The organism is Pseudooceanicola profundus (genome assembly GCF_054919315.1).
Genome location: NZ_CM142898.1, coordinates 2290001 through 2346037 on the forward strand (window position 1 = coordinate 2290001; position 56037 = coordinate 2346037).

Below are 56037 nucleotides of genomic sequence, written 5' to 3' on the forward strand. Positions count from 1 at the left end.
GCAGATTTGGAGGCGGAGGCGACAGTGCATTCGACGCAGTCGAATGTCACGAGAGCCCTCTGGTTAGATTTGCCACGGCAAATACTTGGGGCCTTAGCTCAGCTGGGAGAGCGCCTGATTTGCATTCAGGAGGTCAGGAGTTCGATCCTCCTAGGCTCCACCAACCTGCCTTCGCGAAGCGAAGGTCGGGAAACACCCCTCCCCAAGCGCAGTGCAGTGCATTCGACACCGTCGAATGTCACGAGAGCGCCGCGCAGTATGCACCCCTCGCCTGAACCCGATTTGACCGTCAAGCCGTGAGTGCACGGCTTTACCGTCCAATCGGACACAGCAACTTCTTCGGAAGTTTGACATCGTATAGAGAGATATCAATCAACGTTACTCGTTGCCGCAAGTAGGCGGACCAACGCGTTGAGGCGCCCTCGGCAAGCATCCCGACTGTCTAGCCGGCAGTCCAGGTGTTCACCTCTTCGAAAAGAAGTAACCGTTGTCCAAGTCAAGTACACTAACCAGGCAAATGTCGCCCTCGGGTGGCAGTTTGCCAATGTCTGGACGTCAGTCCAGGCGGGAAAATGTATGACTTCTGATCAGAACAGAGATGCTGCGGACGAACCAGCCCGCATCTGCATCGCGCCGGACGTCAGTCTGGCTTCTTCTGGATCAGATCAAGCGCGAGAAGGGCGTTTGGTGGATGCCTTGGCAGTAAGAGGCGATGAAGGACGTGATACTCTGCGATAAGTCATGGGGAGCTGAGAATAGGCTTTGATCCATGAATCTCCGAATGGGGCAACCCACCTGACAGTTTGATATTGTTGGCTTCGGCCATTCAATATCTTGCTGAAACAGGTACTTATTACCTGAACACATAGGGTTTTAAGAGCAAACCCGGGGAACTGAAACATCTAAGTACCCGGAGGAAAGGAAATCAATTGATACTCCCTCAGTAGCGGCGAGCGAACGGGGACCAGCCGAGCCTTGAGAGTGACTGGAACATGTTGGGAAGCATGGCCATAGCGGGTGACAGCCCCGTACAGGAAGCTCGATGGGACGTATTAAGTAGGGCGGGACACGTGAAATCCTGTCTGAAGATCGGGGGACCACCCTCGAAGGCTAAGTACTCCTTACTGACCGATAGCGAACCAGTACCGTGAGGGAAAGGTGAAAAGCACCCCGACGAGGGGAGTGAAACAGTACCTGAAACCGGACGCCTACAATCAGTCGGAGGCTCCTCGAGAGCTGACGGCGTACCTTTTGTATAATGGGTCATCGACTTGGTCTCACGTGCAAGCTTAAGCCGATAGGTGTAGGCGCAGCGAAAGCGAGTCTTAATAGGGCGTCGAGTTCGTGGGATCAGACCCGAAACCGAGTGATCTAGGCATGACCAGGATGAAGGTAAGGTAACACTTACTGGAGGTCCGAACCCACACCTGTTGAAAAAGGTCGGGATGAGTTGTGCCTAGGGTGAAAGGCCAATCAAACTCGGAGATAGCTGGTTCTCCGCGAAATCTATTTAGGTAGAGCGTCATCCGAATACCCCGGGGGGTAGAGCACTGGATGGGTAATGGGGCCCCACAGGCTTACTGATCCTAACCAAACTCCGAATACCCGGGAGTACTAGATGGCAGACACACTGCGGGTGCTAACGCCCGTAGTGGAGAGGGAAACAACCCTGACCTCCAGCTAAGGCCCCCAATTCATGGCTAAGTGGGAAAGCAGGTGGGACGACCAAAACAACCAGGAGGTTGGCTTAGAAGCAGCCATCCTTTAAAGATAGCGTAACAGCTCACTGGTCTAAATAAGTTGTCCTGCGGCGAAGATGTAACGGGGCTCAAGCCATGAGCCGAAGCTGAGGATGCACATAGTGCATGGTAGCGGAGCGTAGTGTGACATAGCACTCGTCCTCTTCTGCCGCTGAAGTACGAAGGCGCAAGACATTGCGCTCAAGTAGCGAAGCGGTAGCGCAGGATAGAGTGCTTTCGATGAAGCCGGGCTGTAAGGCATCCGGTGGAGAGATCACTAGCGAGAATGATGACATGAGTAGCGACAAAGAGTGTGAGAGACACTCTCGCCGAAAGTCCAAGGGTTCCTGCTTAAAGCTAATCTGAGCAGGGTAAGCCGACCCCTAAGGCGAGGCCGAAAGGCGTAGTCGATGGGAACCAGGTTAATATTCCTGGGCCATGTGATGGTGACGGATTGCGAAGGTTGTTCCTCCTTATCGGATTGGAGGGGCCGCTTAGCAGTTCCTGGAAATAGCCTCACTATGAGATCGTACCCTAAACCGACACAGGTGGACTGGTAGAGAATACCAAGGCGCTTGAGAGAACGATGTTGAAGGAACTCGGCAAAATACTCCCGTAAGTTCGCGAGAAGGGAGCCCGGTTTCCAGGCAACTGGAGGCTGGGGGCACAAACCAGGGGGTGGCGACTGTTTACTAAAAACACAGGGCTCTGCGAAGTCGCAAGACGACGTATAGGGTCTGACGCCTGCCCGGTGCCGGAAGGTTAAAAGGAGGGGTGCAAGCTCCGAATTGAAGCCCCGGTAAACGGCGGCCGTAACTATAACGGTCCTAAGGTAGCGAAATTCCTTGTCGGGTAAGTTCCGACCTGCACGAATGGCGTAACGACTTCCCCGCTGTCTCCAACATCGACTCAGCGAAATTGAATTGCCTGTCAAGATGCAGGCTTCCCGCGGTTAGACGGAAAGACCCCGTGCACCTTTACTACAGCTTCACACTGGCATCAGGCCAAGCATGTGCAGGATAGGTGGTAGGCTTCGAAGCAGGGACGCCAGTCCCCGTGGAGCCTCCCTTGAGATACCACCCTTGCTTTGCTTGATGTCTAACCGCGATCCCTTATCGGGTTCCGGGACCCTGTGTGGCGGGTAGTTTGACTGGGGCGGTCGCCTCCTAAAGCGTAACGGAGGCGCGCGAAGGTTGGCTCAGAGCGGTCGGAAATCGCTCGTTGAGTGCAATGGCAGAAGCCAGCCTGACTGCAAGACTGACAAGTCGAGCAGAGTCGAAAGACGGCCATAGTGATCCGGTGGTCCCAAGTGGGAGGGCCATCGCTCAACGGATAAAAGGTACGCCGGGGATAACAGGCTGATACTGCCCAAGAGTCCATATCGACGGCAGTGTTTGGCACCTCGATGTCGGCTCATCTCATCCTGGGGCTGGAGCAGGTCCCAAGGGTACGGCTGTTCGCCGTTTAAAGAGGTACGTGAGCTGGGTTTAGAACGTCGTGAGACAGTTCGGTCCCTATCTGCCGTGGGTGTAGGATACTTGAGAGGAGTTGCCCCTAGTACGAGAGGACCGGGGTGAACGGACCACTGGTGGACCTGTTGTCGTGCCAACGGCAGTGCAGGGTAGCTATGTCCGGACAGGATAACCGCTGAAGGCATCTAAGCGGGAAGCCCCCCTCAAAACAAGGTATCCCTGAGGGCCGTGGTAGACCACCACGTCGATAGGCCGGAGATGTAAGTGCAGTAATGCATTCAGTTGACCGGTACTAATGGCCCGATAGGCTTGATTTGATCCAGTAGAAACCAGACTTGCTACTCAAAAAAAGAGAAGCAAAGCACTACTGACAAATCAGAAGCATACACAAATAAATACTGACTTGGACAACAGGCTCTTTCCTCGGTCTGGTGGTCATAGCACAAGCGAAACACCCGATCCCATCCCGAACTCGGCCGTTAAGCGCTGTCGCGTCAATGGTACTGCGTCTCAAGACGTGGGAGAGTAGATCGCCGCCAGACCTAGTAAAGAGCCACATATCTCTCAATACGTATGACAAAATACACAAAACGCCCGACGCCACAAAGCGTCGGGCGTTTTGCATGCGAGAACACGATAAAAAAACTAGCGTCGGAAGCCACCGGATATCGCCCCGCCCAACCCTGGGAACCGTGCAGCTCTAACAGCGCGCAGGGACGCTCGAGGGGGCGCGCCGGTAGGGGACGGAGATGCAAGGACCCAGGCGTGGCGCCTTCCCTGAAGGGGCGTTGCGGGGCCGATCGAAGGCGCCTCGACCCCTCTCGGAAACACCACGCTTGCCGAATGGACTGATGACAATCCCGCCCTGCCGGGATACCCCGGTCTGCAAGCGACGGAGGTTCAGATGGACGGAACACTGGCAGTACTCTTTCTCGTGGCGGGTCTTACCGACATGGGGTTCAACCATTGCGGTGACGCGGGCTGCTTTGCCCGCAGCGGCGAGCAGGCCCGTCTCGGCCTCTCCTTCGGGGACGTGCAGTACCAGGAGAACTCGATCGATAACGAGTTCTACGTGAAGTACGACTTCCCGGTGGCCTATGGCCCGTTTCAGCCGATCGTCGGCGCCTCGATGACGATGGATGGCGATGCCTGGGTCGGGATCGGCGCGGCCTGGACGAAGAACTTCTTCGCCGATCGCGCCTATCTGCGGCTCTCGCTGATGCCCGGCCTCTACGCGCAGGGCGACGGGCCCGATCTGGGCCATGCGATCGAGTTCCGCTCCGGCGTCGAACTGGGCTACGAGGCGCGCAACGGGGTGCGCTACGGTGTCTCCTACGACCACCGCTCCAACGCGGATATCGAGGAGTGGAACCCAGGCATGGAAACCATCCAGTTCGGCGTGTCTTTCCCGCTCAATTGATCCTCAGGCGCCGTAGCGCGCCATGAAGGTCTCGACCGCCTCCCGCGCCGTGCGGGTGGCGAGATCCGGCGATACCGCGTCGTCGATCCCGAAAAGCCGGCGCATGAAGACCCCTGTCTTGCAAAGTTGGGCGAATTGCTCCGCCGCGAAGTCGCAATCCTCGATCACCAGATCGCCGCGCGACACCGCCCGCTGCAGGTAGGCGCCGAGGCGCGCCCGCGCGGTGAGCGGGCCGGATTCGTAGAAGTCGCGTGCCAGCTCGGGGAAGCGTTCCGACTCGCTGACACAGACCCGGAAGACCGCGACCGACAGGTCGGAGGTGAAGAAACGCACCATGCGCTGCGCCGCGAAATCGAGCACCTCGCGCACCGGCATGTCCTCGTGGACCAGACCTTCGGCATCCTCGGCCATCCGCAGGCATTCGGCCTTGGCCACCTGCAGGAAGAGCAACCGCTTGTCCGGGAAATAGCTGTAGAGCGTCGCCTTGCTGACACCGGCTTCGCGCGCGATATCGTCGACGCTGGCCCGGTCGAACCCGTCCGCCATGAAGATCTGGCGGGCGCCCTCGATCACCTGATCGTACTTGCGCCCCTTCCGCACCGCGGTTTCGGTCATTCCCGTCTCACTCTTGTATTCCCCGGACCGAGTATAAACTGTCCCGTTCAGTTCGGGCAAGCGACGGGATGTCCTCTTGCGGGTGCCGGTCAGGGGCGTAGGGTCCGCTCAGACGCGCAAGGAGACAGCCATGGCCCTCTTCCGCCCCAGACGGCATTTCAACGATCTCAGCGAACAGGAAGTTCTCGCCCTGGCCATTTCCTCGGAAGAGGATGATGGCCGCATCTATCGCACCTATGCCGAACGGCTGCGGGCGGAATATCCCGATACGGCGGCGATGTTCGACGGCATGGCCGACGAGGAGGACGTGCACCGCCGGCGCCTGATCGCGCGCCACGAAGAGCGCTTCGGCAAGGTCATCCCGCTGATCCGGCGGGAACACGTGGCAGGCTATTATGCCCGACGCCCGGTCTGGCTGGTGGAGAACCTCGGGATCGAGCGCATCCGCGCCGAGGCCGAGGCGATGGAGCAGGACGCCGAGCGCTTCTATCATGCCGCGGCCAAGCGCAGCACGGACACGGAAACCCGCAAGCTCCTCGGCGATCTCGCCGCGGCGGAGGCAGGCCACCGCGAAACGGCGCATCACCTCGAGGCCGAGCATCTCGACGCAGACAGCCGGGAGGCGGAGAAGGCCACGGCCCATCGCCAGTTCGTGCTGACATGGGTGCAGCCGGGCCTCGCGGGGCTGATGGACGGCTCGGTCTCCACGCTGGCGCCGATCTTCGCCGCGGCCTTCGCGACCCAGAACACCTGGGAAACCTTCCTCGTCGGCCTCGCCGCCTCGATCGGGGCGGGCATCTCCATGGGCTTTACCGAGGCCGCCTCGGACGACGGGCAACTGTCGGGCCGGGGGTCGCCCTTCAAGCGCGGCATCGCCTCCGGCGTGATGACCGCGCTTGGCGGTCTTGGCCATGCGCTGCCCTACCTGATCCCGGATTTCTGGACCGCGACGATCACCGCCTTCGTCGTCGTGTTCTTCGAGCTTTGGGCGATTGCCTGGATCCAGAACCGCTACATGGACACGCCCTTCTTCCGCGCCGCCTTCCAGGTCGTGCTCGGCGGGGCGCTCGTCTTCGCGGCCGGTGTCCTCATCGGCTCCGGCTGATCATCCACTGTTCCCAAATATCCTCCGGGGGAGGGGCCGCAGGCCCCGGGGGGCAGACAGCCCCCCACACCACCCCGGGACGCCCGCCCTTCCACCCCGGCAGGACACGACCCGCTTGACCCGGCCCCCCGCCCCGGGTCATGGCTTGCGCAACCACGCCCACGCGAAAGGACCTGCCCATGGAAACCCTCTCCGAGAACCGCTGCTTCGGTGGCCTTCAGGGCGTCTATCGCCATGCCTCCTCCTCCTGCGCCTGCGACATGACCTTCGGGCTCTTCCTGCCGGAAGAAGCCGCCGACGGCCCCGTGCCGCTGCTCTGGTTCCTCTCGGGGCTGACCTGCACCCACGAGAACGCCATGGTGAAGGCCGGCGCACAGGCCTGGGCCGCGCAGCAGGGCATCGCGCTGGTCTTCCCCGACACCTCGCCCCGCGGCGAGGGCGTGGCCGATGACGAGGCCTATGACCTCGGCAAGGGTGCGGGCTTCTACGTGAACGCGACCGAGGAACCCTGGGCTCCGCACTTCCGGATGTGGGATTACGTGGCCGACGAACTGCCCGAACTGCTGTTCGAGACCTTCGCCCTCGACGCCGAACGCCAGTCCATCACCGGCCACTCCATGGGCGGGCACGGCGCGCTGACGCTGGCCATGTCCCTGCCGGGCCGCTTCCGCTCCGTCTCGGCCTTCGCGCCGATCTGCAACCCCGTGAAATCCGACTGGGGCAAGAAGCAGCTCTCCGCCTACCTCGGCGAGGATCGCGCGGCCTGGGAGCCCCATGACGCCTCGCTGCTGATGGCCGAAACCGGCTTCGACGGGCCGATGCTGGTGGACACCGGCACCTCGGACCAGTTCATTGACCTGCTGCGCCCGGAAACCCTGATGCAGGCCGCCGCGGCGCGTCGCCAGCAGGGCGAGTTCCGGCTCCAGAAGGGCTATGACCACTCGTATTTCTTCATCTCGACCTTCATGGAGTCCCACGTGGACTTCCACGCCGAAGCGCTCTGGTCCTGAGGCAGGGCGCGGGCCGATGACGAAGCTCTACATTGACGCCGATGCCTGCCCGGTGAAAGCCGAGGCAGAGCGGGTCGCCACGCGCCACAAGGTGCCGATGCTGGTGGTCTCGAACGGCGGGCTGCGCCCGTCGCCGAACCCGCTGGTCGAGACGGTGATCGTGGCCGCCGGTCCCGACGAGGCCGACATGTGGATCGCCGAGCGGGCGGGGCCGGGCGACGTGGTCGTGACCGGGGACATCCCGCTTGCCTCGCGCTGCATCGAGGGCGGCGCCCGCGTCCTGCGCCACAATGGGGAGGCCTTCACCCCGGCGAACATCGGCCAGCAACTCGCCATGCGCGACCTGATGGCCGACCTGCGCGCGGCGGACCCGTTCCGGCAGGGCGGGGGCAAGGGCTTTACAAAGGCCGACCGCTCCCGTTTTCTGGACGCGCTGGAGCGCGAACTGCGCGCCGCGATGAAATCCTGAGGCGGTCCGCCGCCCGATCCCTCCCAAGCCGGAAACGAGGCCTCCATGCGTGTCGTCGTCCCTTGCGATCCCGGGACCGTCCCGATCCTGTGCCCGTCCGCCGGCGGGGCGTCCCCTGCCCGTGACCCATCGAGGGAGGCGGCATGACGCTGGCCCTGATCCTTCTTCTCCTCGCCCTGCTTCTGGCGTTGCTGCTCTATCTTCCCATCGCGCTCGATCGCCGGCGCAAGCCGATGGATGCGACCGCGCGGCGGGATGCGCCGGGGGATTTCGTGCGGCTCTCGCAGGGCGTCACCCATTTCCAGTGGGTCATGCCCGAGGCGAACCCCACCAAGGCCCCTGTCGCGGTGCTGGTGCATGGCTTCTCGACCCCGCTCAGCACATGGGACCACCTCGCGCCGGAACTGGCGCGGATGGGCTACCGGGTGCTGATGTACGATCTCTACGGGCGCGGCTATTCCGACCGGGTTGATGGACCCGAGGGGCGGGACTTCTTCCTGACCCAGCTCAACGACCTGTTGAACGATCAGGGCATCACGCGGCCTTTCACGCTGGTGGGCTATTCCATGGGCGGGGCCATTGCCGCGGCCTTTGCCGCCCGCTGGCCCGAGCGTCTGGATCAGCTGGTCCTGCTGGCACCCGCCGGCATGGGGGCCTTCCCGCAGGGGATGCTGAAACGGTCGCGTGATTCCCATCTGCCATCGGACTGGCTGATGCTCGCGCTTTACCCCGGTGTCCACAAGGGCGCGGCCAAGGCACTCAAGCTGATGGACGGGACCTGCGCCCATGCGGCGCAGGATCACCGGGATCAGCTGAACTACGCAGGCTACATGCAATCCCTGCTGGCCAGCCTGCGCGGCATTCTGCGGGACGAGATGCGCCCTGAGCACAACCAGCTGCAACGCACCAACCTGCCGGTGCTCGCCGTCTGGGGCGGATCGGATATCGTGATTCCGCTGGAATGCATGGGCACGCTGGCGCATTGGAACCGCTCGGTCGTGCATGTGGAGGTGCCCGGCGCCAGCCACTGGCTGCCGCTGACCCACGCCAGCGAGGTGGCGCAGGCCATCCGGGACTTCGACGAGGCCCTCTGAGGGGCGCCCCGGCGCGGCCCTCACACGTCCGCCTCAGGGATCGCGGGGCGCGGGCCCCACGACTCCGGCCCGAAAGCTCAGGCCCGAAAGCTCAGGCCAGAGGCCTCAGGCCGCGACCGGCACTCGGTTTTCCTTCACCGGCAGGTGGACGACGGCCGACAGCGCCCCGACCGCAACGCCGATCCACCACACCAGCGTGTAGTCGCCATAGACGTCATACATCTTGCCGCCCAGCCAGACGCCCATGAAGCCGCCGAGCTGGTGGCTGAAGAAGACGATCCCATAGAGCGTGCCCATGTAGCGCAGCCCGTAGATATGCGCGATCAGGCCAGAGGTCAGCGGCACGGTCGCCAGCCAGAGCGCCCCCATGAGCGCCGAGAAGATCAGCACCGAGGTCGGGGTGATCGGCATCAGGATGAAGGCCGCCGCCACGATGGTGCGCAGGGTGTAGATCCCCGCCAGCAGGTACTTCTTGGGCAGCGTCTTGCCGAGGTATCCCGCCAGCAGCGTCCCCATGATGTTGAAGAGCCCGATGAAGGAGATCGCGATCGCCCCCAGCGCCGAGGTCGAGGTGATCCCGATGGCGGACAGCAGGCTCCCGTCGAGGATCGGCCCGCACATCTCGGTCACCATGGCGGGGAAATGCGCGGTGATGAAGGCCAGCTGGTAGCCGCAGGAGAAGAAGCCGATGAAGATCAGCGAGAACGAGGGATCGCGGAAGGCGCGCCGCAGGATCTGGCCCATGGTCTCCTCCAGCTCCCCGCGCGAGACCGGCTTGGGGCTGCGCATCATCGGCAGCACCGCGAGCGTTGCGAGGATCACAACGGCGAAGACGAGGAAGACCTGCTGCCAGGGCATCATCCCCAGCAGCCATTCCGCCGTGGGCGCGCCGAAGACCTGTCCCGCGCTGCCCGCTGCCGTGGCAATCGCCAACGACATGGAGCGGTTCTCGTCCGAGGCGGCGCGGCCGACCACGGCGAGGATCACGCCGAAGCCCGTGCCCGCGACGCCGAAGCCCACGAGGATTTCCAGCATCTGGTGCGCCTCGGGCGTGACCGCCATGGAGGAGAGCACGAGCCCCGCCGCGTAGAGGATCGCACCGGCCACGATGGCCGCCCGGTCGCCCAGCTTCTCGGCGAAGGCGCCGAAGAGCGGCTGCCCGATGCCCCAGGCGAGGTTCTGGATCGCGATGGCGAGGGAGAATTCGGACCGGAGCCAGCCGAATTCCTCGGCAATCGGGATCTGGAACACGCCGAAGGATGCGCGGATCGCGAAGCTGAGGACAATGATGACGCAGCCGGCGATGAGCACCGGCGTGAAAAGGGGGGCTTTGCTGTCCATATTCTCCTCCGTTCGCGCCGGCACATGTTGCTCAAAGCGCAGGGCGGGTCAATTCAGCCTTTGGAATGGTCAGGATCACGGACGTTTCTGTCCGCGTCGGCGCGGGGTCTCTTTCCATGCCCCGAGGCCCGCGCTATGTCGGGCGCATGAGCAATGTGTCTGACCTCTATCGTGCCCGCGTCGCGCGGGGCGAGATCAAGCCGGACCCCGCGCAGGAAGCTGTCCTGCCGGAGTTCGACCGCATCGACAACGCCCTGAACCAGCCGGTGAAACGCGGCTTCTTCGGGCGCAGGAAGGCCCTCGACGCGCCCAAGGGGCTCTACCTCTGGGGCGGGGTCGGACGCGGCAAGTCGATGCTGATGGACCTCTTCGTGGAAAGCCTCTCGGTGCCCGTGCGCCGGGTTCATTTCCACGCCTTCATGCAGGAAATCCACGCCGGCATGACCGCCGCACGCGCGGCCAAGGTCGAGGACGCGCTGGCCCCCGTGGCCGAGAAGGTGGCCGCCGACCTGCGCGTACTGGCCTTCGACGAGATGCAGATCACCGACATCACCGATGCGATGATCGTGGGCCGCCTGTTCGAGATGCTCTTCGATCGTGGCATCGTGGTGGTGACCACGTCGAACCGCGTGCCCGACGACCTCTACAAGGATGGGCTGAACCGCCAGCTGTTCCTGCCCTTCATCGAGGAGATCAAGTCCCGCATGGTCGTGCATGAGCTGGAAAGCCCGCGCGACTACCGTCAGCACCGGCTGGCCGGCGGGCAGGTCTATTTCGCGCCCGCCAATGCGGAGGCGCGCGGACAGCTGAACGCGATCTGGGACGATCTGACCGGCGGTGCCGCGGGCGAACCTCTGGTGCTGACGGTGCAGAAGCGCCCGGTGGAGATCCCGCGCTTCGCCAATGGCGTCGGCCGGGCCCGGTTCTACGATTTCTGCGGCAAGATGCTGGGCGCGGCGGATTACCTCGCCATTGCCGAGACCTGCAAGGTGCTGATCCTCGAGGACATCCCGCGCCTTGGCCGGTCTAACTTCAACGAGGCGAAGCGGTTCGTCACGCTGATCGACGCGCTCTATGAGGCCAATGTGCGCTTCATCTGCTCTGCCGCGGATGAGCCCGAGTCGCTCTATATCGAGGGCGAGGGGGTTTTCGAGTTCGAACGGACCGCCAGCCGCCTGCGCGAGATGCAGGACAAGGACTGGGGCGCGGAAGAGTGACCTGAAGGCCACGGCAGCGACTGGATACAAAAATGGGGACCGTTGGCCGGTCCCCTTTATTTTGTGCCCGTTCTGTCCTTGCCCGCAACGCCTGTTCCAGTCTCCTGCCGGGCGCTGCCGTGCCGGGCGGGAGTTGCAGAAAAGACGAGATGCCTGAGGTATTAGGGCAACAATAGGCGAATCATCGCGAATCGGTCAAGGCGGCGTGATTCGCTTTCTGGGCATTTGCTCCGGATCGGAGGAATTTCCCCTTGGGTCGGCCAGAAGCGTGACCCTGAGGGCACGGTTTCCATGGGCAGCTTAAACCGGCTTTAACCGTTCTCCCGCAGGATCCGCCCCGCAAGGTAAAGCGAGCCGCAGATCAGCACCCGCGCCTCGGGCGCTTCGGCGGCGATCCGGGCAAGGGCACCGGCCACGTCCGCGTCCGCGTGGGCGGTCATGCCGACACTGCGGGCCACCTCGGCCGTGGTCTCGGCGGGCAGGGTTGCAGCCTCGCCGGGGATCGACACCGCGTCGAGGGAAACGGCGTGGGGCGCCAGCGGCCGCAGGAAGCCCGCGATGTCCTTGGTGTTGAGCATGCCGCAGATCAGGTAGGTCGGCCGGGCAGGCAGGCTGGCCAGATGCGAGGCAAGCGCGTCACCGGCCGCAGGGTTGTGCCCGCCGTCGAGCCAGAGCTCGATCCCCGGGGCGCTCTCCACCAGCGGGCCGCTGCGCAGGCGCTGCATCCGGGCGGGCCAGAAGGCCGTGGTCACCGCTGCCTCGCAGGCCGCCTCATCAAAGCCGAGGTGGCGCAGTCCGGCGATGGCCATGCCCGCGTTGCCGATCTGGTGCGCGCCGGGCAGGTTCGGCAGCGGCAGGTCCAGCAGGCCGTTCTCGTCCTGATAGATCAGCCGGCCGCGCTCTTCCCAGGCCGTCCAGTGCTGGCCATGCACCAGCAACGGCGCGCCGAGACGCGCGGCGCGGGCCTCGATCACTTCCAGCACCTCGTCGGGTTGGGGGCCGACCACGCAGGGCACGCCCCGCTTGAGGATGCCGGCCTTCTCGCCCGCGATCTCGGCCAGCGTGTCGCCAAGGAACTGCTGGTGGTCGAGGGAGATCGGCGTGATGACGGTCAGGGCAGGGGCCTCGATCACGTTGGTCGCGTCCAGACGTCCGCCAAGGCCCACTTCGAGCAGCGTGTACTCCGCCGGCGTGCGGGCAAAGGCCAGCAGCGCGGCGCAGGTCGTGATCTCGAAGTAGGTGATCGTCTCGCCGTCATTGGCGCGGTAGCATTCGTCCAGCAGCGCGGTCAGCGCCTCTTCGGAGATCAGCTCACCGGCCAGACGGATGCGTTCGTGGAACCGTGCGAGATGCGGCGAGGTATAGGCGTGGACCCGCTTGCCCGCGCCCTCCAGCCCGGCCCGGAGCATCGCCTGGGTCGAGCCCTTCCCGTTGGTGCCCGCGAGGTGGATCACCGGCGGCAGCTTGTCCTGCGGATCGTCGAGCGCATGGAGCAGCCGCCAGACCCGGTCCAGCGTCAGGTCGATGATCTTGGGGTGCAGGGCCATCATCCGGTCAAGGATGACATCCGACCCCTGCACAGACCCCGCGGCTGTCACTTGGATTTGCCCTTGGCCGGTTTCTCGGCTTTTTTCTCCGGCTCGGGCTTCTCGACCTTGGCGGTTTCCGGGGCCACGGGCGTGACCGGGGCCGCTTCGGACGCGGGCGCTGCGGTCTCGCTCTCGTCCGGTGCGGGCAGGTCGCCCTTCACCGCGGGCGGCTCTTTCAGCAGCATCCGGGTGATGGTGATCAACTCGTCGCGCATGTCGAGGCGGCTGGTCACGCGGTCCAGCATCCCGTGGTCCAAGAGGTACTCGGACCGCTGGAAGCCCTCGGGCAGTTTCTCGCGGATGGTCTGTTCGATGACGCGCGGGCCGGCAAAGCAGATCAGGGCGTTGGGCTCTGCGATGTGGACATCGCCCAGCATGGCATAGCTGGCCGTGACGCCGCCCGTGGTCGGGTCGGTCAGCACGACGATATAGGGCAGGTCGGCCTCTTTCAGCATCTGGATCGCGACCGTGGTGCGCGGCATCTGCATGAGCGAGAGGATGCCTTCCTGCATCCGCGCGCCACCGGCGGCGGAGAAGAGCACGAAGGGCCGTTTCAGCTTCACCGCGCGTTCGACACCCGCGATGATGGCGTTGCCGACGTACATCCCCATGGAGCCGCCCATGAAGCTGAAGTCCTGCGCGGCGGCGACGATGGGCGTGCGCCCGATCTCGCCCTCGGCCACCAGCATGGCCTCATGCTCGCCGGTTTTCTTCTGCGCGGCCTTCATGCGGTCCGGGTAGCGCTTCTGGTCGCGGAACTGCAGCGGGTCCGCGATGGGATCGGGGACCTTCACCTCGGAGAAGATGCCGCCATCGAAGAGCGCCTTGAAACGTTCGCGCGGGCTGATCGGCATGTGATGGCCGCAGGAGGTGCAGACGTTCAGGTTGTCCGACAGTTCGCGGTGGAACAGCATGGTGCCACAGCTGTCGCACTTGGACCACAGGTTCTCGGGAACCTCGCGCCGGGAAAAGATCGAGTTGATCCGCGGCCGCACGTAGTTGGTGATCCAGTTCATGCTTCTGGCCCTCTGCTGTTCGCTCTGCCCCCAGATAAGCGGCGGCACGGGGAATTGCAATCAACGCCTCAGAGCAAGGCGCGCCGCCAGCCAGCACAGGCCGACGATCCCCAGTTCGATGACCAGCGAGATCGAGATGATGGGCCCGGCGAGGCTCTCCTCGGGCACCCAGGCGGGCAGCAGCACGTAGGCGAGGCCGGAATCGGGGGCGCCTTGTTCGCCGAAGAAGAGGAAGGAATAGGCGTTGTTCGCGAGGTGGAAGCCGATCGCCGCCCCCAGCGAGCCGGTGCGCGCCGTGAGGTCCGAGGCCGCGACGCCGAAGGCGAAGGCCCAGATCACGTACTGCGCGGCATCGGTGGGGTCGATCCCGTTCTCGTAATGGGCGAGGGCGAAGACGGCATTGGGCAGCAGAAGCCACGCCGCGGGATGGGCGAAGCGCGCGGCGATCTGTTGTTGCAGCAGCCCGCGGTAGAACAGCTCCTCCGAGCCGGTCTGCACCAGCAGCGCCGCCAGTCCGAGGGGCAGGGCGGCGAGCCAGCCCGGCAAGGCGCGGAACTCGGTCTCGGGCTCGAAACCGTACCACGGCGGCAGAAGCTCCACCGCGAGAAAGACGAGCCCCGCGGCGAGGAAGACGCGCAACAGGTCCCGCGCGGCGGTGTGCATCGGGCCGATCAGGCTGCCGAAGCCGCGCTGATAGAGCCCGCGTGTCACGAGGACGACAGCCCCGCCCATGATCGAGAAGCTGGTGAGTTGCAGGCTCAGCGCCACCGGGGTGCTGCCGTCCCACATTGCCAGCGCCGCCCCGGGGGCGATCTGCATCAGCCCGTAGTCGAGCGCGGTGATCCCGAGGGTGAAGAGGAATTCCACCGCGAGGAAGGCGACGACGATCTTGATCAGCGCCGTGTCGTGACGGGCCGGCGCGATGTAGCCCTCGTGCGGAGTGTAGCCGGACATGCGCTCAGCGCCGCCGGATCGCGAGGCGCGCCGCACCCCAGAGCACCACGAGCGAGGCAAGCTCGATCGGGATCTGGATGCGCAGGGCGGGATCGCCGGCCGAGATCGGCAGCGTGTAGAGCGAGAGGCCCGACATCGGCCCCTCCAGCGACAGGACCGTCAGGGCCGAGACGTTGTTGAGGAAATGCAGCGCCACTGCCGGGCCGAGCGAGCCGTCGCGCGCCGTCAGGTCCGCCGCGATCAGGCCGAAAAGCGTGGGCGAGGCGATGAGCAGCAGCATGTTCGCGCCGCCCTCGTTCGGGTTCAGGTGCAACAGGCCGAAGATCAGCGCCGGCACCACCATCCACACGAGGGGGGAAGAGAACCGCGCGGCCAGCTGACCCTGCATGTAGCCGCGAAACATGAGCTCCTCGGCGAGGATCTGGACGAAGACCCCGCCGAGCGCCAGCGGCATCAGCCGCAGCCAGCGGTCGAGCGGAAGGTTGGGCTCGGGCTCCAGCCCGCCGGGCAGGGGGATCAGCGCCAGCGGGATACCGATGATCACGGCGGCGAGGAAGGTGCGTCCGAAGCCCCGCAGGAACCTGTCACGCGGGCCCAGCAGGCCCCAGGGGCTGCGCCGGTGCAGCACGGGCACCACGATGCTGATCGCCAGCAGCAGGCAAAGGAAGGACCACAGCAGCAGCGTCAGCCCGGTGGGTGTCCGCCCCTCGCCGTCGAACATCATCGGCAGGCCCCAGTGGGACTGCGCGAAGAACCAGCCCGTCATGAACGCCATGTAGAGCCCGCCGATCAGCAGGGTGCCCAGAATCACCCGCCACAGGGCCGGGCGGCGTTGCGCGGGGGCGGAGAGGACGTCTTGGGCGGCATAGGACATGTCGCGCACCCTAGCGATGCCCCCGGGGCCCCGCAATCGCGCACGTGCGGGCCTGCGGGGGGCTAAGGTGGGGGCTGGGCGGCCCTCAGCCGGCCTGCGGGCTTGTACGGGGGTGGGGGCTCCTCTATCCCCTTGGCAACTTTCCGGCCTCTTGGCATCTTTTCGGCGGGGGCTTCCCCTGCAAAGGAGACCCCGATGACCCTGTCCCACCGCCCGCCGCACCCCGGTTCCGCTCCGCTTGCGGCGATAGGGAGCGGTGCTCTCCGGGGGCTGAGCGGGGGCGGTGCCCTCTGTGCCGGGGAACCCGAAGGGGGCCGAACGGCGTTGTTTGCCCATGTGCTGCGGGATGATCCATCGCGCAGACGTGATCTGAACTCTTCCGGAAGCGAGGCGCTGCGCCATGTCTGACTGGACCCGAACCCTGACCCGCGGCGCTGCCGCCGCCCTGAAACCTGGCCTCCTGCTGGGCGCCGTCGCGGCGTTGTCCGGCTGTCTCGAGGCGCCGCAGCAGGGCGGCAGCCAGGTCGGATTCCTGTCCTCCTCCGAGACCCGCCCGCGCGAGGTACTGCAGGAGGCCGGCATGGCCAGCGGCGTGGTCCAGGTCTCGCCGCCGGTCGGCTATTGCATCGACGCCCGCAGCCTGCGTGCCACCCGCAACGGGGGCTTTGCCCTGCTCGCCTCCTGCCGGGTGCTGAGCGCGGGCCAGCAGGGGCAATCCGTCGCGCCGGTCATCATGACCGTGTCGGTCCTGCCGCGGTCCGCAGGGGCCGAGATGCCCACCACCGCGGACCTCGCCGCCAGCTTCGCCCCGGCCAAGCCGCTCTGGACGGGCGAGACCACGGGCGTGCATGTGGTGCAACTGGCCGCCGGGGGCGATCAGATGGTGCCCAACGCCGATCCGCGGCACTGGCGCGCCATGATGCTGATGAACGATCACCTCGTGGGGCTCGCGCTCTACGGGCCCGTGGACAGCGACGTGGTGATCTCCGGTGGGCGGGACCTGCTGATCGACCTGGCCGCGGGCATCCGCAACGCCAGCCCCACCCCCGAGACCATCGCGCGCCACACGGACACGCCGGAGGAGGCGGCCGAGATCGAAAGCTCGGAAACCCGCGCGGCGATTTCGGACGCGCTGCCCGACACGATCCCCGATGCGGAGGCCGCCCCCGGCGCAGGGCAGGCGGCATCCGTCAGCGCGGGCGGTCAGGCGAAGCGCCGCGGACGGACCTGATTGCCGGCTCCAAATAACGGTCTCAAATCGCGGGCCTCAATTCCGGGCTCAAAGCTTTGACCGCAATCCTTGATTTGTCCCGTTAACCAAATTCGGGTTATGATTCCGCGGTCCCTTCCGGGACGCGCCCGCAGACGGCGCACTGCCGGGGGCATCAGGGGCGGGCAGGACGGCCCGAGGCAACAGGGCACAGGCCGGCACGGCCCTACACAGCGCGGCAGGAACGATCGGGACACGATGGGCAAACAGGGCAGTCTTCTGAGGAACATGCTGGCCGGGCGGGAACTGGCCTTCTGGCGCAGCCGTGCGGACGAGGCGGCGACTCTGCCGCTGGAGGCGCTGCGCGCCAGCCGCTCCAAGGCCCGGGCCCTGCGCGGCGAGATCGAGCGCTTCCTGCGCGTGGCCGAGGACCGGCTGGCGCTGCCGCGCATCGGCTCCTCCGCGATCCTGCTGCCGCACAACACCGACTGGTCCTGGCGGCCCGAGTTGTGGCGCACGCCGCTGCCGGTGCCGGGGCGGTCCTCGGCCCGAACCAAGAGCGCGCTGGGCGGCGAGGTGACGCTGTTCCATGACTGCCGCCACTCCGAGCTGACCCTGCGCCAGCTGCGCAACCAGCGCGAGGCCGATCTGGCGCCCTACGGGCTGCGGATGGATGTCTTCGGCTTCGACGGCTCCTTCCTCTCCATCGTGCTGGACCTGCCGGGCGAGGTGGCACAGGGCCTGCAGCGCCGCCACCTGATCCGTCTCGACAGCATCATCGAGGTCGAGGCCCCGCTGGAGATCTTCGCCCGGCTCAACGTCCGCCACGGCCCCAACACGGAACAGTTCGTGCGGGAGATCTCGCTGGAGCAGACTGCGGCCGTGGTGGAGTTCGACCTTGCCTATTCGAACATCAACGAGAAGCGGATCGAGAAGGTCTGGGTCGACCTGATCTTCGAGAACCCGCAGATGAACCAGGTCGTGATCCGGGACCTGACCTTCAGCCGCCGTCCCCGGGCCGAGATCTAAGGAGCACGCCGATGAGCGATCTGACCCTCACCAAGACCCGCCTGTCGGAAGGCGTGTGGCAGGGTGTCCTGATGGCCCCCGGCGGCACCGTGCCCCGGGTCGAGGCGCAGCACGCGGGCCGTACCGTCGAGGGCGTCTCGGTCACCGCGGGCGAGGCGGCGGGCGAATGGCTGGTGCGCGTACCGGTTCCGGTGGAGGCGATCGGCGACGGGGTCCATACCGTCACCATCACCGAGGCGGGGAGCGGAGCGGCGCTCGGCGATTTCGCGGTGCTGGCGGGGGAGGCTCTTGCCGATACGCTGCAGGCCGAGGTGGCGCTGCTGCGCGAGGAACTCGACATGCTCAAGCGGGCGTTCCGCCGTCACTGCAAGGAAACCGCCTGAGGCGCTGTGCCTACGGGCCGGGGGGCTGGTGTGCGGGGCAGTTCCGGCTCAGGCCCCCCCAAAACCTGACAGTTCCTGACGCTGAGGGGGCCTAAAACAGGCGACACCTGACGCAGATGCGCGCCGCCGCCGTCAGGCCCGGGCCGAGATCACCATGGCGGGCAGGGGCACGATCCAGCGACCCGCGTCATCCTGCGTGCAGTGCGTGCGCACCTCCGCAGCCATGTACTGCCGGATCGCCGCGGCGTGGTCGGCGGGCTGGCGCCGCATGAGCACCCCCATCCGCACGGTTCCGCCATGGAAGAGGTCGTAGAAATCCTCGGGCGCCTGCAGGCGCCAGTGACTGTCCACCGGCTCCGCCGCGGGCTCGACAAAGCCCGCCGCCAGCAACGCCGGAAAGGCGATGGCGGGATCGGCATAGGCATTGGCGTCTGGCGCGGGGGGCAGCCCGACCGCCGGGTCTCCATGCTGGCGCAGTGCCTCGGTCACCGTGCGGAAGCCGAAGGAGTGCGCCGGCGGCTCCCACGTGGAAAAGGCGATGCGCCCGGCCCGGCGCAGGACGCGGTGCGCCTCGGCCAGCACGGCGGGGGGATCGGGCAGATGCGGCATCCCGAAGCCGATGGTCACCGCGTCGAAGCTGTCAGGGCCGAAGGGCAGGTCCGCCGCATCGCCTTGCAGGACGGCGGCATCGGGCACCCGCGTGCGGGCCAGTTCGACCATGGCCGGCGAGAAATCCAGCGCCGTGACATCGGCCCCTGTCGCCAGCAGCCCCGCGGTGACGATGCCGGGCCCGCAGCAGAGGTCCAGCGCCTCCATGCCCGGCTCCAGCCCCAGACCGCCGACCAGCGCCGGCACGCACATCGCCGAGGCGCGGGCGAATCCGTCGGTATAGCTGCGGGCGGTCCCGTCGTCGGACCAGCCCTCGTGCTCGAAGCGGGCAAAGGCGTCGTACTCGGTCATCGCTGATTCCGTCCGTCGCTGGGGTGTGTTGGTTAACCATAGGTCAACATGCGCCCTGCGCCAAACGCAGGAGGCAGGCCAGCCTCATGGCAACGTCATGGCGCCCCTTGGAAACGTGTTGTTTTCCTGTTGCCGTGCCTTCAACGATCCCAGACAAAACCCCGATATTGTCTGTCCGGTGCCCCGTTCCTGCCTGAATTGACCCCGATAACCTGAGGCCAAGAAGTAACGAGGTAGGTGACACATGGACCGTCTGACAGAGATGGAAGCATTCGCCACCGTGGTAGACCAGGGCGGTTTCACGGATGCGGCCAAGAAAATGGGTATCTCGAAATCCGCCGTGTCCAAACACGTCTCCTCGCTGGAGGCGCGATTGGGCGCCCGCCTGCTGAACCGGACCACGCGCCGCGTGTCGCCGACGGAGATCGGGCTGGCCTATTACGATCGGGCCCGCCGGGTGCTGAACGATGCCGGAGAGGCCGACGCGCTGGTGACCTCGATGCAGAGCGATCCCTCGGGGCTGCTGCGCATCTCGGTGGCCACCGACTTCGGCGTCAATCATCTGAGCCCGGTGCTCGGAGAGTTCCTCGCGGAATTCCCGGACATCACCGTGAACATGGTGCTGAACAACCGCTACGTGGAGCTGATCTCGGAAGGGTTCGACATGGCGATCCGCATCGGGGAGCTGGAAGACAGCACCCTGCGGGCCCGCAAGCTGACCGAAACCTCCAAGCGGATGATCGCCTCGCCCTCCTATTTCGAGAAATACGGGCGGCCCGCGCGGATCGACGATCTGAACGAACACAAGCTGCTGCATTACTCCAGCCAGTCCTCCGGCAACGTCTGGAAGCTGACCGCCCCCTCGGGCGAGAAGCGACAGGTGCGCACCGCCGGGTGGCTCTCGGTGAACGATGGCCAGTCGCTGCTGAACGCCGCGATCTCGGGCCTCGGCATCGCCTACCTGCCCAGTTTCCTCTACGCCGACGCGATGCGGCAGGGGCTGGTGGAGGATGCGATCCCCGACCTGCCGCTGGAACTGCAGGGCATCTACGCGGTCTATCCGCCGGGCCGGTTCACCCAGCCCAAGGTCCGCGCCTTCATCGATTTCCTTGTCCGCTCCTTCGCCGAGAAGGGCCCGGTCAACTGGTAACCCGATTGGTGTCGCCCGCGCGGTGGCACCCCCGATCTTCCCCGTGCCTGTGAAGGCTACTGCCCCCGGGTCCCTCGTGGTCCCGGGGATTTTTTTCGTGGCATGCGCTTCCTGCGTCCCTCCTACGCGCGGTCAGGCCCGGTTTCGGGCCCATGTCGTGGCGGTCTCTGTGCAACGGCACACTTCCCCCGGCGCCCTGGCCCGCTATCGTGGCCGGATCACGCCATCCCCACGCAGGAGCCCGCCATGCGCCCCTTCAAGATCGTCGATGTCTTCACCGCCACGCCTTTCATGGGCAATCCCGTCGCCGTCGTGATGCAGGCCGACGGGCTGAGCGATGCGCAGATGCAGGCCATCGCCGCCTGGACCAACCTCTCCGAGACGACCTTCCACCTGACGCCCGAGACCGCGGGCGCGGACTACCGCCTGCGGATCTTCACCCCGCGCAGCGAGCTGCCCTTCGCCGGGCATCCCACGCTGGGATCGGCCCATGCGCTGGTGGAGGCCGGGCTTGTCACGCCGCGAGACGGGCGGCTGGTTCAGGAATGCGCCACCGGCCTCGTGCCGATCACGCTGGAGGGGGAGGGCGCGGACCGTCGCCTGCAACTCGAGATGCCCGAGGCGCAGATCACCCCGCTGTCGGAGGCCGAAGCCACGCGGCTGACGGGCATCCTCGGCCAGCCCTATGCCGCCGGGACCGCGCCTGCCATGGTCGACGTCGGCCCGCGCTGGATCGTGGCGGAGTTGGTGGACGCCGAAACGGTGATCGCCCTGACGCCCGACCTCGCGGCCTCCGCCGTTTTCGAGACCGAGATGGGGGTGACCGGTGTCACGGTCTTCGGCCGTCATGCCGAGGGGCCCGCCCAGATCGAGACCCGCAGCTTCGCCCCCGGGGACGGCATTGCCGAAGACCCGGTCTGTGGCAGCGGCAACGGCTCGGTCGCGGCGTTCCGCATGGACATCGGGACGCTGGCGGAAGGGGACAGCTACGTGGCCGCGCAGGGCCGCTGCGTCGGGCGGGCCGGCGCGGTGGCGGTCTCCGTCTCGGGGGGCAAGGTCTATGTCGGCGGCGCCGCCGTCACGACCGTCGAGGGCACGATCGCCCTCTGACCGCCTATTGCGCCGCAGTGCCGGGGGAGAGCAGCACCGCCTCGACCCGGCGGTTGCTCTCGCGGCCCGCCTGCGTCGTGTTCGGGGCCAGCGGCGCGAGGAAGCCCACGCCCTCGGCGCTGACCTGCCCGGGGGCGGTGCCATGGGTGTTCACCAGCCGGTCCCGGACCGAGGCCGCGCGGCGCTGCGACAGGGCGATGTTGGTCTCCAGCGCGCCCTCGCTGTCGGTGTGTCCCACGAGGGCCACCTGCCGCGCGGGATCGGCGGCGAGGTAGGCCGCCAGCGTGTCGAGCGAGGCATAGGCCCCTTCGCTGAGATCCGAGGCGCCGGTGGCGAAGTTCAGATCCGCCAGGACCACGTGCCCGGCCTCTTCCAGCCGGGTGATCAGCGCGTCGCCGGTGCCGCCCGCGGTGGCCGGGACATCCGGCGGGGGCGGGGCTTCGCCCGCGGGGGTGATCCGGTCGATCTGGAGGTAGCCGGTGAAGCCCGAGCGGGAGGCGAGCACCTGCACATGCTCCGTATCGCCGGGGCTGGCGGCACCCGCCGCGGCCCCGGGCAGCGCCCGCTGTGCGGTCAGCACGTGGAAATCGAAGAGATCGACATACATGTCCGGCGCGGGCGCGACCTCCAGCGCAAAGCGGAAGTCGAAGCCGCCGCACTGACGGTCGGCACAGTCGAGCAGCACCTCGTAGCCCGCAGCCTGCAACTGGTCCCGCAGGGGGGCGATCAGTTGCAGCACGGTTTCCCCCCGGGCCTCGACGCGCCAGACCTCGCGGGTGACGTCGCCTTCGAGCGATTGCATCGGCACGGCGTGATCGGCCCAGGGCCCGATGGGCAGGGCATAGCTGCGGTCACGCTCCTGATCGGCGGCGATCTGGCGGGCATTGGCGGGCAGGGTCAGCGCCTGCGCCGTGGCCGCGCCCGGCAGGGCGAGGGCCAGCAGCAGCGCCAGCGGGCGCAGCCGCCGCTCAGCGGGCCTGCGAATGATACTCGGCATTCGGCGCCATCTCGGTCGCGGCGGCGACCCGGTTCGTCATGTTGAAGAAACCCGCCACGTTGGCGATGTCCCAGATGTCGCGGTCGCCGAAGCCCGCATCGCGCAGCGCCTGACGGTCGGGCTCCTCGATCCGGTCTGGCGTTTCGGTCAGCTTGGCGGCAAAGCGCAGCATCGCCATCTGCTGCGGCGTCACCTCGGCGGTGCGCCAGTTCATCACCAGCTGCTCCCCCAGCACGGGATTGCCCGACAGCTCGCGCACGGCGGCGCCATGGGCGGTCAGGCAGTAGAAGCAGCGGTTGATCGAGGAGACGGTGACCGCGATCATCTCGCGCTCCAGCTTGGTCAGGCGGCTCTCGCCCAGCATCAGCGTGTTGTACATCGCCGCGAAGGCGTCGAACTGCGCGATGTCGACCGTGTGCACCCGCAGGACGTTGGGCACGAGGCCCAGCTTCTCCTCGCAGATAGCCAGATATTTCGCCGTCCGGTCCGGCAGCGGCTCGACCGGTGCAAGGTCGAGCGCGGTCAGTCTCTCGGTCATCTCAGCCCTCCGCGGCAGGTGCCTGACGGTAGTGGTACTGCCCCACCACGTCCATGCCGAGCCGGGTATAGAGCGCATTCGCAGGCGCGTTCCCGCGCGTGCACAGCAGGGCGAAGGTGGTCGCGCCCTGTTTCGCCGCCCATGCCGCGCCGTCGATGGTGGCCGCCCGGCCCATGCCGCCCCGGCGGCGGGTGGGCAGCACCTCCAGCGCGTGCAGCATGGCGATGCCGTCATGGAGGCCGACGAAGCCCGCCGCGCCCGGCTCGTTGCCCAGACGGCCCAGAAGCCCGGTCTTGGTGCCCCGGACGCGGTGCATTACCGCCAGCCGGTCCGGTCCGATCCCGCCCTCGGCCCATATCTCCTCCATCAGGGCCAAAGGCTCCCAGATGGTGATGGTGCGGGCGTCGGTCTCGGGCCGCGGGGCGGAGGCCACGCGGTCGATCGGGGCGCTGTAGATATAGGTCGGATCGACGATGCCGTAGCCGCGCGCCTCCAGCGCCGCGTCCAGCGCGGCATCACCCTTGCGGATCATGAAAAGCGGACGCTGGCCCGCGGCCGACATCTCGGCCTCGACCGCGGCGATCCCCTCGGAAGTGGCGTCCGGCCCGGCGGTGGCAGCCGAGACCCGCTTGCCGCCGCCCGCCCCGTCGCGCAGCGTGAAGCCCGCGCAGGACCAGAGCCGCGCGGCAGGCCAGGTGGCGTTGAGGGCCGCCAGCAGGGCGGCCTCCTCCGCGTCGGGTGCCGTGGCGCCCGGCCAGCCGTCGAGCAGGGTGCTCATTGCGGGAACATGTCCGACAGTTTCGCCATTGCCGCGCCGACCTGTGCACCGTCCTGCCCGCGGATCACGATATTCGCGCCATAGGCCCCGTTCTGCTGGAACGGGTAGGAGCCGATGGACAGGTCGGGATATTCCTCCGCCAGCGTGCGCAGCGGGCCCGCGATCTCGCCCTCGCCGCGCTGGATGCGCAGGCTCTGGGACAGGAGCGGCTGGCCGCCGGTGAGCGTCGGCAGGACCGAGGCGACCATGGCCTCGAAGACCGCCGGCACGCCGGCCATGACATGCACGTTCTCGACCGTGAAACCGGGCGCGACGGAGACCGGGTTCTCGATCAGGCGCGCGCCGTCGGGGATGCGGGCCATGCGCAGCCGCGCCTCGGTCACCTCGGCACCGGAGCGGGCGTAATGCGCCTCCAGCAGTTCGCGGGCGTCGTCGCGCACGTCGATGTGGCGGTGGAAGGCCCGGGCGATGCAATCGGCGGTGATGTCGTCATGGGTCGGGCCGATGCCGCCCGAGGTGAAGACATGGTCATAGGCATCCGACAGCGCCATGACGTTGCCGATGATGTCCTCCGCCTCGTCCCGGACGAACCGGGCCTCGCAGAAGTCGATGCCCATCTTGGTGAGCTCCTGCGCGAGGTGATGCATGTTGCTGTCGCGGGTGCGGCCCGAGAGGATCTCGTCTCCGATGACCAGCATGGCGGCGGTGGGGTTCTTGGACATTTCCGTCTCCTTGAGTGGGACTTGAGAAGGGTATAGGCCCCGGTCATGCGCTTTCAAACCCCTCTCGTGCCCGCCACCCTGATCCGCCGCTACAAGCGGTTCCTGGCCGACATCCGGCTCGACGACGGGCGCGAGGTGACGGCCCATTGCGCCAACCCCGGCTCGATGCTGGGCCTCGCCGAGGAAGGCATGCGCATCTGGGTCGAGCCGAACGACGATCCCAAGCGCAAGCTGAAATGGGCGTGGAAGTTGGTGGACCATGGCGCGGGCCATTTCACCGGCGTCGATACGGCCCTGCCGAACCGGGCGCTGAAGGCCGCGCTGATGGCGGGCGACGTGCCGGGCCTCACCGGCTACGATACCGTCCGGCCCGAGCAGAAATACGGACAGAACAGCCGCATCGACTTCCTGCTCCAGGGCGCCGACCGCCCCGATGCCTATGTCGAGGTGAAATCCGTCACCCTGAGCCGCCAGCCCGGTCTGGCGGAGTTCCCCGACAGCGTGACCGCGCGGGGCCGCAAGCACCTCGAGGAACTGGCGCTGGTGGCGCAGGGCGGGCAGCGGGCCGTGATGCTCTACCTCGTGCAGCGCACCGATGCCACGCGGGTCACCCTTGCCGCCGACATCGACCCGGCCTATGCCGCCGCCGCGCAGGTCGCCGCCGCGGCCGGGGTCGAGTTCATGGCCCTCGATTGCACGATCACCCCCGAGGCGGTGCGGCTGAACCGGCCGCTGCCCTTCGCACAGAGTTGACCCCTTGTTGACCTCTTCGCGATGCTGCCCTGCAGCGACGCTATGCCGGAGCCCTTTAACATGGGGCTTTGCTGGTTTATATATAAGGGAATTGAACGGAGTACGACGTTGGAAACCAAGCATTCAGGACGCATGACACGGGACGGCATCCGCATCCACGAAGAGGCGGATTTCGCAGGCATGCACAGGGCAGGCCGGATCGCGGCCGAAATCCTCGATGCGCTGCCCGAGTTCATCTTCCCGGGCCAGACCACCGGCGAGATCGACCGCAAGATCACCGAGATGATCGACGCGCGCCCCGGCGTGGTGTCGGCCACGATCGGCTACAAGGGCTACCAGCACGCCTCCTGCATCTCGGTGAACCACGTGGTCTGCCACGGGATCCCGGGGGACAAGAAGCTGAAGGATGGCGACATCCTGAACATCGATGTCACGGTGATCGTCGATGGCTGGTACGGCGACAGCAGCCGCATGTACGTGGCCGGCAAGCTCTCGCGCAAGTCCGAGCGCCTGCTGCAGGTGACCCATGACGCGCTGATGATCGGCATCGAGACGGTGAAGCCGGGCCGGACCTTCGGCGACATCGGCCACGCGATCCAGACCTATGTCGAGGCACAGCGCATGTCCGTCGTGCGCGACTTCTGCGGTCACGGCCTTGGGCAGGTGTTCCACGCGCCGCCCAACGTGCTGCACTACGGCCGCCCGGGCACCGGGGCCGTGCTGGAGGAAGGCATGTTCTTCACCATCGAGCCGATGGTGAACCTCGGCCGCCCCGACACCAAGGTGCTTGCCGACGACTGGACCGCGGTGACCCGCGACAAGTCGCTCTCGGCCCAGTACGAGCATTCGCTGGGCGTCACGGCGGATGGGTGCGATATCTTCACGCTCTCGCCCGCCGGGCTGTTCCACCCGACCTACAAATCGGAGTGAGCGCGCCGCGCCACCCCTGATGGTTTCGTAAGGCCCGCGCCCCCCACGCGGGCCTTTTTCCGTCTCCCGCCCGCAGGTCCGAGGGCGCGCCGGATGGCGTCGCGAAGACCCGGCGTCCGGACGTCGCACCCCGGCGCGGTGAAAGGCGGCTTGCACGTTTCCCCGTTCTGGCAGACCGTGCGCCACCAGCACTGCCCATGGCGGCAGAATAGGCAACCGGCCCGCAGGCAGGGCAGGGGCGGCGGCAAAACCGCGCCCCGCCTTGCCCGTGCGCCCCCGACAGGGCATAGAACCCCCGATGGCCAAGCAACTCCCCTACCAGGTGATCCGCGAGATCTTCACCCGCTTCCACGCGGCGGAGCCCGAACCCAAGGGGGAACTGGACCATACAAATGCCTATACCCTCGTGGTGGCGGTCGCGCTGTCGGCGCAGGCCACCGATGCAGGGGTGAACAAGGCCACCCGGGCGCTTTTTCCGATCGCGGACACGCCCGAGAAGATGCTGGCCCTCGGTGAAGAGGGCCTCGTCGAACATATCAAGACCATCGGCCTCTTCCGCCAGAAGGCGAAGAACGTGATCAAGCTCAGCCGTATCCTCGTCGAGGACTACGGCGGCGAGGTCCCCAATTCCCGCGCGGCGCTGCAATCGCTGCCGGGGGTGGGCCGCAAGACGGCCAACGTGGTGCTGAACATGTGGTGGCACTATCCGGCGCAGGCGGTGGATACCCATATCTTCCGCCTCGGCAACCGCTCCGGCATCGCGCCGGGCAAGGATGTGGTCGCCGTGGAACGGGCGATCGAGGACAACATTCCCGCCGATTTCCAGCTCCATGCGCACCATTGGATGATCCTGCACGGCCGCTACGTCTGCAAGGCACGCAAGCCGCTCTGCGGCACCTGCCTGATCCGCGATCTCTGTGACTACGAGGATAAGAACCTGACATGACGAAGTACGACCTGGTCGGCATCGGCAATGCCATCGTCGACGTGATCAGCCAGAGCGATGACGCCTTCCTGGACCGCATGGGCATCCAGAAGGGCATCATGCAACTGGTCGAGGCAGAGCGCGGCGAAGCCCTCTACGACGCGATGGAGAACCGCTGGCAGGCCCCCGGCGGCTCGCTCGCCAACTCCGTCGCGGGCGCCGGGGCGCTCGGGCTGAAGACCGCCTTCATCGGCCGTGTGCGCGATGACGATCTTGGCGCCTACTACGCCGAGAGCATGACCAAGGAGGGCACCGATTTCGTCAATGCCCCCGTGGCGGGCGGCGACCTGCCCACCTCGCGCTCGATGATCTTCGTCAGTCCGGACGGCGAGCGCTCGATGAACACCTATCTCGGCATCTCCTCCGAGGTCGGCCCCGACGACGTGGACGAGGCCGTCCCCGCCGCCGCCAAGCTGCTCTTCCTCGAGGGCTATCTCTACGACAAGGACAAGGGCAAGGCGGCCTTCACCAAGGCGGCCCGCGCCTGCCGCGACGCGGGCGGCATGGCGGGTATCTCGCTCTCCGATCCCTTCTGCGTCGACCGGCACCGCGCCGACTTCCGCAAGCTGGTGCAGGAACTCGACTTCGTCATCGGCAACGAGGAGGAGTGGCTCTCGCTCTACGAAAGCGATGACCTCGGCACCGTGGTGGAAAAGGCCGTCTCCGAGGTGGGCCTGATGGTCTGCACCCGCTCCGGCCACGATGTGCTGCTGGCCCGCGGCGACGAGGAAGTCGTCGTGCCCGTGACGCCGATCACCCCCGTGGACACCACCGGCGCAGGCGACCAGTTCGCGGCGGGCTTCCTCTACGGTCTCGCGACCGGCGCCTCGCTGGAAACCGCGGGCCGCATGGGCTGCATCGCCGCGGCCGAGGTCATCTCCCACTACGGTGCGCGCCCCGAGACCGATGTCATGGCGCTCTTCAAGGGGGCCGGCCTCGTCTGAGCGGCCCGCAACTTGACACCCCAAAGGCCGCGCCCCGGGCGCGGCCTTCCTGTCTCGCGGCGCCCCCCGCATCCACTGTTCCCAAATATCCCCGCCGGAGGCGCCCCGGCCCCGCGTCCCGTGCCGCCCTGTCCGACATGCGGCGCCCTCTCATCTTTCGCTGGAAAATATCCCCGCCGGAGGCCTCCGTCCTCCCCGGGGCCGCGCCGTCATCCGACCCTGATCAGCGTCCCCGGCCGCGCCCGTTCCGCCAGCCACCGCGCGCGGTCCCGCCGGAAGGCGAGGCACCCCGCGGTCGGATAGCCCGGCCGGCGCCACTGGTGGAGGAAGATCGCCGAGCCCTTGCCCGGCACGGCCTCCGCGTTCCAGTCCGTGATCATCACGAGGTCATAGAGCGGGTCTGCCCGGCGCAGCTCCTCGTGCGAGCCCGCATAGGGGGCGCGCACGGGACAATTGTACTCCGCCCGTGCCGGATCGTCGGACCAGAGGTCGCCAGGCAGGATCGGCTGTGCCCAGGGGGCCGGGCACGCCATCCGATCGGGACGATACAGCAGGCCCGTCACCGTCCAGAGCCCGCGCGGGCTCGCCATGTCGCCCTCGCGCTTGTCCGAGGTCTTGCCACCCCGCCCGATCGTGCAGGGCAGCCAACGCCCCTCTACCAGCAGACCGCGATGGCCGAGGATCCATGTCGTCACAGCAGATGTCCCGATTTGCGGGCCTTGGTCGCCAGGTAGGCCGCGTTGTGGCGGTTGCGTCCGACCTGCAGCGGGACGCGTTCGGTCACGGCGATGCCGTTCTTCTCCAGCATGGCGATCTTGGCCGGGTTGTTGGTCAGCAGCCGGGCCGCGCGGAACCCCATCTGCGTCAGCAGCGCCGCGCCAAGGCGGAAGTCGCGCTCGTCATCCTCGAAGCCGAGGCGATGGTTCGCCTCCACCGTGTCGAACCCCTGGTCCTGCAGCGAATAGGCGCGCATCTTGTTCGCCAGCCCGATCCCGCGCCCCTCCTGGTTGAGGTAGAGCAGAACGCCTGCACCCGCCTCGCCCATCTGGGTCAGCGCGCCGTGCAGCTGGGGCCCGCAGTCGCATTTCAGCGAGCCCAGCACGTCGCCGGTGAAACAGGCGGAATGCAGCCGCGCCAGCACCGGTTCATCCCGCGGCGGGCGGCCGATCTCGACGGCATAATGTTCCGGGCCGCCATCCTCGGGGCGGAAGACATGCAGCCGCCCGGCCTCTGCGGCCTCCATGGGCACGCGGGCATTGACCACCGGGTGCAGGGGCGAGAACCGCGTCAGGAGCTCCGTCGCGCGGGGCGCGTCGATCAGGGTCAGGCCGGTCTCGGCGGCGAAGCGGTGGCCCTCGGGGATCTCCAGCAGCAGGGCCGCCGGCAGCAGCCGGGCGGTCTTGGCCAGCTTCAGCGCCAGCCGCGCCGCTGCCGCATCGCCCTCGCGCAGGGCGCGCAGCGGGCCCTTCATCGGGCGCATCAGGTCGTCCGCGGGGTCGGCAAGGCCCACCAGCCAGGCAAGGTCCGCCTCGTCGGGCAGGGGCAGGCGGGCGACATCGCCATCGTAGACCCGCGCCTTCAGAGTCTCGGCGCGCCGGACGGTCAGCGCGATCTCGGGGCGCCCGCCAAGGGCGCGCAGGGCCGCCAGCCGGTCCGGGCTCAGGGTTTCGATCGCCAGCATGAGGTGGCAGCGCTCCGCCCCGGCCAGCACCACGCCGAGGCCAAGCCGCAGGTCGCCCCGGGCACGGGACAGCAGGTCGATGAGATCGGGCCGGAATGACATGGGCGGGGTCCTTTGCTTCGCCTCCATGTAGCGACTTGCCGGAGAATTTGAAACATTCACCGGCGCAGGGACACGTCCGCGTGAGAGCACTATCACAATTCTTGTCCCCGGCAGGGTGCGCAAACATCTGTCGCTCAAGACGAAACAAGGATGACTCCGATGCCCCAACTCAAGAAGATCCTGCTGGTGGATGACGACGAGGACCTGCGCGAGGCCCTCTCCGAGCAACTCGTGATGACCGAGGATTTCGATGTCTTCGAGGCGGGATCGGGCAGTGAGGCCATGCAGAAGGTGCGCGAGGGGCTCTTCGACCTGGTGATCCTCGACGTGGGCCTGCCGGATACCGACGGGCGCGAGCTCTGCCGGCTGATGCGCAAGCAGGGGGTGAAGTCGCCGATCCTGATGCTCACCGGCCATGACAGTGATGCGGACACGATCCTGGGCCTCGACTCGGGCGCGAACGACTACATCACCAAGCCGTTCAAGTTCCCCGTGCTGCTGGCCCGCATCCGCGCGCAGCTGCGCCAGCACGAGCAGAGCGAAGACGCCGTCTTCCAGCTTGGGCCGTATACCTTCAAGCCCGCCATGAAGCTGCTTGTGACCGAGGATGACCGCAAGATCCGGCTGACCGAGAAGGAAACCAACATCCTCAAGTTCCTCTACCGCGCGACCGAGGGCGTCGTCGCCCGCGACGTGCTGCTGCACGAGGTCTGGGGCTACAACGCCGGGGTGACGACCCACACTCTGGAGACCCACATCTATCGTCTGCGTCAGAAGATCGAACCCGATCCCTCCAACGCGCGGCTGCTGGTGACGGAGAGCGGCGGCTATCGGCTGGTCGCGTGACATTTTTACCAGAGGGTCAGGAAATCCGGACCTGACAGGTTGAACGTGAATGTGCTAGATATATGTCAACGTCACGTAATTGAGTTCCCGCGCATGTCCGGGTCATGACATGCAACCTCCCTGTTGGACTGAGCCCGGGCCCCTGTGCCCGGGTCTTTTTTTATTGGGGGTTTGGCACCGCTTTTGGCTGGCTTTGCTGCCCGGGCGGACCGGGTGTCGGGATGGATACACGTAAAAAGTGTGCGCGCCTTCCGCGAATCTCTTCATCTTGGCCGAAGTGTTCCGACTTGGCTCCGCCTCTGCCGGAGCTCGGTCGGCCTGGAGCCGCTGCCACCGTCGGCCCGCTGCCGCGACGGAATATCTGTCGCTTCCGAGGTCAGAACTCGCTCCAGCTGTCATCCGCCACGGGCGCGGGGCTGTTCACGACGCGCCGTGTCGCGGGGGCCGGTATCGCCCGCACCGGGAGGGGCGCCCGGGCCATAGCGCGGGCAGGGGCCTCGCCGGTCCGGAACCTCTGCATCAGGTTCGACAACTGCTCTGCCTCGCGGCTCAGCGCGGTGGAGGCGGCGTTGGTCTCCTCGAACATGGCGGCGTTCTGCTGGGTCACCTGGTCGAGCTCCTTCATGGTCTCATCGATCAGCGCGATGGAACTGGACTGCTCGTTCGCGCTCTCCGCGATCTGGGACACGAGCGCGGCCACGTTGGAGACGGATTCAGCGATCCGCTTCAGCGCGCCCCCCATCTCGTTCACCAGCGCCACGCCGCTCTTCACATGATCCGAGGAGGTGGAGATCAGCTCGCCGATTTCCCGCGCCGAGGTGGAGGAGCGTGCGGCCAGGGCGCGCACCTCGGTCGCCACGACGGAGAAGCCGCGCCCGGCCTCGCCGGCGCGCGCGGCCTCGACCCCGGCATTGAGGGCCAGCAGGTTGGTCTGGAAGGCGATATCCTCGATCACCTGGATGATGTTGGTGATCTCCAGAGAGGACGACTTGATCGCCGCCATGGCCGAAACCGTCCGTTGGACCACCTCGTCCGAGGCGGCTGAGCGCGCCTGCGCCTCGCCTGCGGCCTCTGCCGCGTCGCGGGCCGCGGTGGCGGTGCTGTGGACGTTCAGGGAAATCTCCTTGATCGCGGTCGCTGTTTCCTGAAGCGAGGCCGCCTGTCGTTCCGTCCTCTGCGCGAGGTTGTTGGAGGCCGTGGCGATCGCGTCGGTATCGTCGGAAACGGCAGAGGCGTTGCGGATCACCTGCAGCACCGTTTCGCGCAGCTCCTCCGTGGCGTGGTTGAAGTCCTTGCGCAGGCTCTCGTGGGTCGCGTCGAAGGGGGTGTCGATCGCGACCGACAGATCGCGCTGCGCCAGCCGTTGCAGCGCCCGCCCGAGACCATCGACGACCATCTGCTGGCGCTCCGCCTCCAGCGCGGTCTGCTCGGCCTCGCGCAGCGTTGCGGCGCGGGAGGCGGCATCGGCCTCCGCCGCGCGCGCATCGAGGGCGTAGCGCTGCTGGATCGCGAGGTAGAGCACCGTCGCCTCCATGACGACGATCGTGCCGTGCAGGGCGACGCGCTCAAGGTTCTCCCACAGGCTGTCCTGCACCGGGTAGACCAGCGCGGGCAGCACAAGCACGAGGGCGAGGTGGTGCACCGCGATGACCCCGGCGGCGACGATGATGACCGAGGCATCGGCCATGGCCATGGTGATCGCCAGCAGGGCGAAGAAGAGCATGTGACTGTCGAGCTGCCAGAGGTGCCCGGCGAGCGCGGCGGTGAAGGCCATCGCCTGCGCCACGAGGCCGAGCGCCACCAGCTGTCGCCCGGTGGCCCCGCCCGCCCGTGCGCCGTAGAGCGCGAGCCCGCCCGCCAGAAGGGCGAAGAGCAGGATCGGCAGCGGCGCGTTGCCCACCAGCAAGGCGGCCACGGGGCCGACCGGGGCAAGGGCGGCGGCAGCCCATGCGACACGCTGCGTCGCGCGGGCCTGCGCCGTGAGAAACTCGGAACTCGTCGTGGTCATGCGCCACCTCCGCACAGGGCGGCGACGGCGCGGCCGTCCACCACCAGATATCCGCCCGCGCGGCGCAACCGCCCGGCAAAGCCGGGATCGTCGCCCTGCGCCAGGGACGCGAGCGCGCCTTGTAGGACCCCCACCTCATGCCCGCCCGCGCGCAGGATCGCCGCGCCCCGGTCCAGCCAGGGCAGGGCGATCACGAGGACCGGCCCCTCCCGCACGGGCGGCAGCGACACGAGCGCCAGCACCGGACCGGCGAGGCAGAGGGTGAGGGCGGCAAGCATCACGCGAAGATCGGGCACGGGCATCTCCTTCCCGTTCCGGATAGCGCCAATCTCCTACCGGGCGGTTAAGCGCCGCGCGGCTTTCCTTCCGGTCAGGCGGATGCTACCCCGGATTCCGACCCCGCAGACAGCTGAGCAGGCCCGCCATGTCCTTCACCCTCGCCACCTGGAACATCAACTCGGTCCGCTTGCGCGAGCCGCTGGTGCTGCAGTTTCTCGCCCATTCCGGTCCCGACGTGCTCTGCCTGCAGGAGTGCAAGTCCCCGGTGGACAAGATCCCCGTCGAGGCCTTCCGCGCCGCCGGCTACGAGCACATGATCGCCCGGGGCCAGAAGGGCTACAACGGCGTGGCGATCCTGTCGAAACTGCCGATCGAGGACAGGGGCGACATGGATTTCGCGAGCCTCGGCCACGCCCGTCACATCGCCGGGCGGCTGGAGAACGGCGTGACGATCCACAACTTCTATGTCCCCGCGGGCGGTGACAAACCCGACCGCGAGATCAACGAGAAATTCGGCCAGAAGCTCGACTACCTGACGGGCATGCGCGACTGGTTCCGCGACAGCGCACCGGAGAAGGCGATCCTCGTGGGCGACCTGAACATCGCCCCGCGTGAGGATGATGTCTGGGATCACAAGAAACTGCTGAAGGTGGTGAGCCACACGCCGGTCGAGGTCGAGGCCCTGGCCGAGACGCAGGAGGCGGGAAAATGGGTGGACATCACCCGGCAGGACATCCCGCAGGGCAACCTCTACTCGTGGTGGTCCTACCGCTCGCCGGACTGGGACGCCGCCGACAAGGGCCGCCGCCTCGATCACGTCTGGGCCACGCCGGACATCTCGAACGCGGCGCATTCCAGCGCGATCCTGCGCGAGGCCCGCGGCTGGGAGAAACCCTCGGACCACTGTCCGGTGCTGGCGACCTTCGATCTCTGAGACACGCCCGGTCCCCCGGGACAACGCCGGGGCGCACCGGGACGGCAAATTGACGATCCCCCTTTGATTTCCGGTCAGACGGGACGCATATAGGGGCCAACCAGATACGAGGAGCGGACGATGCTTGAATTCGGTCAGAACGACGCCGCACAGAACGAAACCTACGTCACCGACGTGACCGAGGCCAATTTCATGGCCGAGGTTGTCGAGGCCTCGCAGCAGGTCCCGGTGATCGTCGATTTCTGGGCCCCCTGGTGCGGGCCCTGCAAGCAGCTTGGCCCCCAGCTTGAGGCCGCGGTGAACGCCGCGGGCGGCAAGGTGAAGATGGCCAAGGTCAATGTGGACGAGAACCAGATGATCGCGGGCCAGATGCGGGTCCAGTCGATCCCGACGGTCTATGCCTTCTTCCAGGGCCAGCCGGTGGACGGCTTCCAGGGCGCGCTGCCCGGGTCCGAGGTGCAGGCCTTCGTGGACAAGATCGCGGCGCTCGCGGGAGACGGCGAAGACGGCGGTCTCGCCGAGGCCGTGGCCGCCGCCGAGGAAATGCTGGAGCAGGGCGCCATCGCGGACGCGGCCCAGACCTTTGCCGCGATCCTGCAGGAAGACCCGATGAACGCGGCCTCCTACGCGGGCCTCGTGAAGGCCCATATCGCGCTCGACGATCTGGAGCAGGCCGAAGCGGTCCTGAACGGGGCCCCGGTCGAGATCTCGAAGGCGCCCGAACTGGAAGCGGTCCATGCCCAGCTGGAGCTGAAGAAACAGGCCGCGGGTGCAGGCCCCGTGGGGGAACTGACCGCCAGGGTCGAGGCCGATCCCGCGGACCTTCAGGCCCGGTTCGACCTCGCACAGGCGCTCTATGCCAACGGCAAGGTGCAGGAAGCCGTCGACCAGCTGCTGGAGCTCTTCCGCCGCGACCGCGAGTGGAACGAGGCTGCCGCCAAGACGCAGCTCTTCACGATCTTCGATGCGCTGTCCCCGAAAGACCCCATCGTGTTGAGCGGACGCCGGAAACTCAGCTCGATGATATTTGCCTGAGACGGGGATCGGCCTAGCTCACCCTTCATGATGCGATATGCCGATCTTCCCGACGTGGTTCCGATCTTTCCGCTGACCGGGGCGCTGCTGCTGCCTCGGTCGCGGCTGCCCCTTCACCTCTTCGAACCGCGCTACCTGCAGATGTTCGAGGACGTCCTGAAGACCCCGCAGCGGCTGATCGCGATGATCCAGCCGAACGAGGTTCCGGGACGCGAGGACGACGGTCTGCACCAGATCGGGTGCGCCGGGCGGGTGACACAGTTCTCCGAGACCGAGGACGGGCGCTACATGATCACGCTGACGGGGATCTCGCGGTTCCGCATCCGGCAGGAGATCGAGGGCTTCGCCCCCTATCGCCGCGCCGATGTGGACTGGGCCGGCTTCGACCGGGACCTCGGGGCGCCGGACCGCGATCCGGGCTTCGACCGCAAGACGTTCTTCGACAAGCTGTCGCGCTATTTCGAGGCGCGCAACCTCGACACCGACTGGGACACGCTGAAGGAGGCAGAGGACGAGCTGCTGATCAACTCGCTCTCGATGCTGCTGACCTTCGCCCCCGAAGACAAGCAGGCGCTGCTCGAGGCGCCGTCCCTGTCCACCCGGCGCGAAACGCTGGTGACGCTCATCGAATACGCGCTCCGCGGGGGCGACGACACGGAGATCATGCAATGACCAAGACCGCCGCCATGTCCGGCACCGAAACAGCACCTGCTGCGCCGCTCTTCGACCGCCGCATGCTGGAGGCCCTTGTCTGCCCCGAAAGCCACACCACGCTGGAATACGATGCCGAGGCGCAGGAACTGATCAGCCGCAAGGCGGGCCTGGCCTTCCCGATCCGCAACGGCATCCCGGTCATGCTGGTGGAAGAGGCGCGCGCCCTCGACGCCTGACATCTGGTCCGGCGCGGGGCCAGGCACGGCAAGGGACAGCTGCCACGGGGCCAGACACCCGGCGTGCAGCCGGGTCCTGTCGTTCAGCCCTGCGTCATGTCCTTCATCTTTCCCCAAATACTCCGGGGGACTTGCGCGGCTCAGCCGCGCAAGGGGGGCAGAGCCCCCCACGGAATTTTGCAAAATTCCGGTTCGGAAAATTCGAATTTTCCGGAGAGCGCCGCAGCCATGGCCCGGTCCAGCGGCCTGACCACGGAGCACCACCCGCGCGGCCCCGGGCGAAAATTCTTCAGGAAGAATTTTCCCAAGAATTTTTCTTAAAATTCTTGGGCGCTTGGCTCAGGCCGTGACGAGCTGGCAGATCCGGCGCACGGCGGCGGCGTAGCCTTCCACGCCGAGGCCCGCGATCACGCCCTCGGCGCGCAGCGAGACGTAGGAATGGTGCCGGAAGCTCTCGCGCTTGTGGACGTTGGAGATATGCACCTCCATCACCGGTCCCTCGAAGGCGTTCAGCGCATCGAGGATCGCGACCGAGGTATGGGTGAAGGCGCCGGGGTTCATCACGATGCCGCAGGCGCCGTGCCGGGCCTCGTGGATCCAGTCGATCAGCTGGCCCTCGTGATTCGACTGTTCGGCACGCAGGTCGAAGCCGGGCGCCATGGCGTCGCGGGCGATCCGCGCCACGTCCTCGAGGGTCTCATGGCCGTAGATCTCGGGCTGGCGCTGGCCCAGCAGGTTCAGGTTCGGGCCGTTCAGCAGCAGGATCGTCTGGGTCATCGCGGGGCTCCTTCTTGCGGTGCCCCTCGATAGCCGATCCCGGCGCTCCGGGCGAGACCCGATGGCGTGGGCCCCGGCCCGTCCCCGGCAGTCCGGCCGGGGGAGGCCCGGGCTCAGGTTGCGGTCAGGCCGGAGCCCGACCGGTCCGGTCCACCCGCCGGATCAGCGGCCGGCGGCCAGCACGCTCAGCATCTCGAAGAGCATCTGCGCCCCGGCCTGTGCGGTGACGTTGGTGGGATCGTAGGAGGGCGCCACTTCGACCACGTCGCCGCCCTTCATGTCGATCCCCTTCAGCCCGCGGATCAGCGCCTGCACCTCGCGCGGGGCGAGCCCGCCGATCTCGGGCGTGCCGGTGCCGGGGGCGAAGGCGGGGTCGAGACTGTCCACGTCGAAGCTGACATAGGTCGGCCCTTCACCCACGACCTCCAGCGCGCGGGCCAGAACCGCGGGAATGCCCATCTCCATCACCTCCTCGGCGTAGAGCACGGTCATGCCCGAGGCGTGCGAGAACTCCCACAGGAAGTCCGAGCCGCCGCGCACGCCGATCTGGATCGTGCGCGCGGGATCGAGGCTGCCCTCCAGCACCGCCTGCCGGAAGGGACCGCCGTGGTGGAATTTCGCCCCCTCGTAGACGCCCGAGGTATCCGCATGGGCATCGATATGCACCATGCCGAGCGGCCCGTGTTCCTTGGCCAGCGCGGCCAGGATCGGGCGCGAGATCGAATGGTCCCCGCCCACGGTGAGCGGCGTGATGCCGGCCGCGCAGAGCCTTGTGAAGACATCCTCGATATCCGCGTGGCACTGGTCGAGGGAGTAGCGGCTCTGCATCGGCACATCGCCGATGTCTGCCACCTTCAGAACCTGCCCGGGCACCACGTCCAGCACACGGTTCCACGGGCCGACCCGCTCGATGTCGCGCACCGCCTTGGGCCCGCGCCGCGCACCCGCCCGATTGGTCACCCCGAGATCCATCGGCACGCCCACGAGCGCCACGTCGAGGTCCTCCACCGGCGCGCCCGCCAGCAGCGCCTCCATCACCTCGGGGCGGTAGGGCGCATCGAGCAGGGTCGAGATGTCGGCGAAGGGCCACTTGCGCCGCCCGCCAGTCTGGAACACGCCATCGGCGGCAGCCTTCAGTCGCGGGTCGTGAAAGACGCCGGTCTCCTCGTTTGAATAGAGGCGGCGCAGGGTCTCGAGATCGGGGGTCTTGGGCGACATGGGTCCTCCGGCGTCTGATGTCGGGCACAGGAAAGGCGCAATGGGGCGGCGTGGCAAGAGGGGCGCGGGGGAAGGTGCCGCGCAGGCGCCGCGGTGCCGGTTTCGGAGGCGGGGCAGGGCCTGACCGGGGGAGGCCCCGCGGATCGGCCCTTCGGGCCGGTCGGCGGGGGCGCCTGCGGCGGGCGGGGTTGGGGGCTGTCTGCCCCCCTTGGCCCTGCGGGCCAATTCCCCCCGAGGATATTTGGGAAACGGAAATGGGATAGGCCGTATGGAAAAGGGCCGAATGGAAAAGGGCCGAATGGAAAAGGCCGGGGACCTGCCCCGGCCTTTGTCGTGTCGGTGTGGGCCGGGTCAGCCGAAGGTTTTCGTGAGCGCCACGTCGATGGCAGCGGTGATCTGGTCGATGTCGGCGGCGGTGGCGATCAGCGCGGGGCTGAGGCAGAGCGTGGTGTTGAGGCCCGGCAGCGAGCGGTTGGTGACGCCGATGATCACCCCCTGGGCGCCGCATTCGGCCACCACCTGCTGGGCCTGCGTCTCGGGCACCGGCTCCTTCGTGGTGCGGTCGGAGACGAGTTCGACCCCCTGGAACAGGCCGAGGCCGCGGACCTCGCCGATCACCGCGTGTTTCTCCTGCAGGGCGAGGAGGTTGGCGGTGAGGCGCTCGCCCATCTTCTGGGTGTTCTCGAGCAGGTTCTCCTCCTCGATGATGCGCATGTTCTCGAGCGCCGCGGCGGGGCCGGCGGTGCAGCCGCCGAAGGTCGAAATGTCGCGGAAGTAGTTCAGCGGATCGGCGGCATCGTCCTTGAAGAGGTCGAAGACCTTCTCGGTGGTGACGCAGCAGGCGATGGCCGCGTAGCCGGAGGCGACGCCCTTGGCCATGGTCACGAAGTCCGGCTCGATGCCGAACTGCTGGTAACCGAACCAGGTGCCGGTGCGGCCCAGGCCGCAGACCACCTCGTCGATGTGCAGCAGGATGTCGTACTTGCGGCAGATCTCCTGCACGCGCTCCCAGTAGCCCTTCGGCGGCACGATCACGCCGCCGCCGGCGGTTATCGGCTCGAGGCAGAGGGCGCCCACGGTCTCGGGGCCCTCGCGCAGGATGACCTCCTCGATGGCATCGGCGGCGCGGCGGCCGTAGGCCTCGCCGGAGAGGTCCCCCCAGCCCTGGTCATGGGCGCGGTACTCGAGGCAGTGCGGCACCTCGATGAAGCCCGGCGCGAAGGGGCCGTATTGGGCGTTGCGCTCGGGCTGGCCGCCGGCGGAGAGGGCGCCGATGGTGGTGCCGTGGTAGTCGCGCTCGCGGAAGAGGATCTTGTGCTTTTCGCCGCCGTAGCGCTTGTGGGCGATCTGGCGGACCATCTTGAAGGCCTTCTCGTTGGCCTCCGAGCCGGAGTTGCAGTAGTAGACGCGGCTCATGCCGGGCATCTTGGAGATCAGCTTCTCCGAGAAGAGCGCGCCGGGGATCGAGCCCGCGGAGCCGGCGAAGTAGTTCAGCTTCACCAGCTGGTCGCGAACCGCGTCGGCGATACTCTCGCGGCCGTAGCCGACGTTGACCGTCCAGACGCCGCCGGAGACCGCGTCGAGGAATTCGCGGCCCGCCTGGTCCCAGACGCGCAAGCCCTTGCCCTCGACGATGACCCGCGGCTCGCCGGTCTCGAAGGGCTTGTGCTGGGTCAGGTGGTGCCAGACATGGGCGCGGTCCGCCGCGACCACGCGGGAAATGTCGTTGTCCAACATATGCGAATCTCCGGTTGGAATGGGTCTCTCTGGCCCCAGAGAACGCGCGCGATCCGCGCCGAACCAGTGCCAGACAGGGGGAAGCCATTGGGCCACGGCCGTACAAAACCCGCGTAAAACATGGGCAGATTGCCGCGTGACGCAGAGGGGCCCGAGATAGCGGCTTGCCAAGAGGGCGCTTTCTGAGGATCAGGAGCAGACGCCGGAGCCCTCTCAGCCCCCCCTCGGACCCCAAGGAAACATGTCCCTTCTGACTGCCATCACCCGCGAAAGCGACGAGCCGATCCAGGCGCAGCTGCGCCGGTCGATCGTCGAGGCGATCCATGGCGGCGAGATGACACCGGGCCAGAAGATGCCGCCCTCGCGGCAATTGGCGGGGCGCCTGGGGATCGCGCGCAACACGGTGACGGCGGTCTACGAGGAACTGGTGGCGCGCGGCTACCTCGAGAGCGTGCCGCGGCAGGGGTATTTCGTGGCGGAGCGCGAGTTGCGCGAGGCGGCGGAGCCAAGCCGACCTCAGGCGGGCATCGACTGGTCGGCACGGCTGCGGCTCAGGCCCTCGATGATGCGCCATTTCCAGAAGCCCGCGAACTGGCAGGACTATGCCTATCCCTTCGTCTACGGGCAGGTGGACCCGCGGCTCTTCCCGATCAACACCTGGCGGGCCTGTTCGCGCGACGCCCTTGGCCGGGCGGCGATCGACTGGTGGACGGCGGACCGCGCGGTGGAGGACGATCCGCTGCTGGTGGAGCAGATCCGCAGCCAGATCCTGCCGCAGCGGGGGATCTTTGCCCGCTCGGAGGAGATCCTGATCACGCTTGGCGCGCAGGAGGGGCTCTACCTGCTGGCGCGCCTGCTGGCCCGGCCCGGCACGCGGGTGGGGTGCGAGAACCCCGGCTATCCGGATTCGCGCTTCATCTTCGGCTCGGAGGGCTGCGAGATGGTCGACCTGCCGGTGGACGACGAGGGCGCGCGGCTGGACCAGGCGGGCAAGCTCGACCTCGCGGTGCTGACGCCCGCGCATCACTGTCCCTCGATGGTGACCATGTCGCCGGCGCGGCGGGTCGATATCCTCGACCGGGCACGGCGTGACGGCACGATCATCGTGGAGGATGACTACGAGGGCGAAACCGCCTTTTCCGATGACGGGTTGACGCTGAAATCGCAGGACCGTGACGGGCGGGTGGCCTACCTCGGGACCATGTCCAAGGTGCTGGCCCCCGGGGTCCGGCTGGGCTTCATGGTGGCCGATGCGGCGCTGGTGCAGGAGGCGCGCTGGCTGCGTCGCATGATCCACCGCTCGGCCCCGCTGAACAACCAGCGGACGGCGGGGATCTTCCTGGCGGAGGGGCACTACCTGACCCTGATCCGCAACCTGCGCAGCGCGCTGCAACAGCGGTTCGACATCGTGACCGAGGGCTGCGCGCGGCATCTGCCGGAGTTCCGGCGCGCGCCTTCGACCGGGGGCTCCTCGGTCTGGCTGGAGCTGCCGGCGGGGCTAGAGGCGGGAGAGCTGGTGCGCCGCGCCATGGAGAAGGGCGTGCTGGCCGAGCCGGGCGACAGCTTCACCGATGCGGAAGGGCAGGGGCGGTTCCTGCGGCTGGGGATTTCCTACATCGAGGCAGATCGCATCGATGCCGGGCTGGCTCTGCTGGGGCAGGCGGCGCAGGACCTGGGCTGAGGACCAGGCAGCGCATTACCTGGGCTGAGGCCCCGGCGGCACAATACCTGGGCTGAGGCCCAGGCGGCGTACCGGCGCGGTGGACCGCGCCGGATGCCAGGATCATCGCGAGATCAGCGCAACCCGTCGCGGGCGATCTGGGCCGTGAGGTCGCGCACGGCGGCCCCGCGGGCTGCGGCCACGGCGCTCGCACCCCCTGCGGGATCGAAGCTCTGCACGAGGGCGAAGGTGCCCGACCGGTCGCGGGTGCCGCTGTCGGAGGCCACGAAATACTGGCCCGAGAGGCGGAAACTGCCGTCGGTCCCGGGCTGCATCTCCTCGACACGCACCTCGACGATGGCGCCCGCGCGGTCGCGGAAGGGCCAGGGCTCGGGCGCCACGCGGGCGCCGGTGGCCTGCCCCATCAACCGGGCCATTTCCAGCGTCATGGCGCGCGCCGGGTCATCGGCCCACAGCAGCGAGGGCGAGGAGGTCAGCGCGCCAGAGGCGTCGCGCATGTAGATCTCCTCGGAGGCGGCATAGGTCGGAAGCGAGACCTCGCGCAGCTCGACCGAGCGGTAGGCGATGGACTGGCGTTCCATCGGGGCGGCGGGCGCGGGCACGGCAAAGCGCTCCGCGGTGGAGGTGCAGCCGGCCAGCAGGGCGGCGCCGAGAAGGGGCGCGAGGAGGGGGGCGAGAATACGCATCAGGTCATCTCCCGAAGAGCAGCGAATTGGGATTGCGTTCGATGGCACGGGACAGCGAGTCCACGGCGGCGGCGGCGCGTTCGACCTCGCGCAGCGCGCGGGTCACGTCGCGGCCCACGCCGTCGCGCCCGTCATAGGTGCGCAGCGTGCTGCCGGCCTGCGTCAGCAGGGCCTGCGTGCGGTCCAGCAGCGCGGGCAGGTCCTCGGCCGCGCTGGCGATGTTGTCGGCGGCCTGACGGGCCGAGGCCAGCGTCTGGTTCGCGTTCTCGACCAGCCCGCCTTCGCGCATCTCGCCGACCAGCTGGCGCAATTCGTCCAGCGCGGCGGAGAGATCGGCCGGCAGGGCGCGGGCGGCATCGGTGTCGATCAGGGCATCGGCGCTTTGCAGCAGCGCGTCCAGATCGGTGGCGAGCTGATCAAGCGGCACCTGTTCGGCCTTGGCGGCGATGGCGTTCAGGCGATCCATCAGCGGCTGGACCCCCTCGGCGGCGGCGCCGAAGCTGCCGACCGTGGTGTTGATCGTGTCGACCGCGGCCACCAGCCGGCCCACCACGTCCTGTTCGTTGAGCTGCGCGGTCAGCTGGCGCAGCTGCGCGACGGTCTGCGAGAGCTCGCCGGGCAGAGCCTGCAGGTCCTCGTTGCCGACGAAGCCGCGGGCCTCGCCCAGCAGGCCGCGCACCTCGCCGGGCACCGCGCGGATGTCCTCGCTGCCCACGAGGCGGCTGACATTGTCCATGACGCCGATGGCGCTCTGCATCAGCTCCTCGACGGGCAGGGCGTTGATCCGCTCGAAGACGCCCTCCGCGGTGGCCGTGACATCGGCGATCTCGCTCGCGGTGGTGGGGATCACCGGGTTCGCCCCGTCCTCGGTGCGGATTTCGGCGGGCGCGGCATTCTCGACGGTCAACAGTTCGACCTTGAGGCCACCGGTGAAGATCGAGGCGGTCACCAGCCGGGCACGCATCCCCTGCGCCACCTGATCGCGCAGGAAGTCGAGCGCCTCATCCGGCGTCGCGCCCCTCTCCAGGCCCAGCTTGGAGGGACGGATGCGGAGTTCGGCCGCGAGGCGCACGCGGTTGTCGCCAAAGCGGTCGCGGTCCACGATGCCGTTCAGCGCGGTGACGCGCCCGACGCGGACCCCGCCCAGATCGACGGGGGCATCGACCGAGAGACCGGCGACGTTCTCCTCGAAGATGGCGGTGACGTTGAGCGCCCGGCCCGAGCCGTCGTTGTCCCCGAAGAGCGAGGAGCGCGCCGCGCCCTCGTCCGGGTAGACGGTGAAGATGTCGCCGCCCGAGGCCGGTTCCCCGCCCGAGACGACGGTCTGGAAGGTCACACCGCCCCGGATCAGGGAGGAGACCGAGGAGAAGTCGATCTCGGCCCCGCCCGGCCCGAGCGAGAAGCTGAAGCCGGAGGTGTCCCAGAACCGCGTCGAGGAGGAGATCAGCCGGTCATGGGGCGCGTAGATGATGGCCTCGGCCTCGACCGTGGCGCCATCGGCGGAGACCATGGCGCGGCCGACCTGACCCACCTCGATGCCGCGATAGACGATCGGCACCTGTTCCGAGAGCCCGGCATCGTTCGCGGCCCGCAGGCGGATGCGCAGCCCCTCGCGGCCCTCGCGGTTTAGCGGCGCCTCGGTGCGGCCCTCGAACGCGGGCTTCAGCCCCTCCGCGCTGCTGTCCCAGATGCCCTGGATGAAGACGCCCGACAGCACGGTGTCGAGCCCGGTCACGCCCTGCGTGTTAACCTCGGGGCGCACGACCCAGAATTCGGCGCTGTCATCGACGTAATCGGCGATGTCCTTGTCGAGCCGGACCGAGACCACCACACGCTCCAGCGCATCCGAGAAGGAGACCTTCTCGACCAGCCCCACGGGCACGTCGCGGTAGCGCAGCTCGGTCTCGTTGGCCTTCACGCCGGCGGCGCTGTCAAAGCTGATCTCGATCAGCGGGCCCTGGTCGGCATAGCTGTGCCATGCCACGGCAAGCGCGATCACGAGGGCTGTCAGGGGCACCACCCAGACGATGGAAATGCGTTCGATCAGGCTGCGGCGGGCGGGTTGTACCGGCACGTCGGGCGGGGTCGTCTCGGTCAAGGTGTGGGACTTTCTGTGAGGTCTTGGGGCCCGCGGGGGCCAGAATGTGTAGCGGTGTCGGTGCCATGTGCCAAGGCGCCATGTGCGACGGGCGGCAGCGAGGAGAGGCCCGGCAGGGGGGGCTCCACCGGCGGATCGGCGTCGAAGATCAGCCGGCTGTCGAAGCTCTGGGCCGACAGCATGGTGAAGATCACCGAGAGCGCGAAGAAGAGGCTGGCGATACCGGGCTGGATCGCGGCCAGTGTTCCCAGCTGCACCAGCGACGACAGGATGGCCACGACGAAGACGTCGATCATCGACCAGCGGCCGATGTATTCCACGAGCTCGTAGAGCTGGTGCCGCCGTTCCGGGCTGAGCGCGGAGCCGTGGCGCACGGAGAAGGCCAGCCCCGCGATGATCAGGAACTTGCCCACCGGGATCAGGACCGAGGCCACGAGGATCACCAGCGCGATGCCGTAGCTGCCGTGATGGGCCAGCTCGACCGCGCCCGCGATGATCGTGTCCTCGGAGGTGGTGGCCAGCATCCGGGTGCGCAGCATCGGGTAGAGGTTGGCGGGGATGTAGCACATCAGCCCCACGACCCACCACGCCCAGACCTTCTGCAGCGCCAGCCGGTCGCGGGAGTGCAGCTTGTGCCCGCAGCGGGTACAGCGGGACGTGCCGCGCGGCCACACGCGGGTGCAGCGCGCGCAGGCCACCAGACCCATCTCGCGGGCGGTCCTCACTTTTCCAGCGATTTCCATACCGTGTACCTGCACATGAAGCTGTCCTGCAGCACCACCAGCACCATCAGGGCGCTGAACATCCAGAAGGCGGGGCCAAGGTGGACCTGCGCCAGATCCGCGATCTTGACCAGTGCCACGGCACAGCCGATGGCGAAAATTTCCGCCATGGACCATGGACGCAACGCTTCTGACAGCCGGAAGGCGCGGATCGCGTGATCTGCGGGCGGGCGGTCGCGGACAATGGGCGTCAGCACGTAGATCAGCAGCAGCGCCCGCAGCACGGGCACGAAGATGATCAGGGCCGTGACGGTCAGCGACAGCAGCACCAGCAGCGGCGAGGACGAGAAGGCCAGCGCCGCATCCAGCACCGAGGCCGCGTGCCCCAGCCCACCCACGTTGATCGAGAGGAAGGGAAACAGCGTCGCCGCCACCACGAGGATCACGATGGAGAGCGCGATGGCGATCAGCTGCTCTCCCGCCCGCCGGCGCGGCGCGATCAGCACCGTGTGGCAGCGGGCACAGACGGCGCGCTGTCCCTTCTCGGGGGGCACAATGTGGTAGACCGCGTCGCAGGTCGGGCAGGCGATCAGGTCGTGAAGGTCCTGCTCTGGCAGGGCGGACGGCGACATCTGGGGCGGGCCTCCTTGGCCGCGAATTGATCCCTGCATGGTAAGGCGGGGCGCGGCGGGGTCAACTGCACTGCCCCCGGGGGAGGGGGCAGAGGCGCCGGTGCGGGGACGGTGCAGCGACGGGGCGGGGACGGGCAGGGAAACGGGCGGAGACTGGAACAGGGCACTGGGCCCAAGGACCGGCCCACGGACCGGGCCGATTTACTGGGCCGATTTACCGGGGCAAGACGACGGGGCCGGGGGCCACAGCCCGGTGCCGGGCCGCCGCAGGGGGGCAGCAATGTAGAGGCGCCGCCGCCGGATCAGCGCATCAGCGCGGGCAACTCGCCGGTCAACCCCGCGGCTTCGCGGATGAAGCCCCGGCGCAGGGGCGGCAGGGCGTTGATCGCCCCCATCCCGGCGTCGCGCGCCAGCCGCAGCAGCGGGTTGTCGTTCGAGAAGAGCCGGTTCGACAGGTCGGTGGCCATTGCCAGCGTCGCCGTGTCGAAGCGCCGCCATTCCTGATACCGCATCAGCACCGTCTCGGCGCCGATGTCCTCGCCGCGCTGCTGGGCCTCGTCCAGCACCTGCGCCAGCGCGCCGATGTCGCGCAGGCCCGCGTTCAGCCCCTGGCCCGCGATCGGGTGCATCCCGTGGGCCGCATCGCCGATCAGCGCCACCCGGGGCGCGATGAAGCTCTGCGCCAGCGACAGGCCGAGGGGATAGGAGAAGCGTTTGCCCGCGAGGCTGATCTGGCCGAGGAAATCGCCGAACCGGGGCCGCAGCACGGCGAGGTAATCCTCGTCCGTCAGCGCGTTGATCGCCTTGGCCGCGCCGTGCCGCTCGCTCCAGACGATGGAGGAGCGGTTGCCGGGCAGGGGCAGGATCGCCAGCGGGCCGGGGGGCATGAAGAACTGGTGCGCCACGCCCTCGTGGGGCAGCTCGTGGGCGATGGCACAGACCAGCGCGGTCTGGCCGTAGTCCCAGCCGGTGCGCTTGATGCCCGCCCGCGCGGCGGTGCCGCTGCTTCGCCCGTCGCAGCCCACCAGAAGCTTGGCCGAGAGGCTCTGCCCCGAGGCCAGCGTGACGGTGACGCCATCGACGCCCGGGTCCTGCGCGATCACCGTCTCGCCGTGCAGAACGGTCAGGCCGGGGGCGGCCTCCATCGCCTCGGCGAAGGCGCGGCGCAGGTAGCGGTCCTCGAGCATCTGGCCCATCGGGCCTTCCTCGATCTCGCGGTGGTCGAAATGCATCCAGAAGGGCGCGGGCCCTTCGCCGGCGCGGCCGTCGGTGACCTTGATGTCCAGCATCGGCTGGGCCTTGTCACCGACCTTGTCCCAGACGCCGATGGCCGTCAGCAGCCGGACCGAGGCGAGGGCAAGCGCATAGGAGCGCCCGTCGAAGTCATCGGCCCCCTGCGCCTGCGCCGGCAGCGCATCCACCAGCGTGACACGGAAGCCGGCCCGCACGAGGGCCAGCGCGAGGGCGGGGCCGTTCAGCCCGCCCCCGGTGATCAGGATATCGGCATCATGTTCCATGCGGCGCAATATGCGCCCCCGGGCGGGATTGTCCATGCGTCCCGCTGGCGCTACCGTCCCGGCGACGCAAGGAGTACCCGCATGCAGGACTGGCTATGGATGACTGCCGCCGATCTCGGCCGCGGCATCGGCAGCGGCGCCATCGACCCGGTGGCGCTGACCAAGACCTATCTGGACGCCATCGACGCCCATCCCGACCGCGACCGGATCTACACGGTCGTCACCCATGACCGCGCCCTGGCCGAGGCCGGCGCCGCGGCAGAGCGCGCCCGCGCGGGCCTGCGCCTTTCGCCGCTGGACGGGGTGCCGATCAGCTGGAAGGACCTGTTCGATTCGGCCGGCGTGGCGACCGAGGCCGGCTCGCGCCTGCTGAAGGGCCGGGTGCCCGAGGTCGACGCGCCGGTGCTGGCCAATGCCACGGCACAGGGCCTCGTCTGCCTCGGCAAGACGCATATGTCGGAACTGGCCTTCTCTGGGCTGGGGCTGAACCCGACGACCGCGACCTCGCCCAACGTGAACGACCCCAGGGCGGTGCCGGGCGGCTCCTCCTCCGGCGCCGCGGCCTCGGTGGCCTTCGGGCTTGCGGCGGCGGGCATCGGCTCGGACACCGGCGGCTCGGTCCGCATCCCCTCGGCGTGGCAGGACCTCGTGGGGCTCAAGACGACCGCCGGGCGGATCACCCTGAAGGGGGTCGTGCCGCTCTGCCTGAAGTTCGACACCATCGGGCCGCTCTGCCGCTCGGTCGAGGATGCGGGGCTGCTGCTGGCGGCGATCGAGGGCGGCAAGCCCGCCGACCTCGCCGGGGCCTCGCTGAAGGGCGTGCGCATGGCGGTGCTGACCAACTGCGTCCTCGATGACCTGCGCCCCGAGCCCAAGGCCGCCTACGAGACCGCGCTGGAGAAGCTGCGCGCCGCGGGGGCCGAACTGGTCGAGGTGGCCGCACCGGAGGTGGACCGCGCGATGGCGCTCTCCGGGCTGCTCTTCACCGCCGAGGCCTATGGCCTCTGGCGCGAGGTGATCGAGGCCAATCCGGACGTGATGTTCGACCGCATCCTCGAACGCTTCCGGGCGGGCGCCACGGCGCTGGCCGCGGATTACGTCGCCGCGTGGCAGGTGCTGGAACAGACCCGTGCGGAGTGGGCCGCGCGCATGGCCGGCTTCGACGCCGTGCTGGCGCCGACCGCGCCGATCCTGCCGCCGGACGCGCAGCGCCTGATGGAGGATGACGCCTATTACGTGACCGAGAACCTGCTGGCGCTGCGCAACACCCGCGTGGGCAACATGATGGGGCTTTCGGCGCTGACCCTGCCCACCGGCACGCCCTCCTGCGGGGTCATGCTGATGGGCCGCGCGATGGGCGAAGAGGCGCTGCTGCGGATTGGCGCAGTGGCCGAAAAGGCCCTGACCTAAAAGACACAAATCGGCGCCGCCCACACGGGCGGCGCTGGACGAATGCCCCCGGCATGCGTTACCTTCGCAGCCAAACGGGGCGAAAATGATCCCGAATTCGAGGCAGTATAGATGTTTCCTGAGCGGTTTTCGAACCTTCCGGAGTATGCGTTTCCGCGTCTGCGGACGTTGCTTGATTCCCGTCCCGCGGGCGGCGACGTCGTGCATATGACCATTGGCGAGCCCAAGCACGCCTTCCCGGCCTTCGTGCCGGAGGTCATCGCGGAGAATATGGCAGGCTTCGGCTCCTACCCGCCCAACGACGGCTCGCCGCAACTTCAGCAGGCGATCGGCGACTGGGTGACCCGTCGCTATGGCGTGACGCTGGATGCAACCAAGCAGGTGATGCCGCTCAACGGCACCCGCGAGGGGCTCTACAACATCGCGATGGCGGTCTGCCCCGAGGAGAAGAACGGCCAGACACCGGCGATCCTGCTGCCGAACCCGTTCTACCAGGTCTACATGATCGCGGCGATGTCCGTGGGCTCGCAGCCGGTCTTCGTGCCCGCGACGCGACAGAACAACTACCTGCCGGACTACGGCGCGCTGCCCGAGGAGGTGCTGAACCGCACCACCGCGGCCTATGTCTGCTCGCCGTCGAACCCGCAGGGCGCGGTGGCCGACAAGGGCTACTGGCGCGAGCTGCTGGCACTGGCCGAGAAGTACGATTTCCAGATCTTCGCCGACGAATGCTATTCCGAGCTCTACCGCGACACGCCGCCCCCGGGCGCGCTGGAAGTCGCAGCCGAGATCGGGGCCGACCCGGAGCGGGTGGTGATCTTCCAGTCGCTCTCGAAACGCTCGAACCTGCCGGGCCTGCGCTCGGGCTTCGTGGCGGGCGGGGTCGAGACGATGAAACGGGTGCGCCAGCTGCGGGCCTATTCCGGCGCGCCGCTGCCGCTGCCGCTGCAGCGCGTGGCCGAGCGGGTCTGGTCCGACGAGACCCACGTGGAAGAGAACCGCGCGCTCTATCAGGCGAAATACGATGCGGCGGACGCGGTCTTTGACGGCGTGCCGGGATACAAGGGCCCTGACGCGGGCTTCTTCCTGTGGCTTCCGGTGGAAGACGGCGAACAGGCCGCCGTCAAGCTCTGGACCGAGACCGGCGTGCGGGTCCTGCCCGGCGCCTATCTCAGCCGCGACGTGGACGGGGACAACCCCGGCCAGGGATACATCCGGGTCGCCATGGTGGCCCCAATAGACGAGATGACGCCGGCGCTGATCACGCTGCGCGATTGTCTTTACATGTGAGGAACGAGGAACATGGCCTTCCAGACCAGAGGACGCGATCCGCTTTTCGACAGCAACATGCAGGCCGCCATAGAGCGGCGCGGCAAGGAGCTGGGCGGGCTGGCCTTGATTGCCCTCGGTCTGATGGCGGCCATGATGATCGGGTCCTACGATCCGAACGATCCCTCGTGGATGTCGGCCACCGATGCGCCGGTGCAGAACTGGCTGGGCCAGATCGGGGCGTCGATCGCGGCGCCGGTCTTCATGATCGTGGGCTGGGGCAGCTGGGGCATCTCGGCGCTGCTGCTCGGCTGGGGCCTGCGCCTCGCGCTGCATCGCGGTGAAGAGCGCGCGCTGTCGCGGCTGATCTTCTCGCCGATCTGGGTGGCGCTGCTGGCGGTCTATGCCGCCTCGCTGGTGCCCGGCCCGGGCTGGACCCACAACTTCGGCATGGGCGGTCTCTTCGGCGATACGGTGCTGGCCACGGTTCTGGGCGTCGCGCCGATCGCGGCCTCGCTGGGCCTCAAGCTGCTGTCGCTGATGCTGGGCGCGGGCATGGTGGCGCTTGGCATTTTCGTGCTGGGCTTCACCGGCGAGGAACTGCGCCGTATCGGGCGCTTCCTGCTGGTGGGCGTCATCCTGCTCTATGCCAACCTGCTGAAACTGCTGGGCCACGGCGCCGTGGGCGCGGTGAAATCCGCCCAGACCCTGCAACAGAAGGGGGTCGAGCGTCGCGCCCGCCGCGCCGCCGCCGCCGAGGAACGCCGCCTCTGGGCCCAACAGGCCGCCGAGGACGAGGAATACGCGGTCTACGAGGACTACGAGGACTACGAGGAGCCGGTGCCTGCGCCTGCTCCCGCGCCGCGCCGCTCGGCCCCCGTCGTGCGCCGCGCCGTGCCGGTCCCGCCCGAGGCGCCTGCCTACGAGGCGCCGGTCTATCACGGGCAGGAGGCTGCCTATGAACCCTATGCCGAGCCGGAGGAATACGTCCTCGACGCGGCGCCCGAAGAGGAGGAGGCCCCGCGCGGGGGCTTCCTCAGCCGCCTGCCGCTGCCGGGGCTGAAACGGCGCAGCACCGAAGACGAAATGCCCGAGCCGGAGTGGGTCGATCCCGCCTACCCGGGGGCCGCCGAGGGCCAGATGAGTGACGACATGACCGGAGACGACCGGATCAAAGCCAAGATCGCGGACATCGTCCGCAGCCGCGCGCGCCGGGTTGCGGGCCACACCGCCCCCGCCAACATGCCCCTGACCAAGGGCCGGGGCCGCCGCCCCGGGCCGCTGATCGTGAGCGAACGGTCGCAGCCCTCGCGGGTCGAGCCGCCGCTGACCGCCGCCCCGGTCGCCCTGCCGCCGGAACCGCCGCTGACCGCCTCGCGCGCCGCGCCGCCGGCGCCCGCCGCGCCGGTCGAGACGCCGACCCTGCGGGCCGAGCCACGCATGGCCGCACCGCAGGCCCCCGCAGCCGAGCGCCCCGTCGCGCCCGCCCCCGCCCCCGCACCCGCCCCCAGCCCGCGTGCCGCGGCGCCCCAGCCGCGCCAGCCCGTGGCCCCCGCCCGTCCGGTGGAAGAGGCCCCGATGACCTATGCCGAGGTCGAGCAATCCTTCGACGCCGGCTATGACGAGGCCGCGATCGGCACCGAGTGGGACGACTACGACGAGACGGTCGAGGCCTTCTGGGACGGTGTCCCCCACGAGATGCCCGAGCCCGCCCCGCGCCGTGCCGAGCCCTCCATGGCCCGCGTCAGCCCGCGCGCCGATGCCCCCCGTGACGAGATCGCCGGGGAAACCCGGGGCGACGCTGCGGCGATAACCCCAGGGGCCGATGCCTACGACGACGAGGGCCCGAAGGTCGCCCCGCGCGCCGATGCGCCGCGCCCGGTGATCCCCACCGGCGAACCCGCCCGTCGCGTGGTGCATTCCGCCACCATGAAGGCCTCGAAACCCTCGGCCCGCGCCGAGGCAGAGGCCAACCCCAAGCTGCAGTTCGAAGAGCCGGTGATCGAATACGAGCTGCCGCCGCTCAACCTGCTGGCCAACCCCGCGAACATCCAGCGGCACGTCCTCTCCGACGAGGCGCTCGAGGAGAACGCGCGGATGCTGGAGAACGTGCTCGATGACTACGGCGTGAAGGGCGAGATCGTCTCGGTCCGTCCCGGCCCCGTGGTCACCATGTACGAACTGGAGCCGGCGCCGGGCCTCAAGGCGAGCCGCGTGATCGGTCTGGCCGATGACATCGCGCGCTCCATGTCGGCGCTCTCCGCGCGGGTTTCCACAGTGCCGGGCCGGTCGGTCATCGGGATCGAACTGCCGAACGAGAACCGCGAGAAGGTGGTCCTGCGCGAGATCCTCGCCAGCCGCGACTTCGACGACAAGAACATGAAGCTGCCCCTCGCCCTCGGCAAGGACATCGGCGGCGGTGCCGTGGTGGCCAACCTTGCCAAGATGCCCCACCTGCTGATCGCGGGGACCACCGGCTCGGGTAAATCGGTCGCGATCAACACGATGATCCTGTCGCTGCTCTACCGGCTGACCCCGGACGAGTGCCGCCTGATCATGATCGACCCCAAGATGCTGGAACTCTCCGTCTACGACGGCATCCCGCACCTGCTCTCGCCGGTCGTCACCGACCCCAAGAAGGCCGTGGTGGCCCTGAAGTGGGTCGTGGGCGAGATGGAAGAGCGCTATCGCAAGATGTCCAAGATGGGCGTCCGCAACATTGACGGCTACAACGGCCGGGTGCAGGACGCGCTGGCCAAGGGCGAGATGTTCTCGCGCACGGTGCAGACCGGCTTCGACGACGAGACCGGCGATCCGGTCTTCGAGACCGAGGAGATCCGGCCCGAGAAGATGCCCTACATCGTCGTCATCGTCGACGAGATGGCCGACCTGATGATGGTCGCGGGCAAGGAGATCGAGGCCTGCATCCAGCGTCTGGCGCAGATGGCTCGGGCCTCCGGCATCCACCTGATCATGGCGACGCAGCGACCCTCGGTCGACGTCATCACCGGCACGATCAAGGCGAACTTCCCGACCCGGATTTCCTTCCAGGTGACCTCGAAGATCGACAGCCGCACGATCCTCGGCGAGATGGGTGCGGAGCAGCTGCTCGGCATGGGCGACATGCTCTACATGGCGGGCGGCGCGCGGATCACCCGCTGCCACGGGCCCTTCGTCTCGGATGAAGAGGTCGAGGAGATCGTGAACCACCTCAAGGCCTATGGCCCGCCGTCCTACATCGGTGGCGTGGTCGAGGGCCCGGACGAGGAGAAGGCCGACGACATCGACGCGGTGCTGGGCCTCTCCACCGGCGGCAACACCGACGGCGAGGATGCGCTCTACGATCAGGCGGTGGCCGTGGTGATCAAGGACCGCAAGTGCTCCACCTCCTACATCCAGCGCAAGCTGGCCATCGGCTACAACAAGGCGGCCCGCCTCGTGGAGCAGATGGAGGAAGAGGGGCTGGTGAGCCCGGCGAACCACGTCGGCAAGCGCGAGATCCTCGTGCCCGAGCAGTGATGGTCTGCCGGGACTGATCTGCCAGACGTCATCAGAATGAGGGGCGCCCAGGGGGCGCCCCGTTTCGTTTCATCAGGGGGATCGGATCGCTGGCGCGCTCCGATCCGGTTGGGGGCGCTGCCCCCCTTGGCCCGTGCCGGGCCAATTCCCCCCGGAGTACTTGCTGAAAGATGAAAGGGAGGGCGGGGCCGGGAAGGGGCGGGGCGGGGAACCCTACGCAGATGTGTGCGTTTGTCCTCTGGTTCGTGAACGAGGGCGGGAGTAGATTGACCTCATGAAACGCAGAGATCTCATCGCCGGTGCGCTGGCCACACCCTTCGTCCTCGGTGCAGGGCGGCTGATGGCCGCGCCGGTGCCCCTGGGCGAGATTTCCACCTACCTGAACGGGATCAAGACCGCGCAGGCCCCCTTTACCCAGATCAACGACGACGGCTCGATCTCGACCGGGAAGCTCTACATCAAGCGGCCCGGGCGGGTGCGGTTCGAATACGATCCGCCGAACGAGGCGCTGGTGATCGCGGGCGCGGGCGCGGTGAGCGTCTTCGACAGCAAGGGCGGGCAGGGGGAGACCTATCCGCTGTCGCGCACGCCGCTGTCGATCATCCTCGATGACAACGTGGATCTTGGCCGGGCCCGGATGGTGACCAACCACGAGAGCGATGGCACCTCCACCACGGTGACCGCGCAGGACCCCGACCATCCGGAGTATGGTGATATCCGTCTCGTCTTCACCGGGGCCCCGGTGGAACTGCGCCAGTGGGTGATCCGCAATGATGCCGGGGAAACCACCACGGTCGTGCTCGGCGGGCTGGAGACCGGCGTGCGGCTCTCGGACCAGATGTTCCTGGCGGACATGGTGCGGCCGCAGGGCGACCGGAACCGCTGAGGCCGCAGACCGGCGGACGTGCGAAGGGCCCCCGCAGGGGCCCTTTTTGCTGTCTGGTCGGGGGACGACTTGCCGGAACGCTTGGCCGGGTCCTGACCGGGATCAGCGGTAGCGCCAGCCGCAGTTGTTGAGCTGCGCCTCGTACTTGCGCGAGCGTTCCTGCACGTTGTTGGCGACCGCGATCAGCCAGGGCTTGGAGTTGTGGTTGCCACGGGTGTAGCCCGCGCGGCCCTCGTGGTAGGCGAGGTACTGGTTGCGCGCGTCCCAGATCGGCACGCCCACCTTCTTGGTGGTCTCGTTCATGTACCAGCCCATGAAATCGGTCGCGTCGCGGATGTCGTCGCGCTTGGCCCGGCGGTTGCCGGAGGCGCGCTTGTAGTCATCCCACGTCCCGTCGAGCGCCTGGCTGTAGCCATAGGCCGAGCTCTGCCGCCCCATGGGAATGATCCCGAGGGCGTACTTGTGCGGGGTGCGGGCATTGCCGATGAATTTGCTCTCCTGGTGCATGATGGCCATCTGCACGGAGACCGGAACGCCGTAACGGCGTTCGGCGCCCTTGAAGGCGCGGAAGTACTTGGGGCGCTCCTGCACGATGCTGCAGGCGTCATCGAGATTGTTCGGCGCGGAATACCGACCGCCACCGCAGGATGCCACCAGCATCACGATGAAAAGCGCGCGAAGAGTTCTGCTCATCTGCCTCTCGCTATGTCTTGTTTTGTTTTGAAGGGATTTTAGCGGAAAGGCGCCGATGGGGAAATCACATTTCCGCAGGGTCGCAAGGGCCGGCCGAAGGCGTGGCAGCTTTGCACGCCTTCGGATCTCGCTACGGGCCACGGGCGGAAATGGCGCCGCAGGCGGGCCCAGGGCTGATGCGGGGCTGATGGAGGATCAGCGCCTGGATCAGATCTGGATCAGACCCGGCGTCAAATCACGGCGGCCAGAATCAGCGGCAGGGCAAGGACCGAGAGCAGGGTCGAGGCCACCACCAGCGCCGCCACGCTTTCCGCATCCGCGCCGTATTTCTCGGCCAGCATGTAGGAGGTCACCGCGACGGGCATGGCGGCTTGCAGCACGAGACAGGCAAAGGCGATGTCGTTGAGGCCGAAGGCCCGCCCCGTGACCCAGGCCACGGCGAAGCAGAGGATGTACTTGGCGATCGCCATCACCACGGCGCGGGTCATCCCCTTGGTGGTGAGCCGGGCGAGCGCCACCCCGAGCGTGATCAGCATGAGCGGGATCGCCATCTGGCCGGTCAGCCGCAGCGTGTTGGTCATGAACTCGGGCAGGGTCCAGCCCTGCCAGAGGAAGACACCGCCCAGGATCGTGCCCCAGAGCAGCGGCTCCTTCGCCGCGTGCCAGGGCTTGCCGCCGCCCGAGACGACCCAGATGCCGAAGGTGAAGGACCAGATCGCCATGACCGCGAAAACCACCACCGCATAGCCGAGGCCCACCTGCCCGAAGGCGAAGAGCGCGATCGGCAGGCCCACGTTGCCTGTGTTCGAAAAGACCAGCGGCGCCAGCCAGGTGCGCTGCGGCAGTTTCAGCACGTGGACCGCCGCGGCGGCGGCCAGCGTGAGCACCGCGTAGAGCACCACGGAGGCCAGCGAGAGCGCCGTGAGGGCGGCGGGGTCGATCTCGGTCTCCATCAGTGCCACGAAGATCAGGCAGGGCACCGACACTGTCATCGTCAGCTTGGTGACGAAGTT

General features: G+C 67.7%; 49 protein-coding genes, 1 tRNA gene, 2 rRNA genes and 1 pseudogene (1 of these 53 running past the window's edge). 28 read left to right on the forward strand and 25 right to left on the reverse strand.

Translation table 11 applies throughout. The features are described from left to right. The first annotated feature begins 87 nt into the window (after positions 1 to 87). The 4 genes from ACX9MO_RS10485 to ACX9MO_RS10500 all read left to right on the forward strand — a co-directional run bounded on the left by ACX9MO_RS10485 (position 88) and on the right by ACX9MO_RS10500 (position 4631). Positions 88 to 163, forward strand: a tRNA-Ala gene (locus ACX9MO_RS10485). 500 nt (positions 164 to 663) lie between these two features. After that, positions 664 to 3528: ribosomal RNA gene (locus ACX9MO_RS10490) — 23S ribosomal RNA — on the forward strand. Positions 3529 to 3638: 110 nt separating this feature from the next. Next, a 5S ribosomal RNA gene (rrf, locus tag ACX9MO_RS10495) occupies positions 3639 to 3753 on the forward strand. Positions 3754 to 4115: 362 nt separating this feature from the next. Next, positions 4116 to 4631 carry an acyloxyacyl hydrolase gene (locus ACX9MO_RS10500; RefSeq protein WP_462211801.1) on the forward strand — a complete coding sequence of 172 codons (516 nt, stop codon included), beginning with the start codon at positions 4116 to 4118 and terminating at the stop codon, positions 4629 to 4631. A 3-nt stretch (positions 4632 to 4634) separates the two neighbouring features. Here ACX9MO_RS10500 and ACX9MO_RS10505 read toward each other — a convergent pair whose 3' ends face one another. Continuing rightward, positions 4635 to 5246: a TetR/AcrR family transcriptional regulator gene (locus ACX9MO_RS10505; RefSeq protein ID WP_222495422.1), complete on the reverse strand. Its 612-nt coding sequence runs from the start codon at positions 5244 to 5246 to the stop codon at positions 4635 to 4637. A 130-nt stretch (positions 5247 to 5376) separates the two neighbouring features. Here ACX9MO_RS10505 and mbfA point away from each other — a divergent pair, with 130 nt between their 5' ends. From mbfA to ACX9MO_RS10525, 4 genes are all read left to right on the forward strand, one after another. Then, a complete protein-coding gene (mbfA, locus tag ACX9MO_RS10510; RefSeq protein WP_222495423.1) occupies positions 5377 to 6351 on the forward strand; it encodes an iron exporter MbfA in 975 nt (324 codons plus the stop codon). 179 nt (positions 6352 to 6530) lie between these two features. Then, complete coding sequence (gene fghA / locus ACX9MO_RS10515) at positions 6531 to 7361, forward strand: S-formylglutathione hydrolase (protein ID WP_462211802.1); 831 nt, start codon at positions 6531 to 6533, stop codon at positions 7359 to 7361. A gap of 16 nt (positions 7362 to 7377) precedes the next feature. Beyond that, positions 7378 to 7830 carry a YaiI/YqxD family protein gene (locus ACX9MO_RS10520; protein WP_222495425.1) on the forward strand — a complete coding sequence of 151 codons (453 nt, stop codon included), beginning with the start codon at positions 7378 to 7380 and terminating at the stop codon, positions 7828 to 7830. A 143-nt stretch (positions 7831 to 7973) separates the two neighbouring features. Beyond that, on the forward strand, positions 7974 to 8924 hold the full coding sequence (locus ACX9MO_RS10525) for an alpha/beta fold hydrolase (protein WP_462211803.1): 951 nt from the start codon (positions 7974 to 7976) through the stop codon (positions 8922 to 8924). 105 nt (positions 8925 to 9029) lie between these two features. Here ACX9MO_RS10525 and ACX9MO_RS10530 read toward each other — a convergent pair whose 3' ends face one another. Continuing rightward, positions 9030 to 10265, reverse strand: a complete 1236-nt coding sequence (locus ACX9MO_RS10530; protein WP_462211804.1) for an MFS transporter — start codon at positions 10263 to 10265, stop codon at positions 9030 to 9032. Positions 10266 to 10411: 146 nt separating this feature from the next. Between ACX9MO_RS10530 and zapE the strand changes: the two genes are divergently transcribed. After that, complete coding sequence (zapE, locus tag ACX9MO_RS10535) at positions 10412 to 11482, forward strand: cell division protein ZapE (protein WP_462211805.1); 1071 nt, start codon at positions 10412 to 10414, stop codon at positions 11480 to 11482. A gap of 311 nt (positions 11483 to 11793) precedes the next feature. On the opposite strand, the gene ACX9MO_RS10540 is transcribed toward zapE, so the two are convergent. Genes ACX9MO_RS10540 through ACX9MO_RS10555 form a run of 4 tightly spaced genes read right to left on the reverse strand, consistent with a single transcriptional unit; the run spans position 11794 to position 15915 of the window. After that, positions 11794 to 13032 (reverse strand): bifunctional folylpolyglutamate synthase/dihydrofolate synthase, encoded by a 1239-nt coding sequence (locus ACX9MO_RS10540; protein WP_462211806.1) that lies wholly within the window; start codon positions 13030 to 13032, stop codon positions 11794 to 11796. 44 nt (positions 13033 to 13076) lie between these two features. Further along, positions 13077 to 14087: an acetyl-CoA carboxylase, carboxyltransferase subunit beta gene (accD, locus tag ACX9MO_RS10545; protein WP_462211807.1), complete on the reverse strand. Its 1011-nt coding sequence runs from the start codon at positions 14085 to 14087 to the stop codon at positions 13077 to 13079. A 60-nt stretch (positions 14088 to 14147) separates the two neighbouring features. Beyond that, positions 14148 to 15041: a lysostaphin resistance A-like protein gene (locus ACX9MO_RS10550; protein WP_462211808.1), complete on the reverse strand. Its 894-nt coding sequence runs from the start codon at positions 15039 to 15041 to the stop codon at positions 14148 to 14150. 4 nt (positions 15042 to 15045) lie between these two features. Next, positions 15046 to 15915 (reverse strand): lysostaphin resistance A-like protein, encoded by an 870-nt coding sequence (locus ACX9MO_RS10555; RefSeq protein ID WP_462211809.1) that lies wholly within the window; start codon positions 15913 to 15915, stop codon positions 15046 to 15048. A 400-nt stretch (positions 15916 to 16315) separates the two neighbouring features. Between ACX9MO_RS10555 and ACX9MO_RS10560 the strand changes: the two genes are divergently transcribed. From ACX9MO_RS10560 to ACX9MO_RS10570, 3 genes are all read left to right on the forward strand, one after another. Continuing rightward, positions 16316 to 17146 carry a hypothetical protein gene (locus ACX9MO_RS10560; protein WP_462211810.1) on the forward strand — a complete coding sequence of 277 codons (831 nt, stop codon included), beginning with the start codon at positions 16316 to 16318 and terminating at the stop codon, positions 17144 to 17146. A 237-nt stretch (positions 17147 to 17383) separates the two neighbouring features. Continuing rightward, complete coding sequence (locus ACX9MO_RS10565) at positions 17384 to 18154, forward strand: DUF6478 family protein (protein ID WP_222495434.1); 771 nt, start codon at positions 17384 to 17386, stop codon at positions 18152 to 18154. An 11-nt stretch (positions 18155 to 18165) separates the two neighbouring features. Next, positions 18166 to 18537 (forward strand): hypothetical protein, encoded by a 372-nt coding sequence (locus tag ACX9MO_RS10570; RefSeq protein WP_462211811.1) that lies wholly within the window; start codon positions 18166 to 18168, stop codon positions 18535 to 18537. A 132-nt stretch (positions 18538 to 18669) separates the two neighbouring features. Here the strand turns inward: ACX9MO_RS10570 and ACX9MO_RS10575 are convergent, their stop codons facing one another. Beyond that, on the reverse strand, positions 18670 to 19497 hold the full coding sequence (locus ACX9MO_RS10575) for a class I SAM-dependent methyltransferase (RefSeq protein ID WP_462211812.1): 828 nt from the start codon (positions 19495 to 19497) through the stop codon (positions 18670 to 18672). A 244-nt stretch (positions 19498 to 19741) separates the two neighbouring features. Here ACX9MO_RS10575 and ACX9MO_RS10580 point away from each other — a divergent pair, with 244 nt between their 5' ends. Further along, positions 19742 to 20647, forward strand: a complete 906-nt coding sequence (locus ACX9MO_RS10580; RefSeq protein ID WP_222495440.1) for a LysR family transcriptional regulator — start codon at positions 19742 to 19744, stop codon at positions 20645 to 20647. Positions 20648 to 20893: 246 nt separating this feature from the next. Then, complete coding sequence (locus tag ACX9MO_RS10585) at positions 20894 to 21757, forward strand: PhzF family phenazine biosynthesis protein (RefSeq protein WP_462211813.1); 864 nt, start codon at positions 20894 to 20896, stop codon at positions 21755 to 21757. A gap of 4 nt (positions 21758 to 21761) precedes the next feature. Here ACX9MO_RS10585 and ACX9MO_RS10590 read toward each other — a convergent pair whose 3' ends face one another. The 4 genes from ACX9MO_RS10590 to ACX9MO_RS10605 are packed head-to-tail and all read right to left on the reverse strand — an operon-like array spanning position 21762 to position 24792. After that, a complete protein-coding gene (locus ACX9MO_RS10590) occupies positions 21762 to 22754 on the reverse strand; it encodes an OmpA family protein (protein WP_462211814.1) in 993 nt (330 codons plus the stop codon). After that, entirely contained in the window at positions 22726 to 23292 is a 567-nt protein-coding gene (locus ACX9MO_RS10595; RefSeq protein ID WP_462211815.1) for a peroxidase-related enzyme, read from the reverse strand. Before ACX9MO_RS10595 ends, ACX9MO_RS10590 begins: the two co-directional genes overlap by 29 nt. 1 nt (position 23293) lies before the next feature. Next, positions 23294 to 24070, reverse strand: a complete 777-nt coding sequence (locus ACX9MO_RS10600; protein WP_462211816.1) for a GNAT family N-acetyltransferase — start codon at positions 24068 to 24070, stop codon at positions 23294 to 23296. Further along, a complete protein-coding gene (locus ACX9MO_RS10605; RefSeq protein WP_222495450.1) occupies positions 24067 to 24792 on the reverse strand; it encodes a competence/damage-inducible protein A in 726 nt (241 codons plus the stop codon). Before ACX9MO_RS10605 ends, ACX9MO_RS10600 begins: the two co-directional genes overlap by 4 nt. 45 nt (positions 24793 to 24837) lie before the next feature. Here ACX9MO_RS10605 and sfsA point away from each other — a divergent pair, with 45 nt between their 5' ends. From sfsA to ACX9MO_RS10625, 4 genes are all read left to right on the forward strand, one after another. Next, positions 24838 to 25545, forward strand: coding sequence for a DNA/RNA nuclease SfsA (gene sfsA, locus ACX9MO_RS10610; RefSeq protein WP_462211817.1), 708 nt, complete (start codon positions 24838 to 24840; stop codon positions 25543 to 25545). A gap of 132 nt (positions 25546 to 25677) precedes the next feature. After that, positions 25678 to 26475: a type I methionyl aminopeptidase gene (gene map, locus ACX9MO_RS10615; RefSeq protein WP_409996995.1), complete on the forward strand. Its 798-nt coding sequence runs from the start codon at positions 25678 to 25680 to the stop codon at positions 26473 to 26475. 298 nt (positions 26476 to 26773) lie between these two features. Continuing rightward, complete coding sequence (gene nth / locus ACX9MO_RS10620) at positions 26774 to 27421, forward strand: endonuclease III (RefSeq protein WP_222495455.1); 648 nt, start codon at positions 26774 to 26776, stop codon at positions 27419 to 27421. Beyond that, the gene (locus ACX9MO_RS10625) at positions 27418 to 28404 is read left to right on the forward strand and encodes an adenosine kinase (protein WP_462211818.1); all 987 of its coding nucleotides are present in this window, start codon (positions 27418 to 27420) and stop codon (positions 28402 to 28404) included. The genes nth and ACX9MO_RS10625 overlap by 4 nt, the downstream gene beginning before the upstream one ends. Before the next feature lie 209 nt (positions 28405 to 28613). On the opposite strand, the gene ACX9MO_RS10630 is transcribed toward ACX9MO_RS10625, so the two are convergent. Both ACX9MO_RS10630 and ribA read right to left on the reverse strand, forming a co-directional pair. Continuing rightward, a complete protein-coding gene (locus ACX9MO_RS10630; protein ID WP_462211819.1) occupies positions 28614 to 29099 on the reverse strand; it encodes a L,D-transpeptidase family protein in 486 nt (161 codons plus the stop codon). Continuing rightward, positions 29096 to 30187 carry a GTP cyclohydrolase II gene (gene ribA / locus ACX9MO_RS10635; protein ID WP_222495459.1) on the reverse strand — a complete coding sequence of 364 codons (1092 nt, stop codon included), beginning with the start codon at positions 30185 to 30187 and terminating at the stop codon, positions 29096 to 29098. Before ribA ends, ACX9MO_RS10630 begins: the two co-directional genes overlap by 4 nt. Positions 30188 to 30346: 159 nt before the next feature. On the opposite strand from ribA, the gene ACX9MO_RS10640 reads away from it, so the two are divergent. Continuing rightward, the gene (locus ACX9MO_RS10640; RefSeq protein WP_222495460.1) at positions 30347 to 31033 is read left to right on the forward strand and encodes a response regulator transcription factor; all 687 of its coding nucleotides are present in this window, start codon (positions 30347 to 30349) and stop codon (positions 31031 to 31033) included. A gap of 376 nt (positions 31034 to 31409) precedes the next feature. On the opposite strand, the gene ACX9MO_RS10645 is transcribed toward ACX9MO_RS10640, so the two are convergent. Together ACX9MO_RS10645 and ACX9MO_RS10650 are read right to left on the reverse strand one after the other, a co-directional pair. Next, entirely contained in the window at positions 31410 to 33041 is a 1632-nt protein-coding gene (locus ACX9MO_RS10645; RefSeq protein WP_462211820.1) for a methyl-accepting chemotaxis protein, read from the reverse strand. Beyond that, a complete protein-coding gene (locus ACX9MO_RS10650) occupies positions 33038 to 33337 on the reverse strand; it encodes a hypothetical protein (RefSeq protein WP_462211821.1) in 300 nt (99 codons plus the stop codon). Before ACX9MO_RS10650 ends, ACX9MO_RS10645 begins: the two co-directional genes overlap by 4 nt. Positions 33338 to 33465: 128 nt before the next feature. On the opposite strand from ACX9MO_RS10650, the gene ACX9MO_RS10655 reads away from it, so the two are divergent. The 4 genes from ACX9MO_RS10655 (at position 33466) to ACX9MO_RS10670 (ending at position 36179) form a co-directional block, all read left to right on the forward strand. Then, positions 33466 to 34254 (forward strand): exodeoxyribonuclease III, encoded by a 789-nt coding sequence (locus ACX9MO_RS10655; protein ID WP_462211822.1) that lies wholly within the window; start codon positions 33466 to 33468, stop codon positions 34252 to 34254. 120 nt (positions 34255 to 34374) lie between these two features. Then, positions 34375 to 35289 carry a tetratricopeptide repeat protein gene (locus ACX9MO_RS10660; protein ID WP_462211823.1) on the forward strand — a complete coding sequence of 305 codons (915 nt, stop codon included), beginning with the start codon at positions 34375 to 34377 and terminating at the stop codon, positions 35287 to 35289. A gap of 27 nt (positions 35290 to 35316) precedes the next feature. Continuing rightward, the gene (locus tag ACX9MO_RS10665; protein ID WP_462211824.1) at positions 35317 to 35961 is read left to right on the forward strand and encodes an LON peptidase substrate-binding domain-containing protein; all 645 of its coding nucleotides are present in this window, start codon (positions 35317 to 35319) and stop codon (positions 35959 to 35961) included. Then, positions 35958 to 36179 (forward strand): Trm112 family protein, encoded by a 222-nt coding sequence (locus ACX9MO_RS10670; RefSeq protein WP_462211825.1) that lies wholly within the window; start codon positions 35958 to 35960, stop codon positions 36177 to 36179. Before ACX9MO_RS10665 ends, ACX9MO_RS10670 begins: the two co-directional genes overlap by 4 nt. A 339-nt stretch (positions 36180 to 36518) precedes the next feature. Here the strand turns inward: ACX9MO_RS10670 and aroQ are convergent, their stop codons facing one another. From aroQ to ACX9MO_RS10685, 3 genes are all read right to left on the reverse strand, one after another. After that, entirely contained in the window at positions 36519 to 36956 is a 438-nt protein-coding gene (gene aroQ, locus ACX9MO_RS10675) for a type II 3-dehydroquinate dehydratase (RefSeq protein ID WP_462211826.1), read from the reverse strand. A 162-nt stretch (positions 36957 to 37118) separates the two neighbouring features. Further along, entirely contained in the window at positions 37119 to 38174 is a 1056-nt protein-coding gene (speB, locus tag ACX9MO_RS10680) for an agmatinase (protein ID WP_462211827.1), read from the reverse strand. A gap of 351 nt (positions 38175 to 38525) precedes the next feature. Continuing rightward, positions 38526 to 39911 (reverse strand): aminotransferase family protein, encoded by a 1386-nt coding sequence (locus ACX9MO_RS10685; protein WP_462211828.1) that lies wholly within the window; start codon positions 39909 to 39911, stop codon positions 38526 to 38528. 241 nt (positions 39912 to 40152) lie between these two features. On the opposite strand from ACX9MO_RS10685, the gene pdxR reads away from it, so the two are divergent. Then, positions 40153 to 41592 carry a MocR-like pyridoxine biosynthesis transcription factor PdxR gene (pdxR, locus tag ACX9MO_RS10690; protein WP_462211829.1) on the forward strand — a complete coding sequence of 480 codons (1440 nt, stop codon included), beginning with the start codon at positions 40153 to 40155 and terminating at the stop codon, positions 41590 to 41592. A 113-nt stretch (positions 41593 to 41705) separates the two neighbouring features. Here the strand turns inward: pdxR and ACX9MO_RS10695 are convergent, their stop codons facing one another. The 5 genes and pseudogenes from ACX9MO_RS10695 to ACX9MO_RS10715 form a co-directional block, all read right to left on the reverse strand. Beyond that, the gene (locus ACX9MO_RS10695; protein WP_462211830.1) at positions 41706 to 42278 is read right to left on the reverse strand and encodes a PqiC family protein; all 573 of its coding nucleotides are present in this window, start codon (positions 42276 to 42278) and stop codon (positions 41706 to 41708) included. A gap of 4 nt (positions 42279 to 42282) precedes the next feature. Then, a complete protein-coding gene (locus ACX9MO_RS10700) occupies positions 42283 to 44376 on the reverse strand; it encodes an MlaD family protein (protein ID WP_462211831.1) in 2094 nt (697 codons plus the stop codon). A gap of 137 nt (positions 44377 to 44513) precedes the next feature. After that, positions 44514 to 45083, reverse strand: a pseudogene (locus ACX9MO_RS10705) (paraquat-inducible protein A); the annotation flags it as partial. Positions 45084 to 45097: 14 nt separating this feature from the next. After that, positions 45098 to 45730, reverse strand: a complete 633-nt coding sequence (locus tag ACX9MO_RS10710) for a paraquat-inducible protein A (protein ID WP_462211832.1) — start codon at positions 45728 to 45730, stop codon at positions 45098 to 45100. 302 nt (positions 45731 to 46032) lie between these two features. After that, positions 46033 to 47247 (reverse strand): FAD-dependent monooxygenase, encoded by a 1215-nt coding sequence (locus ACX9MO_RS10715; protein ID WP_462211833.1) that lies wholly within the window; start codon positions 47245 to 47247, stop codon positions 46033 to 46035. 81 nt (positions 47248 to 47328) lie between these two features. Between ACX9MO_RS10715 and ACX9MO_RS10720 the strand changes: the two genes are divergently transcribed. From ACX9MO_RS10720 to ACX9MO_RS10735, 4 genes are all read left to right on the forward strand, one after another. Further along, positions 47329 to 48657: an amidase gene (locus ACX9MO_RS10720; protein WP_462211834.1), complete on the forward strand. Its 1329-nt coding sequence runs from the start codon at positions 47329 to 47331 to the stop codon at positions 48655 to 48657. 111 nt (positions 48658 to 48768) lie between these two features. Beyond that, the gene (locus tag ACX9MO_RS10725) at positions 48769 to 49947 is read left to right on the forward strand and encodes an aminotransferase class I/II-fold pyridoxal phosphate-dependent enzyme (RefSeq protein WP_462211835.1); all 1179 of its coding nucleotides are present in this window, start codon (positions 48769 to 48771) and stop codon (positions 49945 to 49947) included. Positions 49948 to 49959: 12 nt separating this feature from the next. Beyond that, complete coding sequence (locus ACX9MO_RS10730) at positions 49960 to 53445, forward strand: DNA translocase FtsK (RefSeq protein ID WP_462211836.1); 3486 nt, start codon at positions 49960 to 49962, stop codon at positions 53443 to 53445. Between the two features lie 274 nt (positions 53446 to 53719). Beyond that, entirely contained in the window at positions 53720 to 54331 is a 612-nt protein-coding gene (locus tag ACX9MO_RS10735) for a LolA family protein (RefSeq protein WP_222493682.1), read from the forward strand. Positions 54332 to 54433: 102 nt separating this feature from the next. Here ACX9MO_RS10735 and ACX9MO_RS10740 read toward each other — a convergent pair whose 3' ends face one another. Next, complete coding sequence (locus ACX9MO_RS10740) at positions 54434 to 55024, reverse strand: transglycosylase SLT domain-containing protein (protein ID WP_222493680.1); 591 nt, start codon at positions 55022 to 55024, stop codon at positions 54434 to 54436. Between the two features lie 230 nt (positions 55025 to 55254). Beyond that, positions 55255 to 56037 carry the 3' portion of an AEC family transporter gene (locus ACX9MO_RS10745; RefSeq protein WP_222493678.1) on the reverse strand. It continues 99 nt past the right edge of the window, so only the last 783 of its 882 coding nucleotides appear in the window; its start codon lies beyond the right edge, outside the window; its stop codon occupies positions 55255 to 55257.

Bases quoted from the DNA above. Each gene is read 5' to 3' on its own strand.
- ACX9MO_RS10500 (WP_462211801.1), top strand. From the start codon at position 4,116: ATGGACGGAACACTGGCAGTACTCTTTCTCGTGGCGGGTCTTACCGAC.
- ACX9MO_RS10505 (WP_222495422.1), bottom strand. From the start codon at position 5,246: ATGACCGAAACCGCGGTGCGGAAGGGGCGCAAGTACGATCAGGTGATC.
- mbfA (WP_222495423.1), top strand. From the start codon at position 5,377: ATGGCCCTCTTCCGCCCCAGACGGCATTTCAACGATCTCAGCGAACAG.
- fghA (WP_462211802.1), top strand. From the start codon at position 6,531: ATGGAAACCCTCTCCGAGAACCGCTGCTTCGGTGGCCTTCAGGGCGTC.
- ACX9MO_RS10520 (WP_222495425.1), top strand. From the start codon at position 7,378: ATGACGAAGCTCTACATTGACGCCGATGCCTGCCCGGTGAAAGCCGAG.
- ACX9MO_RS10525 (WP_462211803.1), top strand. From the start codon at position 7,974: ATGACGCTGGCCCTGATCCTTCTTCTCCTCGCCCTGCTTCTGGCGTTG.
- ACX9MO_RS10530 (WP_462211804.1), bottom strand. From the start codon at position 10,265: ATGGACAGCAAAGCCCCCCTTTTCACGCCGGTGCTCATCGCCGGCTGC.
- zapE (WP_462211805.1), top strand. From the start codon at position 10,412: ATGAGCAATGTGTCTGACCTCTATCGTGCCCGCGTCGCGCGGGGCGAG.
- ACX9MO_RS10540 (WP_462211806.1), bottom strand. From the start codon at position 13,032: ATGATGGCCCTGCACCCCAAGATCATCGACCTGACGCTGGACCGGGTC.
- accD (WP_462211807.1), bottom strand. From the start codon at position 14,087: ATGAACTGGATCACCAACTACGTGCGGCCGCGGATCAACTCGATCTTT.
- ACX9MO_RS10550 (WP_462211808.1), bottom strand. From the start codon at position 15,041: ATGTCCGGCTACACTCCGCACGAGGGCTACATCGCGCCGGCCCGTCAC.
- ACX9MO_RS10555 (WP_462211809.1), bottom strand. From the start codon at position 15,915: ATGTCCTATGCCGCCCAAGACGTCCTCTCCGCCCCCGCGCAACGCCGC.
- ACX9MO_RS10560 (WP_462211810.1), top strand. From the start codon at position 16,316: ATGTCTGACTGGACCCGAACCCTGACCCGCGGCGCTGCCGCCGCCCTG.
- ACX9MO_RS10565 (WP_222495434.1), top strand. From the start codon at position 17,384: ATGGGCAAACAGGGCAGTCTTCTGAGGAACATGCTGGCCGGGCGGGAA.
- ACX9MO_RS10570 (WP_462211811.1), top strand. From the start codon at position 18,166: ATGAGCGATCTGACCCTCACCAAGACCCGCCTGTCGGAAGGCGTGTGG.
- ACX9MO_RS10575 (WP_462211812.1), bottom strand. From the start codon at position 19,497: ATGACCGAGTACGACGCCTTTGCCCGCTTCGAGCACGAGGGCTGGTCC.
- ACX9MO_RS10580 (WP_222495440.1), top strand. From the start codon at position 19,742: ATGGACCGTCTGACAGAGATGGAAGCATTCGCCACCGTGGTAGACCAG.
- ACX9MO_RS10585 (WP_462211813.1), top strand. From the start codon at position 20,894: ATGCGCCCCTTCAAGATCGTCGATGTCTTCACCGCCACGCCTTTCATG.
- ACX9MO_RS10590 (WP_462211814.1), bottom strand. From the start codon at position 22,754: ATGCCGAGTATCATTCGCAGGCCCGCTGAGCGGCGGCTGCGCCCGCTG.
- ACX9MO_RS10595 (WP_462211815.1), bottom strand. From the start codon at position 23,292: ATGACCGAGAGACTGACCGCGCTCGACCTTGCACCGGTCGAGCCGCTG.
- ACX9MO_RS10600 (WP_462211816.1), bottom strand. From the start codon at position 24,070: ATGAGCACCCTGCTCGACGGCTGGCCGGGCGCCACGGCACCCGACGCG.
- ACX9MO_RS10605 (WP_222495450.1), bottom strand. From the start codon at position 24,792: ATGTCCAAGAACCCCACCGCCGCCATGCTGGTCATCGGAGACGAGATC.
- sfsA (WP_462211817.1), top strand. From the start codon at position 24,838: ATGCGCTTTCAAACCCCTCTCGTGCCCGCCACCCTGATCCGCCGCTAC.
- map (WP_409996995.1), top strand. From the start codon at position 25,678: ATGACACGGGACGGCATCCGCATCCACGAAGAGGCGGATTTCGCAGGC.
- nth (WP_222495455.1), top strand. From the start codon at position 26,774: ATGGCCAAGCAACTCCCCTACCAGGTGATCCGCGAGATCTTCACCCGC.
- ACX9MO_RS10625 (WP_462211818.1), top strand. From the start codon at position 27,418: ATGACGAAGTACGACCTGGTCGGCATCGGCAATGCCATCGTCGACGTG.
- ribA (WP_222495459.1), bottom strand. From the start codon at position 30,187: ATGTCATTCCGGCCCGATCTCATCGACCTGCTGTCCCGTGCCCGGGGC.
- ACX9MO_RS10640 (WP_222495460.1), top strand. From the start codon at position 30,347: ATGCCCCAACTCAAGAAGATCCTGCTGGTGGATGACGACGAGGACCTG.
- ACX9MO_RS10645 (WP_462211820.1), bottom strand. From the start codon at position 33,041: ATGACCACGACGAGTTCCGAGTTTCTCACGGCGCAGGCCCGCGCGACG.
- ACX9MO_RS10655 (WP_462211822.1), top strand. From the start codon at position 33,466: ATGTCCTTCACCCTCGCCACCTGGAACATCAACTCGGTCCGCTTGCGC.
- ACX9MO_RS10660 (WP_462211823.1), top strand. From the start codon at position 34,375: ATGCTTGAATTCGGTCAGAACGACGCCGCACAGAACGAAACCTACGTC.
- ACX9MO_RS10665 (WP_462211824.1), top strand. From the start codon at position 35,317: ATGATGCGATATGCCGATCTTCCCGACGTGGTTCCGATCTTTCCGCTG.
- ACX9MO_RS10670 (WP_462211825.1), top strand. From the start codon at position 35,958: ATGACCAAGACCGCCGCCATGTCCGGCACCGAAACAGCACCTGCTGCG.
- aroQ (WP_462211826.1), bottom strand. From the start codon at position 36,956: ATGACCCAGACGATCCTGCTGCTGAACGGCCCGAACCTGAACCTGCTG.
- speB (WP_462211827.1), bottom strand. From the start codon at position 38,174: ATGTCGCCCAAGACCCCCGATCTCGAGACCCTGCGCCGCCTCTATTCA.
- ACX9MO_RS10685 (WP_462211828.1), bottom strand. From the start codon at position 39,911: ATGTTGGACAACGACATTTCCCGCGTGGTCGCGGCGGACCGCGCCCAT.
- pdxR (WP_462211829.1), top strand. From the start codon at position 40,153: ATGTCCCTTCTGACTGCCATCACCCGCGAAAGCGACGAGCCGATCCAG.
- ACX9MO_RS10695 (WP_462211830.1), bottom strand. From the start codon at position 42,278: ATGCGTATTCTCGCCCCCCTCCTCGCGCCCCTTCTCGGCGCCGCCCTG.
- ACX9MO_RS10710 (WP_462211832.1), bottom strand. From the start codon at position 45,730: ATGTCGCCGTCCGCCCTGCCAGAGCAGGACCTTCACGACCTGATCGCC.
- ACX9MO_RS10715 (WP_462211833.1), bottom strand. From the start codon at position 47,247: ATGGAACATGATGCCGATATCCTGATCACCGGGGGCGGGCTGAACGGC.
- ACX9MO_RS10720 (WP_462211834.1), top strand. From the start codon at position 47,329: ATGCAGGACTGGCTATGGATGACTGCCGCCGATCTCGGCCGCGGCATC.
- ACX9MO_RS10725 (WP_462211835.1), top strand. From the start codon at position 48,769: ATGTTTCCTGAGCGGTTTTCGAACCTTCCGGAGTATGCGTTTCCGCGT.
- ACX9MO_RS10730 (WP_462211836.1), top strand. From the start codon at position 49,960: ATGGCCTTCCAGACCAGAGGACGCGATCCGCTTTTCGACAGCAACATG.
- ACX9MO_RS10735 (WP_222493682.1), top strand. From the start codon at position 53,720: ATGAAACGCAGAGATCTCATCGCCGGTGCGCTGGCCACACCCTTCGTC.
- ACX9MO_RS10740 (WP_222493680.1), bottom strand. From the start codon at position 55,024: ATGAGCAGAACTCTTCGCGCGCTTTTCATCGTGATGCTGGTGGCATCC.